Source organism: Ornithinimicrobium kibberense (genome assembly GCF_006519705.1).
In the GTDB taxonomy this organism is placed as follows: Bacteria; Actinomycetota; Actinomycetes; order Actinomycetales; family Dermatophilaceae; genus Ornithinicoccus; species Ornithinicoccus kibberensis.
Genome location: NZ_VFXM01000014.1, coordinates 54,788 through 95,955, shown reverse-complemented (window position 1 = coordinate 95,955; position 41,168 = coordinate 54,788). Strand labels below are relative to the sequence as shown.

The following is a 41,168-nucleotide window of genomic DNA, read 5'->3' as shown; positions in this document are numbered from 1 at the left end:
CACACCACCAGAAACCCACACAACCGTGCAAGCCTCATCCGGGGCAACCTCTCCAGCGTACCCGATCCGCGCTCCGCCTCCAAATCCGCTCTGCGGACGAGATGAGGTGGGGGGCGACCAGGGGGCTGGTCCGCCGCTCCGCTTGCGCGGTGCGGCGAGGGGATACATTACACAGACCGGGCGGCCAGGTCCAAATCGGACCTGCGGACCCGGAGCGGGAGCGCAGGTCGGCGGGGACGAGGATCGGTCCCGGACGGGCGTTCCCGCAGGTCAGCCGCCCTCGTGGGCCGCCCCCTCGGCCGGTGGCCGGCAGCTCAGGACCCTGCGCGCACCGTGATGCCGACCTTCCCGCGGACGTCCCCCGAGGCGAGGTGCGCGAGCGCGTCGGCGGTGCGCTCCAACGGATACGTGCTGTCCACCGCCGGGCGCAGTCCGGCCGTCTCCACGAAGCGGCACAGCCCACGGAGCTCGTCCAGGGTGCCCATGGTCGACCCCACCACACGGAGCTGCTTGAAGAAGATCTTCGTCAGCTCGGCCTTCTCAGGCGCATCGCCTGAGGTCGCACCGCAGATCACCACGGTGCCGCCCGGCCGGAGCGCGTTGATCGAGTGCGACCACGTCGCGGCGCCGACGCTCTCGAGGACGGCGTCCACCCGCTGCGGCAGCCGCTCCCCGCTCTCGAAGGCACGTGCGGCGCCGAGCTCGACGGCCGCCCTGCCCTTCTCCTCGTCCCTGCTGGTCACCCACACGGTCAGGCCGGCGGCGGACCCGAGCTGGACGAGCGCGGTCGCCACCGCGCCCCCGGCCCCCTGGACCAGCACGGTGTCCCCCGGACGGACCCCGGCGTTGCGGAAGAGCATGCGGTAGGCCGTGAGCCAGGCCGTGGACAACGCCGCCGCCTCGACGGGTGACAGGTGGGCCGGCATGGGGGCCCAGCTTCCGTCGGGGACGGCCACCTGCTCGGCCAGCGTCCCCTGGTGCAGCTCCGAGAGCAGGGTCCGGCGCGGGTCGAGGGTGATGTCCCCGGTCCAGCCGGGGGTCCCGGAGATCACCGGCAGCACCACGACCGGCCCGTCCTCGGGGTGGTCCGCCACGGCGTCGCACCCCAGGGTCATCGGCAGCCGGTCCGCCGGCAGGCCCACGCCCTTGAGCGACCACAGGTCGTGGTGGTTCAGGCCCGCGGCGACGACGCCGAGCACCGTCCACCCGGGTCGGGCCTCCGGCTCGGGCCGGTCCCCCACCACGAGCCCGCTCAGGGGGTCCTCGGCGTTGATGGCGTCGACGTAGGCAGCCAGCATGGCCCCCAACCTAGCGTGCGTCGCCTCCCGGCCGGTGGACCGGTCCCCGCAGGGCCCGGGCCTCGTCGGCACGGGACTCCAGCCCCTCCCGGGTGGACGGGTAGTCGATCTGCTCCAGGCACAGCCCGTGGGCGGGCATCACCTGCACGCCCGGGTCGCGCACCCGGCCGTCCAGCACCTCGCGCGGCCAGGCCCCTGACCGCCGCCCCTCCCCCACCGGGACCAGGCCCCCGACGAGGGCCCGGACCATGCTGTGGCAGAAGGCGTCCGCCACGAGGGTGGCCCGGACCGTCCCGTCGGCCTCGCGCGTCCAGTCGAAGGACTGCAGCTGGCGGACCGTGCTCGCCCCCTCGCGCGGCCGGCAGTAGGCGGCGAAGTCGTGCAGCCCCACGAGCGTCTCGGCCGCCGCGGCCATCGCGTCGACGTCCAACGGTCGTCGCCAGACCACGGTGTCCCGCCGCCTCAGGGGGTCCAGACGCGGCGGGTCGTCGCAGATCCGGTAGGTGTACCGGCGCCCCGTCGCGGAGAAACGCGCGTCGAACACCGCCGGCACCTCCGCCGCCCGCCGGACGACGACATCGGGGGGAAGCACCCCACGGAGCCTGCTCACCAGGGCCTCCGACGGCGTCCGTCCCGACCGCCCCGGGACCGCCGCCCACGCGTGGGGATCCACGTCCAGGTGGCAGACGGACCCGCGCGCGTGCACCCCGGCGTCCGTGCGTCCCCCTACGGTCAGCCGGACGTCGGGAGCGCGCAGCACGGTGGCCAGGGCCCGACCGAGCTCGTCCTCGACCGTCCGGCGACCGGGCTGACGGGCCCAGCCGGAGAAGTCCGTCCCGTCGTAGGCCAGATCGATCCTGATGCGCACGCGTCCCATCCTGCCCTGCCCTTCTCCTCGGGACGACGAAGGCCGCCCACCCCGGATCGGGATGGGCGGCCTCGAGGTCGCGCGTCAGCGCGGGGAGGGGACGGACCTCACTTGGAGGTGTCGTCCTCCTCGGTCGCGTCGGCGGCGGGCTCCTCGGCGTCGTCGGCGCCGCCGGAGACCATGGCGGCCTCGGTGGTGTCGTCGGCCGTCTCGTTCTCGCTCACCTCGGCGACCTCACCGGCCGCGGCGACGTCCGCGCCCTGCTCGGCGGCGCTGTCCGCGGCCTCCACCTCGGCCTGGGTCTGCTCGACCTCGGCGGCGTCGTCGGTGGTGGGCTCCTCCGCCGCCAGCTCGGCGTCGGTGATCGCCGCAGCGTCGGCCTCGGCGGCCTTGCGGTCCTTGGCGGACCGCTTGGTGGCGCCCTCGGCCTGGGTCACGACCGCCTTGCGGGCGACGGGCTCCCGGACCAGCTCGATCACGGCCATCGGAGCGTTGTCGCCCTTGCGGGGGGCGATCTTGGTGATCCGGGTGTAACCGCCCTCGCGGTCGGCCATGTCCGGGGCGATCTCGGTGAACAGGCGGTGCACGACCCCCTTGTCCCGGATGGTGCTCAGGACCTTGCGGCGGTTGTGCAGGTCACCGCGCTTGGCGAAGGTCACCAGGCGCTCGGCCAGCGGCCGGAGGCGGCGTGCCTTGGGCTCGGTGGTGGTGATCCGGTCGTGCTCGAACAGGGCGGTCGCCAGGTTCGACAGCATGAGGCGCTCGTGGGCGGCTCCGCCGCCGAGGCGCGGGCCCTTCTTGGGTGCAGGCATGAGAATGACTCCTGGGGTGAAAAATTCGGTATCAGTACTGCTCGTCCTCGACGAAGGCGGCGTCGCCGTCGTCGTCGTAGGACCCGTCCTCGTAGGAGCTCGCACCCTCGAACCCGGGCGGGCTGTCCTTGAGCGCCAGGCCCATCTCGGCCAGCTTGTCCTTGACCTCGTCGATGGACTTGGCGCCGAAGTTGCGGATGTCCAGCAGGTCCGCCTCGCTGCGGCCGACGAGCTCGCCCACCGAGTGGATGCCCTCGCGCTTGAGGCAGTTGTAGGAGCGGACGGTCAGGTCCAGCTCCTCGATCGGCAGCGCCAGGTCGGACGCCAGCGCGCCGTCCCCGGCGGAGGGACCGATCTCCACGCCCTCGGCCTCGGTGTTGAGCTCACGGGCCAGGCCGAAGAGCTCCACCAGGGTCTTGCCGGCCGAGGCCATGGCGTCGCGGGGGCTGATCGAGCTCTTGGTCTCGACGTCGACCACGAGGCGGTCGAAGTCGGTGCGCTGCTCGACACGGGTGGCCTCGACCTTGTAGGTCACGGCCAGGACCGGGGAGTAGATCGAGTCGACCGGGATCCGGCCGATCTCCTGCTCGCCGGACTTGTTCTGCTGGGCCGAGACGTAGCCACGACCGCGCTCGACGGTCATCTCGATCTCGATCGTGCCGGACTCGTTGAGCGTGGCCAGGTGCAGGTCGGGGTTGTGCACCTCGACCCCGGCGGGCGGGGCGATGTCGGCGGCGGTGACCGCGCCGGCGCCCTGCTTGCGCAGGTACATCACGACCGGCTCGTCGTGCTCGCTGGAGACGACCAGGCGCTTGAGGTTGAGGATGATCTCGGTGACGTCCTCCTTGACCCCGGGGATCGTGGAGAACTCGTGCAGCACGCCGTCGATCCGGATGCTGGTCAGCGAGGCGCCCGGGATGCTCGAGAGCAGGGTCCGGCGCAGGGAGTTGCCGAGGGTGTAGCCGAACCCGGGCTCGAGCGGCTCGATGGAGAACCGGGAGCGGGAGTCGGTGACGACCTCCTCGGAGAGGATGGGGCGCTGTGCGATGAGCACTGTTCATGTCCTTTCCACGGGCGACCGCTATATGACGCCTCGTGAGTCCGCCGGCCCGAAGGGCCGGCTGTCGGGACCGCCTCGGTCCGTGGTCCCGACGGCGAGGGGGCAGGTATGACGAGGGACGCCATACCTGCCCGCTCAGGTGTCCCGGGGGCGGGCCCCCGGGGATCAGTTCTTCGAGTAGAGCTCGACGATCAGCTGCTCGGTGAGGATCGTGTCGATCTGCTCACGGGTGGGCAGCTGGTGGATGAGGATCGTCAGCGAGCCGGGCAGCACCTTCATCCAGGCCGGGACCGGGCGGTCGCCGTAGGTCTCGCGCGCCAGCTGGAAGGGGAAGGTCTCCACCGACTGCGGGCGGACCTCGATGATGTCGTACTTCTCGACGCGGTAGGACGGGACGTCCACCCGGCGGCCGTTGACCATGAAGTGGCCGTGGGTCACCAGCTGGCGGGCCGCACGACGGGTGCGGGCCAGACCGGCGCGGTAGACCACGTTGTCGAGGCGGGACTCGAGGATGACGAGCAGGTTGGCACCGGTCTTGCCGGGGCGGCGCGCGGCCTCCTCGTAGTACCGACGGAACTGCTTCTCCATGACGCCGTAGGTGAAGCGGGCCTTCTGCTTCTCCTGCAGCTGGGTCAGGTACTCCTTCTCCTGCGACCGGCGGCGGCCGTGCTGCCCCGGGGGGAAGGGACGCAGGTCGAAGTTCTTGTCGCCGCCGACGAGGTCGACCTTGAGCCGGCGGGACTTCTTGGTGATGGGTCCGGTGTAACGGGCCATGTCTGTTTACCTAGATCCTTCCGGGGCTCAGTTGCGGCGCTTCTTGGGCGGGCGGACGCCGTTGTGCGCCTGGGGCGTCACGTCGTTGATCGTCCCGACCTCCAGGCCGGCGGCGGTCAGCGAACGGATGGCCGTCTCGCGGCCCGAGCCCGGACCCTTGACGAAGACGTCCACCTTGCGCATGCCGTGCTCCATCGCACGACGGGCGGCGGCCTCGGCAGCCATCTGCGCGGCGTAGGGGGTCGACTTGCGCGATCCCTTGAAGCCGACCTGGCCCGAGGAGGACCAGGCGATGACGGCCCCGGTGGGGTCGGTGATGGTGATGATGGTGTTGCTGAACGTGCTCTTGATGTGGGCGTGCCCGACGGCGACGTTCTTCTTCTCCTTGCGGCGCACCTTGCGCGCGCCGGCCTGACGGCTCTTGGGGGGCATTGTCTCTCCTGACGAGGAAGCTGTTCTCTAGGCGTGGGGCGAACGGGCCGGACACGGGGTCCGGGGCGCAGCCCCAGCGGGGGCAGTCGGGGACGGGGCCCCCGACCGGTTACTTGCCGGCCTTCTTCTTGCCGGCGACGGTGCGCTTGGGGCCCTTACGGGTCCGCGCGTTGGTCTTCGTGCGCTGACCGTGCACCGGGAGGCCGCGGCGGTGCCGCATCCCCTGGTAGCTGCCGATCTCCACCTTGCGGCGGATGTCGGCGGCCACCTCACGGCGCAGGTCGCCCTCGAGGCGGTAGGCGCCCTCGAGGTGGTCACGCAGAGCGACCAGCTGCTCCTCCGTCAGGTCCTTGACGCGGGTCGACGGGTCCACACCCGCGGCCGCCAGCGTCTGGTCGGCGCGGGTGCGACCCACGCCGAAGATGTACGTGAGGGCGACCTCGACGCGCTTGTCGCGCGGGAGGTCGACACCGATGAGTCGTGCCATGTGGCAGATGCTCCTAGGAATCGTGCGAGAGTCTGGCGCAGCACCGGTCCGCATCCTCTGAACTGGGCCGGAGCCCGCGGTCCCCGGCTCTCGCGGCCGGGGGTGACGTCCCGTGTCGACGGGGGTCGGGTGCTGCTTGCTGCTTCGGTATGAAGTTGTGTCGCTCTTCTCGACGTGGCGGGAAGCCCTGCGAGCCGTGCGGTCGTGCTCTGCTCAGCCCTGGCGCTGCTTGTGGCGCAGGTTGTCGCAGATCACCATGACCCGGCCGTGGCGGCGGATCACCTTGCACTTGTCGCAGATCTTCTTCACGCTCGGCTGAACCTTCATGGCCTGCCTGCTTTCGGATCTTCGGGTGGTGGATGTGGTGCGGGTGCAGCGGGGCCCGTCCCTGCCGTGACCGGCAGGGCCCGGGACGTCAGCGGTAGCGGAAGACGATGCGTCCACGGGTGAGGTCGTACGGGCTGAGCTCCACCACGACCCGGTCCTCGGGGAGGATCCGGATGTAGTGCTGACGCATCTTTCCGGAGATGTGGGCCAGCACAACGTGTCCGTTGGTCAGCTCCACCCGGAAGTTCGCGTTCGGAAGGGCTTCGACTACCGTGCCCTCGATCTCGATGACGCCGTCCTTCTTCGCCATGTCCTCCACTTTTCGCGTGACTGCACTGCGTCGACCCAGTCCGGGCCGACGCACCATCGTACGGGAACCGGGCAAGGGAAGGCCAATCCGCCTGGCGGACGGGCAGGGCGGTCAGTCCGCGAGCGGGGCGAAGGGGGCCCCGCGGGCGCGCAGCTGCTCCTCTCCGCCGTCGTGCGCGGTCAGCACCCACAGCCCGGCGTCGGTGACGGCCACCGTGTGCTCCCAGTGCGCGGCCCTGGACCCGTCGGTGGTGACGACCGTCCAGTCGTCGTCCAGCGTGCGGGTCTCGATCGTGCCGAGCGTGACCATCGGCTCGACGGCGAACGTGGCTCCGGAGGGCACGGTGGGGCCGGTCGAGGTCACGGCGTAGTTCGGGACGTGGGGGTCCATGTGCATCTGCCGGCCGATCCCGTGGCCGACGTAGTCCTCGAGGATCCCGTAGGCGGACACCCCCTGATCGGCGCGCCGCGGGAGGGCCGACTCGACGGCCGCCTCCACGGCGTCTCCGACGGCGTACAGCCGGCCGCCGGCGCGCAGGGCCGCGATCCCGTCCCACAGGGCGTCCTCGGTGTCGTCCATGAGGGCGAGGTCCTCGGGCCGCCCCCGGTCCCGTCCACCGACGACGAGGGTGATCGCGGCGTCGCCGTGCCACCCGTCGACGATCGCGCCGCAGTCGACCGAGAGCAGGTCACCCTCCTGAAGGACCCGCGTCCCCGGGATCCCATGCACGACCTCGTCGTTGACCGACGTGCACAGGCTCCCCGTGAAGCCGTGGTAGCCGAGGAAGCTGGGCTGGGCGCCGGCGGAGCGGATGAGCTCCTCCGCGGCGGCGTCGAGCTCGCCGGTGCTGACCCCGGCGGCCGCACGTCCTCGGACGAGGGCGAGGGTGTCGGCCACGACCAGCCCGGCGCGACGCATGGCGCGCAGCTGGTCGGGCGTCTTGGCCTCGATGGAGGAACGACGACGGAAGAGCGACATCGGGAGCGCCGCGGGTCAGGACCGGCCGGCCGAGGAGGGCAGGACCGCCTCGATCCGCGCGGTGACCTCCTCGACGGTCCCCATGCCGTCGACCACCTGGAGCAGCCCCCGGTCGCGGTAGACGGCCGCCAGCGGGGCGGTCTCCTCGGCGTAGATCCGCATCCGTTCCCGGATGACGTCCTCGGTGTCGTCGGCCCTGCCCTGCTCCTGAGCCCGCGCCAGCAGCCGCCCGACCACCTCGTCGGTGTCCACGGTCAGCTCGACCACGGCGTCCAGGGCGGTGCCCTGCTCGGCCAGCATCGCGTCCAGGGCCTCGACCTGGCCGGTCGTGCGCGGGTACCCGTCCAGGAGGAACCCCTGGGCGGCGTCGGGCTCGGCGAGGCGGTCCCGCACGATGGCGTTGGTGATCTCGTCCGGGACGTAGCCGCCGGAGGCCGTGATCTCCTTGACCTGCAGCCCCAGCGGCGTCTCGTTCTTGATGTTGGCGCGGAAGATGTCGCCGGTCGAGATGGCCGGGACGCCGTGGGCGGCGGACACCAGGGCGGCCTGGGTGCCCTTGCCGGCACCGGGAGGACCGAGCATGATCAGACGCATCAGCGGAGGAACCCTTCGTAGTCGTGCTGCTGGAGCTGGGACTCGATCTGCTTGACCGTCTGCAGACCGACACCCACGATGATGAGGATCGAGGCGCCGCCCAGCGGGAAGTCCGCCACCTGGAGCGCGTTGAACGCGATCAGCGGGATGAGGGACAGCCCCGCCAGGTAGAGGGCACCCGGGGTGGTGATCCGGTTGATCACGTACTCAAGGTACTCGGCCGTGGGCCGGCCCGCACGGATGCCCGGGATGAACCCGCCGTAGCGCTTCATGTTGTCCGCCACCTCGGTCGGGTTGAAGGTGACGCCGACGTAGAAGAACGTGAAGAAGATGATCATCGCCACGTAGAGCAGCATGTACACCCAGTGCGTGCCCTGACCGGTCATCCCCATGGACAGGTAGCGGTCCACGAAGGTCACCCACTCGGGCGCCTGCTGGGCCGGGTCCGTGGGACGGGCGAAGTTCCCGGCCAGCTGCGGCAGCATGAGGATCGAGCTGGCGAAGATGATCGGGATGACGTTGGCCATGTTGAGCTTGAGCGGGATGTAGGTCGAGGTGCCGCCGTACTGGCGGCGGCCGATCATCCGCTTGGCGTACTGCACCGGGATCCGGCGCTGGCACTGCTCGACGTAGACGACGGCGGTGATGATGGCCAGCCCCATGAGCATGACGAGCACGAAGGTCGTCACCGACTTCTGGTAGATGACCGACAGCGAGGAGGGGAAGGTCGCCGCGATCGAGACGAAGATCAGCAGGGACATCCCGTTGCCGACCCCCTTCTCGGTGATCAGCTCGGCCAGCCACATGATCAGGCCGGTGCCGGCGGTCATCGTCAGCACCATGAGGACCAGCACCGGGATGCTGTCGTCGGGCATCACCGTGGTGCAGGTGCCGCCGAACAGCCGGGCCGGGTCGCGGGCGATCACCACCAGCGTGGAGGCCTGCAGCACCGCCAGCCCGATCGTCAGGTAGCGGGTGTACTGCGTCATCTTCGTCTGCCCGGCCTGCCCCTCCTTCTTCAGCTCCTCGAAGCGGGGGATGACCACGGTCAGCAGCTGGGTGATGATGGCGGCCGTGATGTAGGGCATGATGCCCAGCGCGAAGATGGACAGCTGCATCATCGCGCCGCCGGAGAAGAGGTTGGCCATGCCGAGCACGCTGCCCGCGGCCGTCGCGTTCTGCTGGCACTGCTGGACCAGGCCGTAGTCGATGCCCGGGCTGGGGATGTGCGTTCCCAGGCGGTAGATCGCCATGATCGCGAGCGTGAAGAGCAGCTTGGTGCGCAGGTCCGGGGTCCGGAACGCACGCACGAAGGCGGAGAGCATAGGGAGGGTCCTCCTGTGGTCCCCGGGGCACGTCGTGCCCGGGGGCGGACTGGCGCCGGGTGCGGGCGTGATCGCCGACGACGATAACACCCGGCGCTGGGGGTGGGAACGGCCGGACCGGGGCGCCCGGCCCGCCGAACGCGTCGGGCCCCGGGCCGCTGACAGCGACCCGGGGCCCGACGTGTGGGGGGCGGGGCGAGCGAGGTCGCCCCGCGGTTCCCCGCGGGGAAAGGCTCAGGCCTCGGTGGCGCTGCCGCCGGCGGCCTCGATCTTCGCCCTGGCCGAGGAGCTGAACCGGGTGGCGGTGACGTCGACCTTCACGTCGATCTCGCCCTCCCCCAGCACCTTGACCGGCTGGTTCTTGCGGACCGCACCGCGGGCCACGAGGTCCTCGACGGTCACGGTCCCGCCCTGGGGGAACAGCGCCGCGATGTCGGCGACGTTGACGACCTGGAAGGTCGTCTTGAACGGGTTCTTGAACCCGCGCAGCTTCGGCAGCCGCATGTGCATGGGGGTCTGGCCACCCTCGAAGGTCTCGGGCACCTGGTAGCGGGCCTTGGTGCCCTTGGTGCCACGACCGGCGCTCTTGCCCTTGGACGCCTCGCCACGCCCCACGCGGGTGCGGGCGGTGCGGGCCCCCGGGGCGGGGCGCAGGTGGTGGACCTTCAGCGCGGCGCCACCCTCGGTGGGCTTCGTGCTGTCAGCCATGGTCAGTCAACCTCCTCGACGGTCACCAGGTGGGCGACCGTGCGGACCATCCCGCGGAACTCGGGGCGGTCCTCCTTGATGACGGTGTCACCGATGCGCTTCAGGCCGAGGCTCCGAACCGTCTCCCGGTGCATGTGCTTGGTGCCCACCGTCGACTTGGTCTGGGTCACCTTCAGACGTGCCATCACGCACCTGCCTTCTGCTCGGCACGCGCGGCGGCGCGAGCACGGAGCATGGCCGCGGGAGCCACGTCCTCGACGGACTTGCCCCGTCGGGCGGCCACGGCCTCCGGCTGCTCCAGCCCCTTGAGGGCGGCCACGGTGGCGTGCACGATGTTGATCGAGTTGTCCGAGCCGAGCGACTTGCTCAGCACGTCGTGGATGCCCGCGCACTCCAGGACCGCACGCACCGGACCACCGGCGATGACACCGGTACCGGGGCTGGCCGGCCGGAGCATGACCACGCCTGCGGCGGCCTCGCCCTGGACCGGGTGCGGGATGGTGCCGCCGATGCGGGGGACGCGGAAGAAGTTCTTCTTCGCCTCCTCCACGCCCTTGGCGATCGCCGCGGGCACCTCCTTGGCCTTGCCGTAGCCGACACCGACGGATCCGTCGCCGTCACCCACCACGACGAGCGCGGTGAAGCTGAACCGACGGCCGCCCTTGACGACCTTGGCCACGCGGTTGATGGTGACGACCCGCTCCAGGTACTGGTTGCGGTCGTCGTCACGGCCCCCGGAGCGCCGCGAGTCGCGGTCGCGTCCGGTGCTGCGGTTGTCGCGGTTGCCGCCCCGACGGTTGTCGCGGGCGTCGCCGGCGGTGTTGCTGTCGCCGGTGCCGCGGCGCTGGAAGTCACCAGCCATGGTTGTTCCTCTTTCCGTTCGTCGGGGTGGTCACAGGGACAGGCCGGACTCGCGGGCGCCGTCGGCGATCGCGGCGACGCGACCGGCATACCGGTTGCCGCCGCGGTCGAAGACCGCGGAGTCCACGCCGGCCGCCTTGGCACGCTCGGCGAGCAGCTCGCCCACGCGCCGGGCCTTGGCGGTCTTGTCACCCTCGAGCGCGCGCAGGTCGGCCTCCATCGTCGAGGCGGAGGCCAGCGTGCGGCTCGCGGTGTCGTCGACCAGCTGGACGAAGACGTGGCGCGAGGACCGGTTGACGACCAGGCGGGGGCGCTCGGCGGTGCCGGTGACCCGCTTGCGCAGGCGCACGTGGCGACGGTTGCGCGCCGCGAGCTTGGTCTTGGAACGCTTGACGATCTGTGCCATGGCTTACTTACCAGCCTTTCCGACCTTGCGGCGGATGTGCTCACCCTCGTAGCGCACGCCCTTGCCCTTGTAGGGGTCCGGCCTGCGCAGCTTGCGGATGTTCGCAGCGACCTCGCCGACCTGCTGCTTGTCGATGCCCGTGACCGAGAACCGGGTGGGGTTCTCGACCGCGAAGGTGATCCCCTCCGGGGCCTTGATCAGGATCGGGTGCGAGTAACCGAGGGCGAACTCCAGGTCGCTGCCCTTGGCGGTCACGCGGTAACCGGTGCCGTGGATCTCGAGCTTCTTGGTGTAGCCGTTGGTCACACCCTCGACCATGTTGGCGATGAGGCTGCGCGTCAGGCCGTGACGGGAGCGCGAGTCGCGCTCGTCGTCGGGACGGGAGACCTGGAGGGCCCCGTCCTCGGCCTTGGCCACGGAGATGGGCTCGACCACGTCGAGCGCCAGCTGGCCCTTGGGGCCCTTGACGATGACGGTGGACCCGTCGATGGTCACGTCCACACCCGAGGGGATGGTGACGGGGAGTCGTCCGATACGAGACATGTCTGTGGAGCTCCTTCCCTGCTCACCAGACGTAGGCGAGGACTTCCCCACCCACGCCCTTCTGGGCCGCCTGCCGGTCCGTCAGCAGACCGGAGGACGTGGAGATGATCGCCACGCCCAGGCCGCCGAGGACACGAGGCAGGTTGGTGGACTTGGCGTACACGCGCAGGCCCGGCTTGGACACCCGGCGGACGCCGGCGATGGAACGCTCACGGTTCGGCCCGTACTTCAGGTCGATGACGAGCGTGCTGCCAACCTCGGCCTCCTGCTCGGACCAGGAGGCGATGTAGCCCTCGGCCTTGAGGATGTCGGCGATGTTGGACTTGAGCTTGGAGTACGGCATGCGGACCTGGTCCTTGTGCGCCGAGTTGGCGTTCCGGATCCGGGTCAGCATGTCCGCGATCGGGTCGGTCATGGTCATGGGGCTTCAGGCCCTTTCTCATCGCGGTTTCCCCACGGCCGGCGGAGCCGGTCGGGCGACCTTCGATGTTCCAGGTGGTGCGTGATGAGGTTTCGGGTATGCCGTGCGTCAGCGCTGCCGACGGTCACCAGCTCGACTTGGTCACGCCGGGCAGCTCGCCGGCGTGCGCCATCTCGCGCAGGCAGATCCGGCACAGGCCGAACTTGCGGTAGACCGAGTGGGGCCGGCCGCACCGCTGGCAGCGGCTGTAGGCGCGGACCTTGAACTTCGGCTTGCGGTTGGCCTTGTTGACGAGTGCGGTCTTCGCCATGGTCAGTTCTCCTTGAACGGGAAGCCCAGCCGCTTCAGCAGCGCCCGGCCCTCGTCGTCGGTGGTGGCGGTGGTCACGACCGTGATGTCCATGCCGCGGACCCGGTCGATCCTGTCCTGGTCGATCTCGTGGAACATGGACTGCTCCGTCAGACCGAAGGTGTAGTTGCCGCGACCGTCGAACTGCTTGGGCGAGAGCCCGCGGAAGTCGCGGATGCGCGGCAGCGCCAGGGACAGCAGCCGGTCGAGGAACTCCCACATGCGGTCGCCGCGCAGCGTGACGTGCGCGCCGATCGGCATGCCCTCGCGCAGCTTGAACTGCGCGATGGACCGGCGGGCCTTGGTCACCGAGGGCTTCTGCCCGGTGATGGTGGCCAGGTCGCGGATGGCGCCCTCGATCAGCTTGCTGTCGCGGGCCGCCTCGCCGACGCCCATGTTCACGGTGATCTTGACCAGGCCGGGCACCTGCATGACGTTGCCGTAGCCGAACTCCTCGACCAGCGCCGGCTTGATCTCGTCGGCGTAGCGCTGCTTGAGGCGCGGCGTGGGGCGGGCCTCGGGGGCCGCGTCCTGGGTCTCGTTGATGGTGTCAGTCATGTCGCTCACAGGTCCTTACCCGAGCGCACCGCAACGCGGCTGCGCACCGTCTTGGTCCGACCGTCCTCCTGCTCGACGGTCTCGACGCGGGTGCGCACACGGGTGGGACGCTTGTCCTCGGGGTCGACCACCATGACGTTGGACACGTGCACGGCAGCCTCCTGGACCTGGATCCCTCCGGTGCTGACACCGCGGTCGCCGCCGGCGCGGGTGTGCTTGGTGATGCGGTTGACGCCTTCCACCAGCACCCGGTCGGTGTCGGTGTTGACGGCGATGACGCGGCCCTGCAGGCCCTTGTCCTTGCCCGCGATGACCTGCACGAGGTCGTTCTTCTTGATCTTCATCTTCGCCATGGCTCAGATCACCTCCGGCGCGAGCGAGACGATCTTCATGAACTTCTTGTCACGCAGCTCGCGGCCCACCGGGCCGAAGATGCGGGTGCCCCGAGGGTCACCGTCGGTCTTGAGGATCACCGCTGCGTTCTCGTCGAAACGGATGTAGCTGCCGTCGGGCCGACGGCGCTCCTTGCGGGTGCGCACGACGACCGCCTTGACGACGTCGCCCTTCTTGACGTTGCCGCCGGGGATGGCGTCCTTGACGGTGGCCACGATGGTGTCCCCGATGCCTGCGTAGCGGCGGCCGGAGCCACCGAGCACGCGGATGCACAGGAGCTCCTTGGCACCGGTGTTGTCGGCGACGCGAAGTCGCGACTCCTGCTGGATCACTGTTCGTTCTCCTAGGTGCCGGCTGGTTCTCGCCCCGGGGGGCCGAGCCTGGCCGAACGTTGTGGACGGTTGTTGCTTACTTGGCCTTCTCGAGGATCTCCACCACGCGCCAGCGCTTGGTGGCGCTGAGCGGGCGGGTCTCCATGATGAGGACGCGGTCGCCGACGCCGGCCGTGTTGGCCTCGTCGTGCGCCTTCACCTTGTGGCTGCGACGCATGACCTTGCCGTAGAGGGCGTGCTTGACGCGGTCCTCCACGACGACCACCACGGTCTTGTCCATCTTGTCGCTGACCACCAGGCCCTGACGGGTCTTGCGGTAGTTGCGGTCGCCGCCGTGGCCCAGGGCGCTCTCGTCGGGCTGGTGCGCCTCGACGGTCGGCTCCGGGGTGGCCTCGACCTCGGTCGTGGTGTTCTCGCTCATCCTCAGCCCACCTTCTCGCTGGTCTCGGTCTGGACGGCCTCGCGGCCGATGCCGAGCTCACGCTCGCGCATCTCGGTGTAGATCCGTGCGATGTCCCGACGGACGGCGCGCAGGCGGCCGTGGTTGTCCAGCTGGCCGGTGGCCGACTGGAACCGGAGGTTGAACAGCTCCTTCTTGGCCTCGGCCAGGGCGTCGGCCAACGGGCCGTCCTCCAGGCCGCGGAGCTGCTCGGGGGTCAGGTTCGAGGAACCGAGTGCCATCAGATGTCACCACCCTCACGCGTGACGAAGCGGGCCTTCATGGGAAGCTTGTGCATCGCCAGCCGGAGCGCCTCGCGGGCGATCTCCTCGGAGACGCCGGAGAGCTCGAACATGACGCGGCCCGGCTTGACGTTGGCGACCCACCACTCGGGCGAGCCCTTGCCGGAACCCATGCGGGTCTCTGCCGGCTTCTTGGTCAGCGGACGGTCGGGGTAGATGTTGATCCACACCTTCCCGCCTCGCTTGATGTAGCGGGTCATGGCGATACGGGCCGACTCGATCTGCCGGTTCGTGACGTAGGCGGGCTCCAGGGCCTGGATGCCGTAGTCGCCGAAGGCGACGGTCGTGCCGCCCTTGGCCATGCCGCTGCGCTTGGGGTGGTGCTGCTTGCGGTGCTTGACGCGACGCGGAATCAACATCAGGACTGCTCTCCCTCGGTGGTGGCAGGGGCGGCCTCCGTCGCCGCGGCGACGGGAGCCTCGGTGGGGGCGCCCTCGGCGGCTGGGGTCTCCTCGCGGCGCGGGCCACGCCCGCCACGGCGGTCGGCCCCCCGGTCGCCGCGGGGGCCACGCTCGGGACGGTCGCCCCGACGCCGGTCGCCACGGGGGCGCTCGGCCTGGGCCTCCTCGCGGGCCAGCTCCTTGGCGGTCAGGTCGCCCTTGTAGATCCAGACCTTCACGCCGATGCGGCCGAAGGTCGTCTTGGCCTCGTAGAAGCCGTAGTCGATGTTCGCCCGGAGGGTGTGCAGGGGCACGCGGCCCTCGCGGTAGAACTCCGAGCGCGACATCTCGGCACCGCCGAGGCGGCCCGAGACCTGGATCCGGATGCCCTTGGCGCCGGCGCGCAGGGACGACTGCAGGCCCTTGCGCATGGCGCGCCGGAAGGTCACGCGGGCAGCGAGCTGCTCGGCGACGCCCTGGGCGACGAGCTGGGCGTCGACCTCGGGGTTCTTGACCTCCAGGATGTTCAGCTGGACCTGCTTGCCGGTGAGCTTCTCGAGCTCGCCGCGGATGCGGTCGGCCTCGGCGCCGCGGCGGCCGATGACGATGCCGGGGCGCGCGGTGTGGATGTCGACCCGCACGCGGTCCCGGGTGCGCTCGATCTCGACCTTGGAGATGCCGGCGCGGTCCATGCCCGTGGACAGGAGGCGGCGGATGGCCACGTCCTCCTTCACGTAGTCGCGGTAGCGCTGACCCGGCTTGGTCGAGTCGGCGAACCACCGGCTGCGGTGGTCCGTCGTGATGCCCAGGCGGTAGCCGTTCGGGTTGATCTTCTGCCCCATCAGCGGGCACCTCCCTTGTGGGTACGCGGAGCGACGATCACGGTGATGTGGCTCGTCCGCTTGTTGATGCGGCTGGCGCGGCCCTGGGCGCGCGGCCGGAACCGCTTCATCGTCGGACCCTCGTCCACGTACGCGGACGAGACCACGAGCTCGCTCTCGTCGAAGGCGGTGCCCGTCTGGTCGGCGGCGAACCGCGCGTTGGCCACGGCGCTGTTGAGCACCTTGAGCACCGGGTCGCTGGCGCTTTGCGGCGCGAACCGCATGAGCGCGACGGCCTCGGGGATGCTCTTGCCGCGGATCAGGTCGACCACGCGGCGCGCCTTCATCGGCGTCACGCGGACGAACCGGGCCTGCGCCCTGGCTTCCATGGTCTGTCCTTCGCTGGTAGTGGTGCTCAACGTCGGCGGCCCTTCTTGTCGTCCTTCTCGTGACCCTTGAACGTGCGGGTCGGAGCGAACTCGCCGAGCTTGTGGCCGACCATCGACTCGGTCACGAAGACCGGGACGTGCTTGCGGCCGTCGTGCACGGCCAGCGTGTGGCCGAGCATCTCGGGGGTGATCATCGACCGGCGGGACCAGGTCTTGATGACGTTCTTGGTTCCGGCCTCGTTCTGGGCGTCCACCTTCTTGGTGAGGTGGTCGTCGACGAACGGGCCCTTCTTCAGGCTGCGAGGCATCTGTCGTTACTCCTAGCTCAGCGCTTCTTGCCGCGACGACGCACGATGAGCTTGTCGCTGGGCTTGTTGGGCTTGCGGGTGCGGCCCTCGGGCTGACCCCACGGGCTGACCGGGTGCCGGCCGCCGGAGGTCCGGCCCTCGCCACCACCGTGCGGGTGGTCGACCGGGTTCATCACGACACCGCGGACGGTGGGGCGCTTGCCCTTCCACCGCATCCGGCCCGCCTTGCCCCAGTTGATGTTGCTCTGCTCGGCGTTGCCGACCTCGCCGACGGTGGCGCGGCAGCGCGCGTCGACGTTGCGGATCTCCCCGGAGGGCATGCGCAGCTGCGCCATCTTGCCCTCCTTGGCGACCAGCTGGACGCGGGTCCCGGCGGACCGGGCGATCTTGGCGCCGCCACCGGGCCGCAGCTCGATGCAGTGCACGACGGTGCCGACCGGGATGTTGCGCAGCGGCAGGTTGTTGCCGGGCTTGATGTCGGCGGAGGGACCGTTCTCGATCACGTCGCCCTGGCGCAGCTTGTTCGGCGCGATGATGTAGCGCTTCTCGCCGTCGGTGTAGTGCAGCAGCGCGATGCGGGCGGTGCGGTTCGGGTCGTACTCGATGTGCGCGACCTTGGCGTTGACGCCGTCCTTGTCGGCCCGGCGGAAGTCGATCACGCGGTAGGCACGCTTGTGGCCACCACCGATGTGGCGGGTGGTGATCCGGCCGGAGGCGTTGCGGCCGCCGGTCTTGCTCAGCGGGCGGACCAGCGACTTCTCCGGCGTGGTGCGGGTCACCTCGACGAAGTCCGCCACGCTGGAACCGCGTCGGCCCGGCGTCGTCGGCTTGTACTTACGGATAGCCATGTGGGTTGCAGTCCTTTAGCTCTAGACCCTCGGCGCTCAGAGCGTGCCGAAGATGTCGATGGTGCCGTCCTTGAGCGTGACGATCGCGCGCTTGACGTCCTTGCGGCGGCCCGTGCCGAACCGCGTGCGGCGCGACTTGCCCGGGCGGTTCAGGGTGTGGACCGAGGAGACCTTGACGCCGAAGACGTTCTCGACGGCCTTCTTGATCTCGGACTTGTTGGCGCGCGGGTCGACCAGGAAGGTGTACTTGCCCTGGTCCAGCAACGCGTAGGACTTCTCGGAGACGACCGGCGACAGCAGGATGTCGCGGGGGTCCTTCTGCACGGGGGTGCTCACTTCTCCTCCTCGGTGGCCGGGGCGGCCGTGCCGGCGCGGGACACGTAGGCGTCCAGCGCGGCCTGGGTGAAGACCACGTCGTCGGCGCACAGCACGTCGTAGGTGTTGAGCTGGTCGACGAAGAGCACGTGCACGTCGGCGAGGTTGCGCAGGCTCTTGAGCCCGACCTCGTCCGCACGGTCGATGACCACCAGCAGGTTGGGCCGCTCGGTCAGGCCCGACAGGGCCGCCCAGGCGGCGCGGGTCGAGGGGGCCTCCCCCTCCACCAGGGCGGACAGGACGTGGATGCGTCCGTGGCGGGCCCGGTCGGACAGGGCGCCGCGCAGCGCGGCGGCCTTCATCTTCTTGGGCGTCCGCTGGGCGTAGTTGCGCGGCTGCGGGCCGTGGACGATGCCACCGCCGGCGAACTGCGGGGCGCGCACCGAGCCCTGGCGGGCGCGGCCGGTGCCCTTCTGGCGGTAGGGCTTGCGCCCGCCGCCGCGGACCTCGCCGCGCGTCTTGGTGGCGTGCGTGCCCTGGCGGGCGGCGGCGAGCTGGGCCACGACGACCTGGTGGATCAACGGCACGTTGGTCTGCACGTCGAAGAGCTCGGCGGGCAGCTCCACGGTGCCCGCCTCACCGCCGGTCGGCTTGGTGATGGAGACAGTCGTCATCGAGGTCACGCCCCCTTCGCGGCCGTGCGGACCAGGACGATGCCGCCGCGGGGGCCGGGGACGGCACCCTTGATCAGCAGCAGACCCTTGTCGGCGTCCACGGCGTGGATGGTCAGGTTCGGGGTGGTCTGGCGCACGCCGCCCATGCGGCCGGCCATGCGCAGACCCTTGAAGACCTTGCCCGGGGTGGCGCAGCCACCGATCGAGCCAGGCTTGCGGTGGTTGCGGTGGGCACCGTGGGAGGCGCTGACGCCGGAGAAGCCGTGCCGCTTCATGACGCCGGCGAAGCCCTTGCCCTTGGTGGTGCCGGTCACGTCGACCCGCTGCCCACCCTCGAAGGACTCGACGGTGATCTCCTGGCCGAGCTGGTAGTCGCCCGCGTCGGAGGTGCGCAGCTCGACGAGGTGGCGGCGGGGGGTGACCCCGGCCTTCTCGAAGTGCCCGCGCAGCGGCTGGGTGACCTTGCGGGGGTCGACGGCGCCGAAGCCGATCTGCACGGCGTCGTACCCGTCGGTCTGCTGGTCGCGGACCTGGGTGACGACGCACGGGCCGGCCTTGACGACCGTCACGGGCACGAGGCGGTTGTCGGCGTCCCAGACCTGGGTCATGCCGAGCTTCTCGCCGAGGACGCCCGTGACGGCGCGCGTGTTCGTGGTGGTAGCAGTCATCGTCATACTCACAGCTTGATCTCGATGTTGACGTCCGCCGGCAGGTCGAGGCGCATCAACGAGTCGACCGCCTTGGGCGTCGGGTCGACGATGTCGATGAGCCGCTTGTGGGTGCGCATCTCGAAGTGCTCGCGGCTGTCCTTGTACTTGTGGGGCGACCGGATGACGCAGAAGACGTTCTTCTCCGTCGGGAGCGGCACCGGGCCGACCACGGTGGCGCCGGCACGGGTCACCGTGTCAACGATCTTGCGCGCCGAGCTGTCGATGACCTCGTGGTCATAAGACTTCAGCCGGATGCGGATCTTCTGTCCCGCCATCGCTTGTCTGACTCTCTCTCGTCGTCCTACAGAACATTCCTGGACCGTCGGCCGCCCTGGACCAGGCACCGACCCCCGCGGTCGGGCGTGTCGCGCCTCCTGCGGAGGTGTCCCACGCTCGCTCGCGCTACTTCATCGGGCTGGTGTCCGTCCGGCGACCACCGGGGCTTGCGCTGCCGTCGCCCGCGCTCCTTCCGTGTCCCGGGGCAGCTGCCCCGACCACGACGATCGCGCGTGCCGGACGGCTGGCGACGCACACACGGGTGCGCGTCACGCGTCAAGCAACCTGCCTAGTGTGCCACGAAGCGGTGGCGCACCCCAAATCCGCCCGGTCGGGCCCCCGGGAGGGGTGGGTCGTCCGGGTGTCCGCCCGGTCAGCTCTCCTGCTTGATGGCGGAGATCTCGAACTCGAGGCTCACCTTCTCCGACACCAGCACCCCGCCGGTGTCCAGGGGCATGTTCCAGTGCAGCCCGAAGTCCCTGCGGTTGAGCCGGCGGGTGGCCTCGAAGCCGGCCCGCAGGTTTCCCATGGGGTCGCGCTGCACCCCGAGCAGGGCGATCGGGATGGCCACCTGCTTGGTGACCTCCTTGATGGTCAGGTCCCCCACGACCATGAAGTTGCCCTCCTCGACCTCGTCGATGGTGGAGGAGACGAACCGGATGTCGGGGTAGCGCTCGGCGTCGAAGAAGTCGATGGAGCGCAGGTGCTCGTCCCGCTGCTCGTTGTTCGTGGTGACGCTCGCCGTGCCCAGCCGCACCTCCACCCGGGAGGCGGAGACGCTCTCGGCGTCGACGTGGATGGTCCCCTCCACGTCGGTGAACGTGCCCCGCACCGTGGTGACCATGGCGTGCCGGGCGGAGAAGCCGATGCGCGTGTGGCCCGGGTCGAAACGCCACACGCCCGCCATCGCTGGGTCGAGGTCGGCCACGGGACTCCTCCTGTTGTCATGGTCGCCCGCGCCGGTGCCGGCGCGGTGGTCCTGTCCTTCCGCAGCGTACCTGCCACCGGCCCGAAAGGCCGGGAGGACACCAGGACATGCAGCAGGCCCCCGCCACCGGGTGGGTGGCAGGGGCCTGCTGGACCGGGAGGGTCAGGTCACTTGAGGATCTTGGTGACCCGGCCGGCGCCGACGGTGCGGCCACCCTCGCGGATGTTGAACATCAGGCCCTCCTCCATGGCGATCGGCTGGATCAGCTCGACGCGCATGTCGGTGTTGTCGCCGGGCATGACCATCTCGGTGCCCTCGGGCAGGTGGCACACGCCGGTGACGTCGGTGGTCCGGAAGTAGAACTGCGGACGGTAGTTGTCGTAGAACGGGGTGTGCCGGCCACCCTCGTCCTTGGACAGGATGTAGGCCTGCGCCTCGAACTCGGTGTGCGGGGTGATCGAGCCCGGCTTGACGACGACCTGGCCGCGCTCCACCTCCTCGCGCTTGGTGCCGCGCAGCAGCAGGCCGACGTTCTCGCCCGCACGGCCCTCGTCGAGCAGCTTGCGGAACATCTCGATGCCGGTGACGGTGGTCTTCATCGAGGCATCCTTGATGCCGACGATCTCGACCTCCTCGTTGACCTTGAGGATGCCGCGCTCGATACGACCGGTGACGACGGTGCCACGACCGGTGATCGTGAAGACGTCCTCGACCGGCATCATGAACGGCTTGTCCAGGTCGCGCTCCGGCTCCGGGATGTACTCGTCGACGGTGTCCATGAGCTCCAGGACGCTGTCGACCCACTTCTGCTCGCCCTCGAGGGCCTTCAGCGCAGAGACGCGCACGACCGGCAGGTCGTCGCCGGGGAACTCGTAGGAGGACAGCAGCTCGCGGACCTCCATCTCGACGAGCTCCATGATCTCCTCGTCGTCGACCATGTCGGACTTGTTGAGCGCCACGACGATGTAGGGGACGCCGACCTGGCGGGCCAGGAGGACGTGCTCCTTGGTCTGCGGCATCGGGCCGTCGGTGGCGGCGACCACGAGGATCGCACCGTCCATCTGGGCCGCGCCGGTGATCATGTTCTTGACGTAGTCGGCGTGCCCCGGGCAGTCGACGTGGGCGTAGTGCCGCTTCTCGGTCTGGTACTCGATGTGCGCGATCGAGATCGTGATCCCGCGCTGCTTCTCCTCGGGCGCCTTGTCGATGCTGTCGAAGGGCGACGCCTCGTTCAGGTCGGGGTACTTGTCGTGCAGCACCTTGGAGATGGCGGCGGTCAGCGTGGTCTTGCCGTGGTCGATGTGACCGATCGTTCCGATGTTGACGTGCGGCTTGCTCCGCTCGAACTTGGCCTTGGCCACTGGGGTCCTCCTGTTGGACGGGTTGTGCTCGTCACCGGCTGGATGCCGCGACGACGTTCACTGGTTTGCTGGAAAGGTGGTGCGTCGGTCCGTCACTCCGCGGGCGGAGTGGTGGTCAGCTCACTCGCCGCGGACCTTCTTGATGATCTCCTCCGCGACGTTCCGGGGAACCTCGGCGTAGGAGTCGAACTGCATCGTGTAGTTGGCACGACCCTGGGTCTTGGACCGGAGGTCACCAACGTACCCGAACATCTCGGACAGGGGCACGACGGCCCGGACCACCTTGGCGCCGGAGACGTCCTCCATCGCCTGGATGTGCCCGCGACGGGAGTTGAGGTCGCCGATGACGTCGCCCATGTAGTCCTCGGGCGTGCGCACCTCGACGGCCATGACCGGCTCGAGCAGGACCGGGTCGGCCTTGCGTGCGGCCTCCTTGAAGGCCATCGAACCGGCGATCTTGAACGCCATCTCCGAGGAGTCGACGTCGTGGTAGGCGCCGTCGAGCAGGGTCGCCCTGACGCCCACGACCGGGTAGCCGGCCAGGATGCCCAGCTGCATGGCGTCCTGGATGCCGTGGTCGACCGAGGGGATGTACTCCTTCGGCACGCGGCCGCCGGTAACGACGTTCTCGAAGGCGTAGAGCTCGCCCTCGCCGGTGTCCATCGGCTCCAGCGCGATCTGGATCTTGGCGAACTGGCCCGACCCACCCGTCTGCTTCTTGTGGGTGTAGTCGAACTTCTCGACCTTGCGCCGGATGGTCTCGCGGTAGGCGACCTGGGGGGCGCCCACGTTCGCCTCGACCTTGAACTCGCGCTTCATCCGGTCCACGAGGATGTCGAGGTGGAGCTCGCCCATGCCGCCGATGACGGTCTGGCCGGTCTCCTCGTCGAGGCGGACGGTGAAGGTCGGGTCCTCCTGCGCCAGCTTCTGGATCGCGGTGCCCAGCTTCTCCTGGTCGCCCTTGGTCTTGGGCTCGATCGCGACGTGGATGACCGGCTCGGGGAAGGTCATCGACTCGAGGATGATCTGCTCGCTCATGTCGCAGAGCGTGTCGCCCGTGGTCGTGTCCTTGAGCCCGATCACCGCGTAGATGTGCCCCGCGGAGACCTTCTCGACCGGGTTCTCCTTGTTGGCGTGCATCTGGAACAGCTTGCCCAGCCGCTCCTTACGCCCCTTGGTCGCGTTCATCACGGGCTGGCCCGCGCTGATCTCGCCGGAGTAGACCCGGATGTAGGTCAGGGTGCCGAAGAAGGGGTGCGTGGCGATCTTGAACGCCAGCGCCGCGAACGGCTCCTTGGTGTCGGGGGTGCGGGTGATGACGGTCTCCTCGTCGCCCGGCTTGTGCCCCTCGGTGGGGGGCAGGTCGACCGGCGAGGGCAGGTACTCCACGACGGCGTCCAGCAGGGGCTGGACGCCCTTGTTCTTGAACGCCGTGCCGCAGAAGACCGGGTTCACCTCGCCGGCCAGGGTCAGCGCACGGACGCCGGCCTTGATCTCGTCCTCGGTCAGCTCCTCGCCGCCGAGGTACTTCTCGAGCAGCTCCTCGTCGGACTCGGCGACCTTCTCGACGAGGGCGTTGTGGTACTCCTCGGCCTTGTCCTTGAGGTCCTCGGGGATCTCGCCGGTCTCGTAGGCCTCGCCCAGCGGCGTCTCCTTGGACCAGGTCAGCGCCTTCATGCTCACCAGGTCGACCATGCCGACGAAGTCGGCCTCCGACCCGATGGGAAGCTGCATGACCAGGGGGGTCGCACCGAGCCGGTCGACGATCGTCTTGACCGAGAAGTAGAAGTCCGCGCCCATCTTGTCCATCTTGTTGATGAAGCACATGCGGGGGACGCCGTACTTGTCGGCCTGGCGCCACACGGTCTCGGACTGGGGCTCGACACCCTCCTTGCCGTCGAAGACGGCGACGGCGCCGTCGAGCACGCGCAGGTTGCGCTCCACCTCGACGGTGAAGTCCACGTGGCCTGGCGTGTCGATCAGGTTGATCTGGGTGCCCTTCCAGAAGCTGGTGACGGCCGCGGAGGTGATGGTGATCCCCCGCTCTTTCTCCTGGTCCATCCAGTCGGTCGTCGACGCGCCGTCGTGCGTCTCGCCCATCTTGTGCTTGACACCCGTGTAGAACAGGATGCGCTCGGTGGTCGTCGTCTTGCCGGCATCGATGTGCGCCATGATGCCGATGTTGCGGACCTTCGTCAGGTCCGTCAGGACGTCCTGTGCCACGGTCTCTCTCTCTGCTTGGTCGTGCTCGTCGTCGTGTGCGGCGGTCCGGGGGCGAGGGGCGCGCGGCGCCCGGCGGGCGCGCGCGGCATACCCTCACCCCCGGGACGTCACCAGCGGTAGTGCGCGAAGGCCTTGTTGGCCTCGGCCATCTTGTGCGTGTCCTCGCGGCGCTTCACCGCGGCGCCGAGGCCGTTGCTGGCGTCGAGGATCTCGTTCATCAGGCGCTCGGTCATCGTCTTCTCCCGACGCTGACGGGCGTAGCCGACCAGCCAGCGCAGGGCCAGCGTGGTGCTGCGGCCCGGCTTGACCTCGATCGGCACCTGGTAGGTGGCGCCACCGACACGGCGGGACTTGACCTCCAGGGCCGGCTTGACGTTGTCCAGCGCACGCTTGAGCGTCTGCACCGGGTCCGTGCCGGTCTTGGCGCGGCAGCCCTCGAGGGCGCCGTAGACGATGCGCTCGGCGGTGGACTTCTTGCCGTCCATGAGGATCTTGTTGACGAGCTGGGTGACCAGCTGGCTGCCGTAGACCGGGTCCTGGATCAGCGGGCGCTTGGGAGCGGGGCCCTTACGAGGCATTACTTCTTCTCCTTCTTCGCGCCGTAGCGGGAGCGGGACTGGTTGCGCCCCTTGACGCCCTGGGTGTCCAGGGACCCGCGGATGATCTTGTAGCGGACGCCGGGAAGGTCCTTCACACGGCCGCCGCGGACGAGCACGATCGAGTGCTCCTGCAGGTTGTGGCCGACGCCCGGGATGTAGGCCGTCACCTCGACGCCGCTGGTCAGGCGCACACGGGCGACCTTGCGCAGGGCGGAGTTCGGCTTCTTGGGGGTGGTCGTGTAGACGCGGGTGCAGACGCCGCGGCGCTGCGGGTTGCCCTTGAGGGCCGGCGAGTCGGACTTCTTCGCCTTGTCCGAGCGGCCCTTGCGGACGAGCTGGTTGATCGTGGGCACTGAATCTCCGTCAGTCGTTGGTCTTCCGCGCTCCCCCGGGTCTGGCCGAGGGTCGCGCTCCTTGGGTTGCGCCTGTCCGGTTCCTCCGGGTCGGAGGGCCGGACACGCTGCTCTCCCCTGCACTTCCCGTCCGGACCGCCGTGGTGCATGATGAGCCCCACGGGGACCGGGCGGACTGCCCGGCGAGAGATGGTCGCTCCGGGGCCGGTCGAGGACCGGGCCACCGGCAAGCGTGCAGGGCCTGGGGCCACACACAGTTCTCCAGGGTACCGGCTGGCGGGCGCCCCGGACAAATCCCGGTGCCCGGCCCCGGTCCCCCGTCACGCCACCGCGCCCGCGCCCCCACCCGCGACGCGCGAGGGGCGGGTATGCCGTGTGCACGGCATACCCGCCCCTGGCGGTGCGTCACGCGGCCGGCCGGAGCCGACCCGTGACGTCAGTAGCGCTCGTCGCCCGCGGGCAGGTCGTCGAGGCGGACGGCCTCGCCGGTGCCCTGGCCGAACGCGCCGGCGTAGTCGAAGTCCTCGTAGACCGGCGGTGCGTAGGCCTCGGCCTTGGCCTCCTCGGTCGGCTCCACCGGCAGGTTCCGGTAGCGCGGCAGGCCGGTCCCCGCGGGGATCAGCTTGCCGAGGATGACGTTCTCCTTCAGGCCGAGCAGCGGGTCGCTCTTGGCCTCCATGGCCGCCTCGGTGAGCACCCGGGTGGTCTCCTGGAAGGAGGCCGCCGAGAGCCACGAGTCGGTCGCCAGCGAGGCCTTGGTGATGCCCATGAGCTCGGGCCGGCCGGAGGCGGGGCGGCCGCCCTCGGACACGACCCGGCGGTTCTCGGCCTCGAACCGGCCGCGCTCGACGAGGGTGCCCGGCAGCAGCTCGGCGTCGCCGGCCTCGATGACCGTGATCCGGCGCAGCATCTGCCGCACGATGACCTCGATGTGCTTGTCGTGGATCGACACACCCTGCTGGCGGTAGACGTGCTGGACCTCGTCGACCAGGTGCTGCTGGGTGGCCCGGGGGCCCAGGATGCGCAGCACCTGCTTGGGGTCGATGGCACCGGTGACCAGCTGGGCGCCGACCTCGACGTGCTCGCCGTCCTTGACCAGCAGGCGCGCCCGCTTGCTCACCGGGTAGGCGTGCTCCTCGGATCCGTCGTCCGGGGTAAGCAGGAGGCGGCGGGTCTTGTCGGTGTCCTCGATCTCGATCCGGCCGCTGGCCTCGGCGATCGGGGCGACCGCCTTCGGGGTGCGGGCCTCGAACAGCTCGACGACACGCGGCAGACCCTGGGTGATGTCGTCACCGGCCACACCACCGGTGTGGAAGGTGCGCATCGTCAGCTGGGTGCCGGGCTCGCCGATCGACTGGGCCGCGATGATGCCGACGGCCTCGCCGATGTCGACGAGCTTGCCGGTGGCCAGCGATCGGCCGTAGCACCTGGCGCAGGTGCCGACGAGCGACTCGCAGGTCAGGACCGAGCGGACCTTGACCTGCTCGACGCCGGCGGCGACCAGACGGTCGATGACGACGTCGCCGAGGTCGATCCCGGCCTCGGCCAGCACCTCGCCGTCCTCGGAGGTGACCGACTCGGCCAGGGTGCGGGCGTAGACGGCCGTCTCGACGTCGTCGTGCTCGCGCAGCCCGCCGCTGGGGGTCCGGACCGCGATCGGCATGACGAAGCCGCGCTCGGTGCCGCAGTCGTCCTCACGGATGATGACGTCCTGCGAAACGTCGACGAGACGACGGGTCAGGTAGCCGGAGTCGGCGGTCCGCAGCGCGGTGTCCGCCAGCCCCTTGCGGGCGCCGTGCGTGGAGATGAAGAACTCCAGCACGGACAGGCCCTCGCGGAAGTTGGACTTGATCGGCCGCGGGATGATCTCGCCCTTGGGGTTGGCCATGAGGCCGCGCATCCCGGCGATCTGCCGCAGCTGGAACCAGTTGCCTCGGGCCCCGGAGGTCACCATCCGGTAGATGGTGTTGTCCTTGGGCATCGTGGTCTCCAGCTCCTTGGCGACCTCGTTGGTCGCCTGGGTCCAGATCTCCACGAGCTCCTGGCGACGCTCGTCGTCGGTGATCAGGCCGCGCTCGTACTGCAGCTGCACCTTGGCGGCCTTGGACTCGTAGCCGGAGAGGATCTCCGTCTTGCGCTCCGGCGTCTGCACGTCGGAGATGGCCACCGTGGTGCCCGACCGGGTCGCGAAGTGGAAGCCGAGGTTCTTCAGCGCGTCGAGGCTCGCCGCGACCTGCACCTTGGTGTAGCGCTCGGCCAGGTCGTTGACGATCGCCGAGAGCCGCTTCTTCTCCACGACCTCGTTCACGTAGGCGTAGTTCGGCGGCAGCGCGTCGTTGAAGATGGCCCGGCCCAGGGTCGTCTCCAGCTCGAAGGCGTCCACCACCCCGTCCTCGGTGGCGACGGCGCCCTCGGGCAGCTCGTGGCCCAGCGGGGGCGCGGTGTCCGTCAGCCGCAGCCGGATCGGGGTCGCCAGGGCGATCTGCCCCGCGTCGAAGGCCATCTGGGCCTCGGCCACCGAGCTGAAGGACCGCAGGTGGCCCTGGCCGTCGGCACCCTCGACCATGCCGTCGCCGGCCTGGCCGGTCTCGTCGGCGGAAGTCAGGTGGAACAGCCCGATCACCATGTCCTGGGTGGGCATGGTCACCGGACGCCCGTCCGCCGGCTTGAGGATGTTGTTGGAGGACAGCATGAGGATGCGTGCCTCCGCCTGGGCCTCGGCCGACAGCGGCAGGTGGACGGCCATCTGGTCGCCGTCGAAGTCGGCGTTGAAGGCGGTGCACACCAGCGGGTGGATCTGGATGGCCTTGCCCTCGACCAGCTGCGGCTCGAAGGCCTGGATGCCCAGGCGGTGCAGGGTGGGTGCACGGTTGAGCAGCACGGGGTGGTCGGTGATGACCTCCTCGAGCACGTCCCACACCACGGAGCGGCCGCGCTCGACCATCCGCTTGGCGGACTTGATGTTCTGTGCGTGGTCCAGGTCGACCAGCCGCTTCATGACGAACGGCTTGAACAGCTCCAGGGCCATCTGCTTGGGCAGGCCGCACTGGTGCAGCTTCAGCTGCGGGCCGACGACGATGACCGAACGGCCGGAGTAGTCGACGCGCTTGCCCAGCAGGTTCTGGCGGAACCGGCCCTGCTTGCCCTTGAGCATGTCGGACAGCGACTTCAGCGGCCGGTTGCCCGGGCCGGTGACGGCGCGACCGCGACGGCCGTTGTCGAACAGCGAGTCGACGGCCTCCTGCAGCATCCGCTTCTCGTTGTTGACGATGATCTCCGGCGCGCCCAGGTCCAGCAGCCGCTTGAGGCGGTTGTTCCGGTTGATGACGCGGCGGTAGAGGTCGTTGAGGTCGGAGGTCGCGAACCGACCGCCGTCCAGCTGGACCATCGGGCGCAGGTCCGGCGGGATGACCGGGACGCAGTCCAGGACCATGCCGGCGGGCTCGTTCTTGGTCTGCAGGAACGAGGTGACGACCTTGAGCCGCTTGATGGCGCGGGTCTTGCGCTGCCCCTTGCCGGTGGCGATGGTCTCGCGCAGCGAGGCGGCCTCGGCGTCCAGGTCGAAGGTCTGCAGACGCTTCTGCAGCGCCGCGGCACCCATCCCGCCCTCGAAGTACATCCCGAAGCGGTCCCGCATCTCGCGGTAGAGCACCTCGTCGCCCTCCAGGTCCTGGACCTTGAGGTTCTTGAAGCGGTCCCAGACCTGCTCCAGGCGCTCGATCTGCTGGTCGGCGCGACGGCGGATCTGGTTCATCTCCCGCTCGGCGCCGTCCTTGACCTTGCGCCGCGCGTCGGCCTTGGCGCCCTCGGCCTCGAGCTCGGCGAGGTCGGACTCCAGCTTCTTGGCCCGCTCCTCCACGTCGCTGTCGCGACGGTTCTCCAGCGCCTTCTTCTCGGTCTGGATCTGCGCCTCGAGGCTGGGCAGGTCGGCGTGCCGCTGCTCCTCGTCGACGTGCGTGATCATGTAGGCCGCGAAGTAGATGACCTTCTCCAGGTCCTTCGGAGCCAGGTCCAGCAGGTAGCCCAGGCGGGAGGGGACGCCCTTGAAGTACCAGATGTGGGTGACGGGGGCGGCGAGCTCGATGTGGCCCATCCGCTCGCGGCGCACGCCGGCGCGGGTCACCTCGACGCCGCAGCGCTCGCAGATGATGCCCTTGAAGCGGACCCGCTTGTACTTGCCGCAGTAGCACTCCCAGTCCCGGGTGGGACCGAAGATCTTCTCGCAGAAGAGCCCGTCCTTCTCCGGCTTCAGGGTGCGGTAGTTGATGGTCTCGGGCTTCTTGACCTCGCCGTGGCTCCACGCGCGGATGTCGTCCGCGGTCGCCAGGCCGATGCGCAACTCGTCGAAGAAGTTGACGTCCAGCACTGTGTGCTTCCTTTTCCTCGGTATGCAGTGAAAAGTTGAGTTGGGGGGTGGGCCGCCGGGCGGGCGGTCGGGCGACGCCCGGCGGCCTGACGTTCCGGGGGGCACGCGCGCGGCGTGCCCTCCCGGTCAGACCTCTTCGACGGAGGAGGGCTCGCGACGGCTCAGGTCGATGCCGAGCTCCTCGGCCGCGCGGAACACCTCGGTGTCGGACTCTCGCAGGTCGATCTGGGTGCCGTCGGAGGAGAGCACCTCCACGTTCAGGCAGAGCGACTGCATCTCCTTGATGAGCACCTTGAACGACTCCGGGATGCCGGGCTCGGGCACGTTGTCGCCCTTGACGATCGACTCGTACACCTTGACGCGGCCGGTGACGTCGTCGGACTTGATCGTCAGCAGCTCCTGCAGGGCGTAGGCGGCGCCGTAGGCCTCCAGGGCCCAGACCTCCATCTCGCCGAAGCGCTGGCCGCCGAACTGCGCCTTGCCGCCCAGCGGCTGCTGGGTGATCATCGAGTACGGCCCCGTGCTGCGCGCGTGGATCTTGTCGTCCACGAGGTGGTGCAGCTTGAGGATGTACATGTAGCCGACCGACACCGGGTCCGGGTAGGGCTCGCCGGACCGGCCGTCGAACAGCCGGGCCTTGCCGCTGGAGCCGATGAGCCGCTGACCGTCCCGGGCCGGGGTGGTCGAGTCGAGCAGACCGGAGATCTCCTCCTCGCGGGCGCCGTCGAAGACCGGGCTGGCCACGCGCGTGCGGGGCTCCGCCTCCCGGGCATCGCCGGGGATGAGCTCGGCCCACTCCGGCTCGCCCTCGATCTTCCAGCCCTGCGCCGCGGCCCAGCCGAGGTGCAGCTCGAGGATCTGGCCGATGTTCATCCGGCCGGGCACGCCCAGCGGGTTGAGCACGACGTCGACCGGGGTCCCGTCCTCGAGGAAGGGCATGTCCTCCACCGGGAGGATCTTGGAGATGACGCCCTTGTTGCCGTGGCGGCCGGCGAGCTTGTCGCCGTCGGTGATCTTGCGCTTGTTGGCCACGTAGACGCGCACCAGCTGGTTGACGCCCGGGGGCAGCTCGTCGCCCTCCTCGCGGTCGAACACCTTGACGCCGATGACGGTGCCGGTCTCGCCGTGCGGGACCTTCATCGAGGTGTCGCGCACCTCACGGGCCTTCTCCCCGAAGATGGCGCGCAGCAGTCGCTCCTCCGGCGTCAGCTCGGTCTCCCCCTTGGGGGTCACCTTGCCGACGAGCAGGTCGCCGTCGCGGACCTCGGCCCCGATGCGGATGATGCCCCGCTCGTCGAGGTCGGCCAGGACCTCGTCGGAGACGTTGGGGATGTCCCGGGTGATCTCCTCGGGGCCCAGCTTGGTGTCCCGGGCGTCCAGCTCGTGCTCCTCGATGTGGATCGAGGAGAGCACGTCGTCCTGGACGAGACGCTGGGAGAGGATGATCGCGTCCTCGTAGTTGTAGCCCTCCCACGGCATGAACGCCACGAGGAGGTTGCGCCCCAGCGCCATCTCGCCGCCGTCCGTGGCCGGGCCGTCGGCGATAAGACCGCCGGCCTCGACCCGCTGGCCGGTGTCGACCCGCACCTGCTGGTTGTAGCAGTTGCCCTGGTTGGACCGGGTGAACTTGCCGATGCGGTAGGAGGTGTAGGTGCCGTCGTCGTTGGCCACGGTGACCAGGTCGGCCGAGACCTCCTGGACCACGCCCGGCTTGCCGGCACGCACGACGTCGCCGGAGTCCAGCGCGGCGCGGTGCTCCATCCCCGTGCCCACGAGCGGGGCCTCGGCCCGCACGAGCGGGACGGCCTGACGCTGCATGTTGGCGCCCATGAGCGCACGGTTGGCGTCGTCGTGCTCGAGGAAGGGGATCATCGCGGTCGCGGCCGACACCATCTGCCGGGCGGAGACGTCCATGTACTCGACCTCGCTGGCCGGCACGTCGACGGCCTCGCCGTCGCGGGCCCGCACGAGCACGCGCTCGTCGAGGAAGGTGCCGTCGTCGCCCAGCTGCGCGTTGGCCTGGGCGATGACGAAGCGGTCCTCCTCGTCGGCGGACAGGTAGTCGACCTCGTCGGTGACCTTGCCGTCCTTGACCCGGCGGTAGGGGGTCTCAACGAAGCCGAACGGGTTGATGCGGCCGTAGGAGGCCAGCGACCCGATCAGACCGATGTTCGGACCCTCGGGGGTCTCGATGGGGCACATCCGGCCGTAGTGGCTCGGGTGCACGTCCCGGACCTCCATGCCGGCGCGGTCACGGGACAGACCGCCCGGGCCCAGGGCCGAGAGACGACGCTTGTGCGTCAGCCCCGAGAGCGGGTTGTTCTGGTCCATGAACTGGGACAGCTGGCTGGTGCCGAAGAACTCCTTGATGGAGGCGACGACCGGCCGGATGTTGATCAGCGTCTGCGGCGTGATGGCCTCGACGTCCTGGGTGGTCATCCGCTCGCGCACGACCCGCTCCATCCGGGACAGGCCCGTGCGGACCTGGTTCTGGATGAGCTCGCCGACGCTGCGCAGGCGGCGGTTGCCGAAGTGGTCGATGTCGTCGACCTCGACCGGCAGCTCGCCGACCGGCGCCTGCATCGTGGTCTCGCCGGCGTGCAGCGCGACGATGTAGTGGATCGTGGCGACGATGTCGTCCAGCCCCAGCACGGACTCGCCGAGGGGTGCCTGCAGGCCCAGCTTCTTGTTGATCTTGTAGCGGCCGACCTTGGCCAGGTCGTAGCGCTTGGGGTTGAAGTAGAGGTTGTCCAGCAGGGTCTGGGCGGCCTCCTTGGTGGGGGGTTCGCCCGGGCGCAGCTTGCGGTAGATGTCCAGCAGCGCCTCGTCCTGGTCGGCCGTGTGGTCCTTCTCCAGGGTGGCCCGGATCGACTCGTAGTCGCCGAACTGCTCGAGGATCTCGGCCTCGGTCATGCCCAGCGCCTTGAGCAGCACGGTGACGCTCTGCTTGCGCTTGCGGTCCACGCGCACGCCGACCTGGTCACGCTTGTCGATCTCGAACTCCAGCCAGGCGCCCCGGCTGGGGATCACCTTGGCGGAGAAGACGTCCTTGTCGGAGGTCTTGTCGAGGCTGCGCTCGAAGTAGACCCCCGGGGACCGGACGAGCTGGGAGACGACGACCCGCTCGGTGCCGTTGACGATGAACGTGCCGCGCGGCGTCATGAGCGGGAAGTCGCCCATGAAGACCGTCTGGCTCTTGATCTCGCCCGTGGAGTTGTTGATGAACTCCGCGGTCACGAAGAGCGGCGCGGAGTAGGTCATGTCCTTCTCCTGGCACTCCTCGACGGAGTACTTCTGCTCCTCGAACCGGTGGTCGCGGAAGCTCAGCGACATGGAGCCGGAGAAGTCCTCGATCGGGGAGATCTCCTCGAAGATCTCCTCCAGACCGGAGGTGGTGGGGATGTCGTCGCGCCCGTCGGCCTGGGCGGCGGCGACACGCGCCTGCCACGCCTCGTTGCCGAGCAGCCAGTCGAAGCTCTCGGTCTGGAGGGCGAGCAGGTCGGGGACCTCGAGAGGCTCCCTGATCTTAGCGAAGCTCAGACGGCCGGAAGCCGTACGAGCGGTGGACACAGTCTTCTTCGCAGTGCGCGAGGCAGCCAAGGATTGGTCCTTCCACGGGCCTGGGGGCGGCTAGGTTCATCACGGCCAGGACCTGAGCCCCTCGCGGCACGTGCCGGACCGGGGTCGCATCGAGGGGCTCGACGCGGGCAGCGGTCAGCGGTGGGCGGGAGACAGGTGCAGGGCAGCGCAAAGCGACAGCATACACGTCCAGGCACACGTCGTCCAACTCCTGCGTGACCCCCCACCGCAGACGACGTCGTCGTGGCAGCAACTGTGCCCCTCCCGGGCACGTTCGTCAAGCGTGCGCGCCGCGCACGGGGCACGCGGCGCCGGGAACGCCGAACGGGCGGGGCCGGACCAGCGTGCGCTGGTGCGACCCCGCCCGTGGCGGAGCGTGTTCCCGGACGGTCGGACCGTCCGGGAGGGGCTCACTTGAGGGTGACGGTGGCGCCGGCGCCCTCGAGCTGCTCCTTGGCCTTCTCGGCGGCGTCCTTGTCGACCTTCTCCAGGACCGGCTTCGGGGCCCCGTCGACGAGGTCCTTGGCCTCCTTCAGGCCGAGGGAGGTCAGCGCGCGGACCTCCTTGATGACCTGGATCTTCTTGTCGCCCGCGGCCTCGAGGATGACGTCGAACTCGTCCTGCTCCTCGGCGGCGTCCGCGCCGTCGCCGCCGCCGGCGGCCGGCGCACCGGCGGCCGCGACGGCGACCGGGGCGGCAGCGGTGACCTCGAAGGTCTCCTCGAAGGCCTTGACGAACTCGGACAGCTCGATGAGGGTCATCTCCTTGAAGTGGTCAAGGAGCTCCTCGGTGCTCAGCTTCGCCATGATGGCGTCCTTTCTCTTGGTGCCGTGAGTGGCGTGTAGGGGTTGTGCGCTGACCGGACCGGGCGGTCGGTCAGCTCTCGTCGCCACCCTCGGCGACGTCGGTGGGCGCCTCGGCCGGAGCCTCGGCGGGAGTGTCCTCGGCCGCGGCCTCGGGTGCCTCGTCGGCGGGTGCCGACCCGGCGGTGGAACCGCCCTGCTCCTCGACCTTCGCCCGCAGCGCGTCGACGACCCGGGCGGTCTGCGACAGCGGCGCGGCGAAGAGGGAGGCGGCCTTGCTCAGGTTCGCCTTCATGGCGCCCGCGAGCTTGGCCAGCAGGACCTCGCGGGACTCCAGGTCCGCGAGCTGGGTGATCTCCTCGGGGGACAACGGCTTGCCGTCGAGCACCCCCGCCTTGATGACCAGGGCCGGGTTGGCCTTGGTGAAGTCACGCAGACCCTTGGCGACCGCGACCGGGTCGCCCTCCACGAAGGCGATCGCGGTGGGGCCGACCAGGTGCTCGTCGAGTCCCTCGATCCCGGCCTCGGCGGCTGCCCGCTTGGTCAGCGTGTTCTTCACCACGGCGTAGGTGGCGTGCTCGCGCATCGAACCGCGGAGCTCGGTGAGCTGGCTCACCGTCAGACCGCGGTAGTTCGTCAGCACGGCCGCACCGGAGCTGCGGAACTTCTCCGTCAGCTCGGCAATGGCTGCGGCCTTCTCGGGCGTCGCCATGGTGGCCTCCTTCGTCACGTGGTGCCGGCTACCCCCGGGCCGCACGACAGGAGCCCCGGCGCAGGCGCGCACGGGGCTCGGACGCTGCAGGGGCGACCTGGGGTCGCGCCGCTGAGCGAGGCTCGCTACACATCCTGCGCTGGTCGCTCCGACGTGGAGGCCTTCGGTCGGCGCACCGTGGCTGCTCTCGTCGAGCTCCGGGCACACCGACGACCGGCGGTCATGGGTATGAAGCAAGCGTACGGCACCCCGGGGCGGGGGCCCAAATCCGGCCCCGGGCCGTCCGCCACCTGTCAGGCTGGTGGCATGACCTCCGGCATCACCGACGTCCCCGGCGTGCGCGTGGCCCACGTGACGCTGAGCCAGGACGCACCGGTCGTGCGGACCGGGGTGACCTGCGTCCTTCCCCACCACCGCGACCTCCTCGCCCACCCGGTCCCCGCGGCGGTCCACGTGGTCAACGGATACGGCAAGCCCGTGGGGCTGAGCCAGGTCGTCGAGCTGGGTGAGCTCGAGGCTCCCGTGCTGCTGACCGGGACGCTGGCCGTGGGCGCGGTCCACGAGGGCGCGGTGCGCGAGCTGCTGGGACGCCACCCGGACCTCGGGCGTCCGGCGACCGTCAACCCGGTGGTCCTGGAGTGCAACGACGGGCGGCTCCACGACGCGCGCACCCTGGCGGTACGGCCGGCCCACGCGGAGGCCGCGGTCCGCGCCGCACGGACGGCCGGCGAGGGGCACCCGATCGGGCAGGGCGCCGTCGGGGCGGGCACCGGGATGGTCGCCTTCGGCTGGAAGGGCGGCATCGGCACCGCCTCGGTGCCGGTGCAGGACGACGGCCGTGTCCGCGCGACGCTCGGCGCCCTGGTGCTGACCAACATGGGTCGGCCGGAGGACCTCGTCGTGCACGGACGACGGGTCGGCGCCCGGGGCGGGGAGCCGGTCGCCGGCCCCGCCGACGGGTCCGTCGTGGTCCTGCTGGCCACGGACGCCCGGCTCGACGCCCGGCAGCTGGGCCGCCTGGCCCGCCGGGCGCAGAACGGGCTGGCCCGCACCGGGGTGCCGACGGCGCACGGGTCCGGCGAGTTCGTCCTCGCCTGGAGCACCGGCTCGACGACCGACGCGCCCCGACGGGACGGAGGCTGGCTCACGCCCTGGTTCGACGCCGTCGCCGAGGTCGTCGAGGAGGCCGTCCTGAGCTCGCTGCGGCACGCCTGCGCGACCACCGGCCTGGACGGGCTCGTCGCGGACCGCTGCCCGCACGTGTGAGCAGCCCGGTCGGAACCGGCTCGGCGAGGATCCGGCCCGCGTGGCGTCCCCCGGGGGACCTCAGGCCTGCCGGCCGGAGACCTCCGGCAGGCGCCAGGACACCACGGCGCCGACGAGCCCGAGCACGGCCAGGAAGACCAGCGCCGGCACCTCCCCCAGGGTGGCCAGCCCGGCGCTGACCGCCCCGGTCACCAGCAGGATCACCCCCATCGCGGTGTTGGCCGTGGCCACGTAGCGCGTGCGCAGGTCCCCCTCGGCCATGTCGACCACGTAGGTCTTGCGGGCCACCCGTACCCCCACGTGGACGAGGCTGATGACGAGGTAGCCGCCGACCAGCGTCGGCAGCACGAGCCCGTCGGCCCCGGCGACCACGACGGCGACCACGAGCAGCACGACCAGCGAGGCCGCCACGGCCCCGACGGTCATCACGAGCCGGCTGGACCGGTCGGCCAGGCGCCCGAAGACCCGGCCGCCGACGACGGAGGCGACGCCCTGGGCGATGACGAACGCGCCCAGGCCGGCCAGCCAGGAGGTGCCCCGGTCCGCGGCCAGGGTCACGAGGAACGGCGGGGCCAGGGCGGAGACCAGCAGGAGCGCCCGGGCGGTGACGAACCAGCGGAAGTCGCGGTCGGTGCGCAGCAGGTCCAGCGTGTCCCGTACCCACGAGGCCCGGCCGTCGCCGCCGTCCTCCTCCTCGCCGGACCGTCCACCCGCCGCCCGGTCCCGTCCGTCGGTCCGCTCCGGGATCCCGGCGTAGACCACGACCCCGACGAACCAGGTCAGGGCCGCCCCGACGAGCAGGCCCGCCAGGACGGCGACGTCCAGGTCCTGGCCCAGCCGCTGGAGCACGACGCCCAGGAGCACGGCCACAACCCCGGAGACCGCGGTGGCGATGCCCGTCACCTGGCCGCGCTGGCCCTTGGGGACGGCCCGCCCCTGGACGTCCTTGGACGCCATCGAGCACAACGCCCGGGAGAGCGCGAAGACCGCCAGGGCGGCGACGACGAGCACGCCCGCGAGCAGCCCGTCGGCGAGCGCGGCGGCGGCGGCCATCCCGAGCGTGGCCACTCCCTGACCGGTCGCGCCGACCATCCACACCCGGGTGCGTCGGGGCGCCTTCAGCACCCACGGGGTCAGGGCCGCCTGGGGCAGCATCGAGCCGGACTCGCGGACGGGGACGAGCAGGCCCACAAGGGCCGCCGGCGCCCCGAGGAGCGAGAGCAGCCAGGGCAGCACGGTCTTGGCGTTGACCACCTGGTCGCCGGCGCTCTGCAGGGCGTTGGCGGTGATGAGCCGCAGGCCCCCGGCGGCGACCCGCTGCGGACCACCCAGCGCGTCCTCGGCCTCCCGGTCCGCCGTGACCAGCCGGTGGTACCAGCGCACGGAGGCCGGCTCCTGCTCCGCGGGTCCCCGGCCGGGCGGGGTGGTCCCCCCGGCGGGCGGGTCCGTCCCGCTGCGGTGGTTCACGGCCTGCCTCCCGGCTCGACCCCCGCCGCCCGCAGGGTGGCCAGCCGCTCGCGCAGCTGCTCGACCCGGTGGGCGTTGCCGTGCAGCCCGAGGTAGTCGCCGCCGTGCAGGCTCAGCAGCGCGTCGTCCAGGCGGCGGACGGCGGCCGGCGGGTAGCGGTAGCCCATCGCCTCGTTCACCGCGGTGGTGTCCACGGTCGAGAGCTGGGTGCCCAGCTCGTCCAGGGAGGTGATCCCCAGCTCCAGGAGCAGCCCCGAGATCCAGCCGTAGTGCTCCGTGCGCGACCACCCCGCCCCGGGGAAGCGGCCGGCGAGGAAGGTGGCCAGGTCCTGGGCCCCGATCCGGGGGTCGTCCCCGTCCGGCTCGGCCGGGACCGCAGGCATCGCCTGGAGCCGGTCGCGGATGGCCGAGAACTCCCGGTCCGCCAGCTCCAGCAGCCCGGCGGCCAGCGTGAACCGGCGGTTCAGGTCCGAGGCGTGCTCCACCGGCACCGTCCCCTTGTAGCGGATGTCGTGCTCGAACTCGGCCCAGGCGTGCTGCAGCACCGTCCGCACCTGGACCGAGGCGGCGTAGGGCCGGAGCAGCTCACGCTCGGGCGTCAGGGAACGTGAGGCGTCGACGGCGACGAGCAGGTGCCGGCTGGCGTAGCCGAAGGCGCCCTGGTCGGCGGTCTCCCGACCCATGTCGCGGTCCTCGAGCACGGCCAGCGAGGAGGCCAGCAGCTCGGCGACGATCTCGACGTCGTCCCGCACGTAGGTGATGACCCGCAGCCCGATCTGGTCGGTGATCTCGGCGAGCGGCCGCAGGAAGACGGGGCGACCGTCCCGGGTGCGGCCGGCCTTGGCGGCGAAGGACTGCACGCTCTTGGTCCGGCCGGAGACCGACAGGTAGTTGACCCCCGCGTCGTCGAGCAGGTCGGTCACCAGCCGGACGAACCCCTGCGTGGCCACCTCCAGCTCCGGCAGTCGGGCGACGTAGGCGTCCACGGCGGCCCGCAGGTCCTGGGGGTCGCGTCCGCTCATGGGCCCCATCCTGCCGCACCGGTCCGTGCACCCGTCGCGGCGACCCGCGTCCGGGATCGAGCCCGCGTCCGGCGGCGTGGGCGGGACTCCCCCGGCACCCGCCGCGGACGCGCCGGGGCCCGGGGAGCAGCGCGCTCCCCGGGCCCCGGGACGTCGTGGCCGGTCGTCACCGGCCGGTGCTCACTCGCCGTCGGTGGCCGTGCTGCCCACGCGCGAGGGGTCGACCGGGATGCCCGGGCCCATCGTGGTGGCCACGGTCGCCTTGGTGACGTAGCGGCCCTTGGAGCTGGACGGCTTGAGTCGCAGCACCTCGTCGATGGCGGCGCCGTAGTTCTGCACGAGCGCGGCCTCGTCGAAGGAGACCTTGCCGATGATGAAGTGCAGGTTGGCGTGCTTGTCCACGCGGAACTCGATCTTGCCGCCCTTGATCTCGGTCACGGCCTTGGCGGTGTCCATCGTCACGGTGCCGGTCTTGGGGTTCGGCATCAGGCCGCGGGGACCCAGCACCTTGCCCAGCCGACCGACCTTGCCCATGAGGTCGGGGGTGGCAACGACCGCGTCGAAGTCGGTCCAGCCGCCGGCGATCTTCTCGATCATGTCGTCGGACCCGACGAAGTCCGCCCCGGCCTCGCGGGCGGCCTCGGCCTTGTCCCCGTTGGCGATGACCAGGACCCGGGCGGTCTTGCCGGTGCCGTTGGGCAGGTTCACCGTGCCACGGACCAGCTGGTCGGCCTTGCGCGGGTCGACGCCCAGGCGCAGGGCGACCTCGATGGTCGCGTCGTACTTCGTGGTCGCGGTCTCCTTGGCGAGACGGACGGCCTCGACCGGGGTGTAGAGCCGGCCGTCCTCGATCTTCTCGGCGGCGGCCAGGTAGGCCTTGCTGCGCTTCATGCGAACTCCTTGGTGGTGGTGGGAGCTGTGGTCGGACGGGCCGCGCGAGACCCTGCCACAGGAAGGTCGGTCACTGGACGGTGACGCCCATCGACCGGGCGGTGCCGGCGATGATCCTCTTGGCCATCTCGATGTCGGTGGCGTTGAGGTCCTGCATCTTCATCTCGGCGATCTCGGTCAGCTGGGCGTCCGAGATGCTGGCGACCTTGGTCTTGTGCGGCTCGCCGGAGCCCTTGGGCACACCGGCGGCCTTCTTGATCAGCTCGGCGGCCGGCGGGGTCTTGGTCACGAAGGTGAACGAGCGGTCCTCGTACACCGTGATCTCGACCGGGATGACGTTGCCGCGCTGGGACTCCGTCGCGGCGTTGTACGCCTTGACGAACTCCATGATGTTGACACCGTGCTGGCCCAGCGCGGGGCCGACGGGGGGCGCGGGGGTGGCCGCACCGGCCTGGATCTGCAGCTTGATGAAGCCGGAGACCTTCTTCTTGGGGGGCATGTGCCTCTCCTTGGGGGTCGTGGGCCGACGCCGTGGGCGATGACCCGGTTGCATGCCCGGCGCCGGTCGGCGTCGGGCGGAGGTCGCAGCGGCTAGAGCTTGGCGACCTGGTTGAAGGACAGCTCGACCGGGGTCTCGCGGCCGAAGATGGACACGAGCACCTTGAGCTTGTTGCTCTCGGGGATGATCTCGGAGATCGTCGCCGGCAGGGTCTCGAAGGGCCCTTCCATGACGGTGACGGACTCGCCGACCTCGAAGTCCACCGGGGTGCCGGTCGCGGCACCGCCCGCAGCGGCGCCGGAGGCGGCTGCGCCGGAGGCGCCGGCGGTCCCGGCGGCTGCGGGGGCCTCGAAGGTGGGCGCCAGCATGGAGACGACCTCGTCGATGCTCAGCGGCACCGGCTGGTGGGCGTTGCCGACGAAGCCGGTGACGCCCGGCGTGTGCCGCACGGCGCCCCAGGACTCGTCGGTGAGGTCCATCCGGACCAGCACGTAGCCGGGCATCCGCACGCGGCGCACCTGCTTGCGCTGGCCGTTCTTGATCTCGGTGACCTCCTCCATGGGGACCTCCACCTCGAAGATGTAGTCCTCCATGTTGAGGCTGGTGATCCGGGTCTCGAGGTTGTGCTTGACCCGGTTCTCGTAACCGGCGTAGGAGTGCACGACGTACCAGTCGCCGAACTTGCCCCGCAGGACGGACTTGAACTCCTCCAGCGGGTCGGCCGGTTCGTCGTCGGCGACCTCCGCGTCGTCGGCGGCGTCCTCGTCCTCGACGGTCTGCGGGTCCTCCTCGGCGGTCTGGGGGTCGTCCTCGGCGTCGTCGAAGCGCTCGGCCGCCGCCAGGTCGGCCTCCTGCACGGACTGCTCGGCGCTGCCCTCGTCGACGGAGGGGTCGCCGGCGCCCAGGCGGACGTCGGTCTCGGGGGTCTGCTCGGCCATGCCCTACTTCCTCATACGGTGTCGTCGTCGCGACCACGGTCGCGGCGCGGGTGCTCGGGTGCTGCTGGTCAGGAGGCGAACACGACGCCCATCAGCCAGCGGAAGATCTGGTCCAGGCCGAACACGTAGCCCATGACCGCCGCGACGAAGACGAGCACCACGATGGTGTAGGTGATCAGCTCCTGCCGCGTCGGCTGGACGACCTTGCGCAGCTCGGCCAGAACCTGCTCGACGAAGGACGACGGGCGGGCAGGCTGACCGGTGCCGGTCGGGCCGCCACGCGCGACACCCTCGGTGTCGTGGGCCGGGTTCGCCACGGATCGCCTCTCCTCGTGCTGTAGATGATGCGCGGCCGGCGTCCGGACCTCGGACCCGACCGCTCGCGCAGGGCATGAGGGACTCGAACCCCCAACCGCCGGTTTTGGAGACCGGTGCTCTACCAATTGAGCTAATGCCCTTCACCGGGTGCGCTGCGCCGACCGCCGCGGGGTGGCAGGCTGGCGCACGGTGCGAACACCCGAACAGGCAGTCTACGTGAGCCCCTCCCCAGGTGCAAAGATGGGCGGGTGAGCGAGCAGACCCAGACCCCCAGGACCCGCATCTCCGCCCGGATCGGCTCCATCGCCGAGTCCGCCACCCTGGCGGTGGACGCCCGGGCCAAGGCGCTCAAGGCCGAGGGCCGACCGGTCATCGGTTTCGGCGCGGGCGAGCCCGACTTCCCCACCCCCGACTACGTCGTGGAGGCGGCGGTCCAGGCGGCCCGCAACCCGGTCAACCACCGCTACTCCCCCGCCGGCGGCCTGCCCGACCTGAAGAAGGCTGTCGTGGCCAAGACGCAGCGCGACTCGGGGTATGCCGTGGAGC

Annotated in this window: 50 protein-coding genes and 1 tRNA gene (1 of these 51 cut by a window edge); 2 read left to right on the top strand and 49 right to left on the bottom strand. The window is 70.3% G+C overall.

What is annotated here, in order from left to right:
* Nucleotides 1-314: 314 nt before the first annotated feature.
* From FJR00_RS12855 to rplJ, 42 genes are all read right to left on the bottom strand, one after another.
* Nucleotides 315-1,298, bottom strand: a complete 984-nt coding sequence (locus FJR00_RS12855; RefSeq protein ID WP_141339060.1) for a zinc-binding dehydrogenase — start codon at nucleotides 1,296-1,298, stop codon at nucleotides 315-317.
* A 10-nt stretch (nucleotides 1,299-1,308) separates the two neighbouring features.
* Entirely contained in the window at nucleotides 1,309-2,175 is an 867-nt protein-coding gene (truA, locus tag FJR00_RS12850; RefSeq protein WP_141339059.1) for a tRNA pseudouridine(38-40) synthase TruA, read from the bottom strand.
* Between the two features lie 98 nt (nucleotides 2,176-2,273).
* Nucleotides 2,274-2,978, bottom strand: a complete 705-nt coding sequence (gene rplQ, locus FJR00_RS12845) for a 50S ribosomal protein L17 (RefSeq protein ID WP_083663916.1) — start codon at nucleotides 2,976-2,978, stop codon at nucleotides 2,274-2,276.
* Between the two features lie 31 nt (nucleotides 2,979-3,009).
* A complete protein-coding gene (locus tag FJR00_RS12840) occupies nucleotides 3,010-4,032 on the bottom strand; it encodes a DNA-directed RNA polymerase subunit alpha (protein ID WP_075956883.1) in 1,023 nt (340 codons plus the stop codon).
* Nucleotides 4,033-4,203: 171 nt separating this feature from the next.
* Entirely contained in the window at nucleotides 4,204-4,812 is a 609-nt protein-coding gene (rpsD, locus tag FJR00_RS12835; RefSeq protein ID WP_075956884.1) for a 30S ribosomal protein S4, read from the bottom strand.
* A 27-nt stretch (nucleotides 4,813-4,839) separates the two neighbouring features.
* Nucleotides 4,840-5,244, bottom strand: a complete 405-nt coding sequence (gene rpsK / locus FJR00_RS12830; RefSeq protein WP_075956885.1) for a 30S ribosomal protein S11 — start codon at nucleotides 5,242-5,244, stop codon at nucleotides 4,840-4,842.
* A 109-nt stretch (nucleotides 5,245-5,353) separates the two neighbouring features.
* Entirely contained in the window at nucleotides 5,354-5,731 is a 378-nt protein-coding gene (gene rpsM / locus FJR00_RS12825) for a 30S ribosomal protein S13 (RefSeq protein ID WP_075956886.1), read from the bottom strand.
* 213 nt (nucleotides 5,732-5,944) lie between these two features.
* Nucleotides 5,945-6,058, bottom strand: coding sequence for a 50S ribosomal protein L36 (gene rpmJ, locus FJR00_RS12820; protein WP_022925314.1), 114 nt, complete (start codon nucleotides 6,056-6,058; stop codon nucleotides 5,945-5,947).
* Nucleotides 6,059-6,146: 88 nt separating this feature from the next.
* Nucleotides 6,147-6,368 (bottom strand): translation initiation factor IF-1, encoded by a 222-nt coding sequence (gene infA / locus FJR00_RS12815; protein WP_022925313.1) that lies wholly within the window; start codon nucleotides 6,366-6,368, stop codon nucleotides 6,147-6,149.
* Nucleotides 6,369-6,479: 111 nt separating this feature from the next.
* On the bottom strand, nucleotides 6,480-7,346 hold the full coding sequence (gene map / locus FJR00_RS12810) for a type I methionyl aminopeptidase (RefSeq protein WP_141339058.1): 867 nt from the start codon (nucleotides 7,344-7,346) through the stop codon (nucleotides 6,480-6,482).
* Between the two features lie 15 nt (nucleotides 7,347-7,361).
* Entirely contained in the window at nucleotides 7,362-7,940 is a 579-nt protein-coding gene (locus tag FJR00_RS12805; RefSeq protein ID WP_141339057.1) for an adenylate kinase, read from the bottom strand.
* Nucleotides 7,940-9,265, bottom strand: coding sequence for a preprotein translocase subunit SecY (secY, locus tag FJR00_RS12800; RefSeq protein WP_075956889.1), 1,326 nt, complete (start codon nucleotides 9,263-9,265; stop codon nucleotides 7,940-7,942). The genes FJR00_RS12805 and secY overlap by 1 nt, the downstream gene beginning before the upstream one ends.
* 234 nt (nucleotides 9,266-9,499) lie before the next feature.
* Nucleotides 9,500-9,973 (bottom strand): 50S ribosomal protein L15, encoded by a 474-nt coding sequence (rplO, locus tag FJR00_RS12795; RefSeq protein WP_141339056.1) that lies wholly within the window; start codon nucleotides 9,971-9,973, stop codon nucleotides 9,500-9,502.
* Nucleotides 9,974-9,975: 2 nt separating this feature from the next.
* Nucleotides 9,976-10,158, bottom strand: coding sequence for a 50S ribosomal protein L30 (rpmD, locus tag FJR00_RS12790; protein WP_141339071.1), 183 nt, complete (start codon nucleotides 10,156-10,158; stop codon nucleotides 9,976-9,978).
* Nucleotides 10,158-10,835, bottom strand: a complete 678-nt coding sequence (rpsE, locus tag FJR00_RS12785) for a 30S ribosomal protein S5 (protein WP_075956891.1) — start codon at nucleotides 10,833-10,835, stop codon at nucleotides 10,158-10,160. Before rpsE ends, rpmD begins: the two co-directional genes overlap by 1 nt.
* 30 nt (nucleotides 10,836-10,865) lie before the next feature.
* Nucleotides 10,866-11,240 carry a 50S ribosomal protein L18 gene (gene rplR / locus FJR00_RS12780; protein WP_141339055.1) on the bottom strand — a complete coding sequence of 125 codons (375 nt, stop codon included), beginning with the start codon at nucleotides 11,238-11,240 and terminating at the stop codon, nucleotides 10,866-10,868.
* Between the two features lie 3 nt (nucleotides 11,241-11,243).
* Complete coding sequence (gene rplF / locus FJR00_RS12775) at nucleotides 11,244-11,783, bottom strand: 50S ribosomal protein L6 (RefSeq protein ID WP_141339054.1); 540 nt, start codon at nucleotides 11,781-11,783, stop codon at nucleotides 11,244-11,246.
* A gap of 22 nt (nucleotides 11,784-11,805) precedes the next feature.
* Entirely contained in the window at nucleotides 11,806-12,204 is a 399-nt protein-coding gene (gene rpsH / locus FJR00_RS12770; protein WP_075956894.1) for a 30S ribosomal protein S8, read from the bottom strand.
* Between the two features lie 124 nt (nucleotides 12,205-12,328).
* Entirely contained in the window at nucleotides 12,329-12,514 is a 186-nt protein-coding gene (locus FJR00_RS12765; RefSeq protein ID WP_075956895.1) for a type Z 30S ribosomal protein S14, read from the bottom strand.
* A 2-nt stretch (nucleotides 12,515-12,516) separates the two neighbouring features.
* Complete coding sequence (gene rplE, locus FJR00_RS12760) at nucleotides 12,517-13,110, bottom strand: 50S ribosomal protein L5 (RefSeq protein WP_075956954.1); 594 nt, start codon at nucleotides 13,108-13,110, stop codon at nucleotides 12,517-12,519.
* Nucleotides 13,111-13,115: 5 nt separating this feature from the next.
* Nucleotides 13,116-13,463 (bottom strand): 50S ribosomal protein L24, encoded by a 348-nt coding sequence (gene rplX / locus FJR00_RS12755; protein WP_075956896.1) that lies wholly within the window; start codon nucleotides 13,461-13,463, stop codon nucleotides 13,116-13,118.
* A 3-nt stretch (nucleotides 13,464-13,466) separates the two neighbouring features.
* Entirely contained in the window at nucleotides 13,467-13,835 is a 369-nt protein-coding gene (rplN, locus tag FJR00_RS12750; protein ID WP_075956897.1) for a 50S ribosomal protein L14, read from the bottom strand.
* 76 nt (nucleotides 13,836-13,911) lie between these two features.
* The gene (gene rpsQ / locus FJR00_RS16555; RefSeq protein ID WP_269087294.1) at nucleotides 13,912-14,256 is read right to left on the bottom strand and encodes a 30S ribosomal protein S17; all 345 of its coding nucleotides are present in this window, start codon (nucleotides 14,254-14,256) and stop codon (nucleotides 13,912-13,914) included.
* A gap of 2 nt (nucleotides 14,257-14,258) precedes the next feature.
* Nucleotides 14,259-14,516: a 50S ribosomal protein L29 gene (gene rpmC / locus FJR00_RS12740; protein WP_075956898.1), complete on the bottom strand. Its 258-nt coding sequence runs from the start codon at nucleotides 14,514-14,516 to the stop codon at nucleotides 14,259-14,261.
* On the bottom strand, nucleotides 14,516-14,935 hold the full coding sequence (rplP, locus tag FJR00_RS12735) for a 50S ribosomal protein L16 (protein ID WP_141339053.1): 420 nt from the start codon (nucleotides 14,933-14,935) through the stop codon (nucleotides 14,516-14,518). Before rplP ends, rpmC begins: the two co-directional genes overlap by 1 nt.
* Nucleotides 14,935-15,798, bottom strand: a complete 864-nt coding sequence (gene rpsC / locus FJR00_RS12730) for a 30S ribosomal protein S3 (protein WP_141339052.1) — start codon at nucleotides 15,796-15,798, stop codon at nucleotides 14,935-14,937. The genes rplP and rpsC overlap by 1 nt, the downstream gene beginning before the upstream one ends.
* The gene (rplV, locus tag FJR00_RS12725) at nucleotides 15,798-16,166 is read right to left on the bottom strand and encodes a 50S ribosomal protein L22 (RefSeq protein WP_075956899.1); all 369 of its coding nucleotides are present in this window, start codon (nucleotides 16,164-16,166) and stop codon (nucleotides 15,798-15,800) included. Before rplV ends, rpsC begins: the two co-directional genes overlap by 1 nt.
* A gap of 26 nt (nucleotides 16,167-16,192) precedes the next feature.
* The gene (rpsS, locus tag FJR00_RS12720) at nucleotides 16,193-16,474 is read right to left on the bottom strand and encodes a 30S ribosomal protein S19 (protein ID WP_075956900.1); all 282 of its coding nucleotides are present in this window, start codon (nucleotides 16,472-16,474) and stop codon (nucleotides 16,193-16,195) included.
* 17 nt (nucleotides 16,475-16,491) lie between these two features.
* Entirely contained in the window at nucleotides 16,492-17,322 is an 831-nt protein-coding gene (rplB, locus tag FJR00_RS12715; RefSeq protein ID WP_075956901.1) for a 50S ribosomal protein L2, read from the bottom strand.
* A gap of 36 nt (nucleotides 17,323-17,358) precedes the next feature.
* Nucleotides 17,359-17,658 carry a 50S ribosomal protein L23 gene (gene rplW / locus FJR00_RS12710; RefSeq protein ID WP_075956902.1) on the bottom strand — a complete coding sequence of 100 codons (300 nt, stop codon included), beginning with the start codon at nucleotides 17,656-17,658 and terminating at the stop codon, nucleotides 17,359-17,361.
* Nucleotides 17,655-18,311: a 50S ribosomal protein L4 gene (gene rplD / locus FJR00_RS12705; protein ID WP_075956956.1), complete on the bottom strand. Its 657-nt coding sequence runs from the start codon at nucleotides 18,309-18,311 to the stop codon at nucleotides 17,655-17,657. Before rplD ends, rplW begins: the two co-directional genes overlap by 4 nt.
* A gap of 5 nt (nucleotides 18,312-18,316) precedes the next feature.
* Complete coding sequence (gene rplC / locus FJR00_RS12700) at nucleotides 18,317-18,985, bottom strand: 50S ribosomal protein L3 (RefSeq protein ID WP_141339051.1); 669 nt, start codon at nucleotides 18,983-18,985, stop codon at nucleotides 18,317-18,319.
* A gap of 2 nt (nucleotides 18,986-18,987) precedes the next feature.
* Entirely contained in the window at nucleotides 18,988-19,296 is a 309-nt protein-coding gene (gene rpsJ, locus FJR00_RS12695; protein ID WP_006946210.1) for a 30S ribosomal protein S10, read from the bottom strand.
* Nucleotides 19,297-19,670: 374 nt separating this feature from the next.
* The gene (locus FJR00_RS12690) at nucleotides 19,671-20,225 is read right to left on the bottom strand and encodes a YceI family protein (protein WP_237769954.1); all 555 of its coding nucleotides are present in this window, start codon (nucleotides 20,223-20,225) and stop codon (nucleotides 19,671-19,673) included.
* A gap of 167 nt (nucleotides 20,226-20,392) precedes the next feature.
* Nucleotides 20,393-21,586, bottom strand: coding sequence for an elongation factor Tu (gene tuf / locus FJR00_RS12685; protein WP_075956904.1), 1,194 nt, complete (start codon nucleotides 21,584-21,586; stop codon nucleotides 20,393-20,395).
* A 120-nt stretch (nucleotides 21,587-21,706) separates the two neighbouring features.
* Nucleotides 21,707-23,809: an elongation factor G gene (gene fusA / locus FJR00_RS12680; RefSeq protein ID WP_141339050.1), complete on the bottom strand. Its 2,103-nt coding sequence runs from the start codon at nucleotides 23,807-23,809 to the stop codon at nucleotides 21,707-21,709.
* A gap of 107 nt (nucleotides 23,810-23,916) precedes the next feature.
* Complete coding sequence (rpsG, locus tag FJR00_RS12675; protein WP_075956905.1) at nucleotides 23,917-24,387, bottom strand: 30S ribosomal protein S7; 471 nt, start codon at nucleotides 24,385-24,387, stop codon at nucleotides 23,917-23,919.
* Nucleotides 24,387-24,761, bottom strand: a complete 375-nt coding sequence (gene rpsL, locus FJR00_RS12670) for a 30S ribosomal protein S12 (RefSeq protein ID WP_075956906.1) — start codon at nucleotides 24,759-24,761, stop codon at nucleotides 24,387-24,389. The genes rpsG and rpsL overlap by 1 nt, the downstream gene beginning before the upstream one ends.
* Nucleotides 24,762-25,197: 436 nt before the next feature.
* The gene (locus FJR00_RS12665; protein WP_141339049.1) at nucleotides 25,198-29,127 is read right to left on the bottom strand and encodes a DNA-directed RNA polymerase subunit beta'; all 3,930 of its coding nucleotides are present in this window, start codon (nucleotides 29,125-29,127) and stop codon (nucleotides 25,198-25,200) included.
* Nucleotides 29,128-29,253: 126 nt separating this feature from the next.
* Nucleotides 29,254-32,727 (bottom strand): DNA-directed RNA polymerase subunit beta, encoded by a 3,474-nt coding sequence (gene rpoB / locus FJR00_RS12660; protein WP_075956907.1) that lies wholly within the window; start codon nucleotides 32,725-32,727, stop codon nucleotides 29,254-29,256.
* A gap of 389 nt (nucleotides 32,728-33,116) precedes the next feature.
* Nucleotides 33,117-33,512 carry a 50S ribosomal protein L7/L12 gene (gene rplL, locus FJR00_RS12655; RefSeq protein ID WP_141339048.1) on the bottom strand — a complete coding sequence of 132 codons (396 nt, stop codon included), beginning with the start codon at nucleotides 33,510-33,512 and terminating at the stop codon, nucleotides 33,117-33,119.
* A 70-nt stretch (nucleotides 33,513-33,582) separates the two neighbouring features.
* Nucleotides 33,583-34,221 (bottom strand): 50S ribosomal protein L10, encoded by a 639-nt coding sequence (gene rplJ, locus FJR00_RS12650; protein WP_141339047.1) that lies wholly within the window; start codon nucleotides 34,219-34,221, stop codon nucleotides 33,583-33,585.
* Between the two features lie 306 nt (nucleotides 34,222-34,527).
* Between rplJ and FJR00_RS12645 the strand changes: the two genes are divergently transcribed.
* Nucleotides 34,528-35,487 carry a P1 family peptidase gene (locus FJR00_RS12645; RefSeq protein WP_202876668.1) on the top strand — a complete coding sequence of 320 codons (960 nt, stop codon included), beginning with the start codon at nucleotides 34,528-34,530 and terminating at the stop codon, nucleotides 35,485-35,487.
* Between the two features lie 60 nt (nucleotides 35,488-35,547).
* Here FJR00_RS12645 and FJR00_RS12640 read toward each other — a convergent pair whose 3' ends face one another.
* From FJR00_RS12640 to FJR00_RS12610, 7 genes are all read right to left on the bottom strand, one after another.
* Nucleotides 35,548-36,954: an MFS transporter gene (locus FJR00_RS12640; RefSeq protein WP_238330480.1), complete on the bottom strand. Its 1,407-nt coding sequence runs from the start codon at nucleotides 36,952-36,954 to the stop codon at nucleotides 35,548-35,550.
* Nucleotides 36,951-37,976 (bottom strand): GTP pyrophosphokinase, encoded by a 1,026-nt coding sequence (locus FJR00_RS12635; protein WP_075956910.1) that lies wholly within the window; start codon nucleotides 37,974-37,976, stop codon nucleotides 36,951-36,953. Before FJR00_RS12635 ends, FJR00_RS12640 begins: the two co-directional genes overlap by 4 nt.
* Before the next feature lie 180 nt (nucleotides 37,977-38,156).
* A complete protein-coding gene (gene rplA, locus FJR00_RS12630) occupies nucleotides 38,157-38,867 on the bottom strand; it encodes a 50S ribosomal protein L1 (protein WP_075956911.1) in 711 nt (236 codons plus the stop codon).
* Nucleotides 38,868-38,937: 70 nt separating this feature from the next.
* Nucleotides 38,938-39,366 (bottom strand): 50S ribosomal protein L11, encoded by a 429-nt coding sequence (rplK, locus tag FJR00_RS12625; protein WP_075956912.1) that lies wholly within the window; start codon nucleotides 39,364-39,366, stop codon nucleotides 38,938-38,940.
* 92 nt (nucleotides 39,367-39,458) lie between these two features.
* Nucleotides 39,459-40,304 (bottom strand): transcription termination/antitermination protein NusG, encoded by an 846-nt coding sequence (gene nusG / locus FJR00_RS12620; RefSeq protein WP_141339046.1) that lies wholly within the window; start codon nucleotides 40,302-40,304, stop codon nucleotides 39,459-39,461.
* 68 nt (nucleotides 40,305-40,372) lie between these two features.
* The gene (secE, locus tag FJR00_RS12615) at nucleotides 40,373-40,621 is read right to left on the bottom strand and encodes a preprotein translocase subunit SecE (RefSeq protein ID WP_075956914.1); all 249 of its coding nucleotides are present in this window, start codon (nucleotides 40,619-40,621) and stop codon (nucleotides 40,373-40,375) included.
* A 68-nt stretch (nucleotides 40,622-40,689) separates the two neighbouring features.
* Nucleotides 40,690-40,762, bottom strand: a tRNA-Trp gene (locus FJR00_RS12610).
* 108 nt (nucleotides 40,763-40,870) lie between these two features.
* Between FJR00_RS12610 and FJR00_RS12605 the strand changes: the two genes are divergently transcribed.
* A protein-coding gene (locus FJR00_RS12605) for a pyridoxal phosphate-dependent aminotransferase (RefSeq protein ID WP_075956915.1) crosses the window boundary here: on the top strand, nucleotides 40,871-41,168 show its beginning. The gene runs 926 nt beyond the window's last position; only the first 298 of its 1,224 coding nucleotides appear in the window; the start codon lies at nucleotides 40,871-40,873; its stop codon lies beyond the right edge, outside the window.

Coding starts and splice junctions, on each gene's coding strand:
- rplL (WP_141339048.1), bottom strand. CDS start 33,512: ATGGCGAAGCTGAGCACCGAGGAGCTCCTTGACCACTTCAAGGAGATG.
- map (WP_141339058.1), bottom strand. CDS start 7,346: ATGTCGCTCTTCCGTCGTCGTTCCTCCATCGAGGCCAAGACGCCCGAC.
- rpsS (WP_075956900.1), bottom strand. CDS start 16,474: ATGCCTCGCAGCCTGAAGAAGGGCCCGTTCGTCGACGACCACCTCACC.
- rplA (WP_075956911.1), bottom strand. CDS start 38,867: ATGAAGCGCAGCAAGGCCTACCTGGCCGCCGCCGAGAAGATCGAGGAC.
- rplQ (WP_083663916.1), bottom strand. CDS start 2,978: ATGCCTGCACCCAAGAAGGGCCCGCGCCTCGGCGGCGGAGCCGCCCAC.
- rpsC (WP_141339052.1), bottom strand. CDS start 15,798: ATGGGGCAGAAGATCAACCCGAACGGCTACCGCCTGGGCATCACGACG.
- rplJ (WP_141339047.1), bottom strand. CDS start 34,221: ATGGCGACGCCCGAGAAGGCCGCAGCCATTGCCGAGCTGACGGAGAAG.
- secY (WP_075956889.1), bottom strand. CDS start 9,265: ATGCTCTCCGCCTTCGTGCGTGCGTTCCGGACCCCGGACCTGCGCACC.
- rplX (WP_075956896.1), bottom strand. CDS start 13,463: ATGGCGAAGATGAAGATCAAGAAGAACGACCTCGTGCAGGTCATCGCG.
- rpsQ (WP_269087294.1), bottom strand. CDS start 14,256: ATGAGCGAGAACACCACGACCGAGGTCGAGGCCACCCCGGAGCCGACC.
- FJR00_RS12855 (WP_141339060.1), bottom strand. CDS start 1,298: ATGCTGGCTGCCTACGTCGACGCCATCAACGCCGAGGACCCCCTGAGC.
- rplP (WP_141339053.1), bottom strand. CDS start 14,935: ATGTTGATTCCGCGTCGCGTCAAGCACCGCAAGCAGCACCACCCCAAG.
- rplV (WP_075956899.1), bottom strand. CDS start 16,166: ATGGAAGCCAGGGCGCAGGCCCGGTTCGTCCGCGTGACGCCGATGAAG.
- rpsE (WP_075956891.1), bottom strand. CDS start 10,835: ATGGCTGGTGACTTCCAGCGCCGCGGCACCGGCGACAGCAACACCGCC.
- rplF (WP_141339054.1), bottom strand. CDS start 11,783: ATGTCTCGTATCGGACGACTCCCCGTCACCATCCCCTCGGGTGTGGAC.
- truA (WP_141339059.1), bottom strand. CDS start 2,175: ATGGGACGCGTGCGCATCAGGATCGATCTGGCCTACGACGGGACGGAC.
- rpmC (WP_075956898.1), bottom strand. CDS start 14,516: ATGGCACTCGGTTCCTCGAACCTGACCCCCGAGCAGCTCCGCGGCCTG.
- rpsH (WP_075956894.1), bottom strand. CDS start 12,204: ATGACCATGACCGACCCGATCGCGGACATGCTGACCCGGATCCGGAAC.
- rplO (WP_141339056.1), bottom strand. CDS start 9,973: ATGGCTGACAGCACGAAGCCCACCGAGGGTGGCGCCGCGCTGAAGGTC.
- rplK (WP_075956912.1), bottom strand. CDS start 39,366: ATGCCCCCCAAGAAGAAGGTCTCCGGCTTCATCAAGCTGCAGATCCAG.
- FJR00_RS12645 (WP_202876668.1), top strand. CDS start 34,528: ATGACCTCCGGCATCACCGACGTCCCCGGCGTGCGCGTGGCCCACGTG.
- rpsG (WP_075956905.1), bottom strand. CDS start 24,387: ATGCCTCGTAAGGGCCCCGCTCCCAAGCGCCCGCTGATCCAGGACCCG.
- rpmD (WP_141339071.1), bottom strand. CDS start 10,158: ATGGCACGTCTGAAGGTGACCCAGACCAAGTCGACGGTGGGCACCAAG.
- nusG (WP_141339046.1), bottom strand. CDS start 40,304: ATGGCCGAGCAGACCCCCGAGACCGACGTCCGCCTGGGCGCCGGCGAC.
- rplE (WP_075956954.1), bottom strand. CDS start 13,110: ATGACTGACACCATCAACGAGACCCAGGACGCGGCCCCCGAGGCCCGC.
- FJR00_RS12765 (WP_075956895.1), bottom strand. CDS start 12,514: ATGGCGAAGACCGCACTCGTCAACAAGGCCAACCGCAAGCCGAAGTTC.
- rpsK (WP_075956885.1), bottom strand. CDS start 5,244: ATGCCCCCCAAGAGCCGTCAGGCCGGCGCGCGCAAGGTGCGCCGCAAG.
- FJR00_RS12635 (WP_075956910.1), bottom strand. CDS start 37,976: ATGAGCGGACGCGACCCCCAGGACCTGCGGGCCGCCGTGGACGCCTAC.
- infA (WP_022925313.1), bottom strand. CDS start 6,368: ATGGCGAAGAAGGACGGCGTCATCGAGATCGAGGGCACGGTAGTCGAA.
- rplD (WP_075956956.1), bottom strand. CDS start 18,311: ATGACGACTGTCTCCATCACCAAGCCGACCGGCGGTGAGGCGGGCACC.
- rpsM (WP_075956886.1), bottom strand. CDS start 5,731: ATGGCACGACTCATCGGTGTCGACCTCCCGCGCGACAAGCGCGTCGAG.
- rpsD (WP_075956884.1), bottom strand. CDS start 4,812: ATGGCCCGTTACACCGGACCCATCACCAAGAAGTCCCGCCGGCTCAAG.
- rplC (WP_141339051.1), bottom strand. CDS start 18,985: ATGACGATGACTGCTACCACCACGAACACGCGCGCCGTCACGGGCGTC.
- rpsJ (WP_006946210.1), bottom strand. CDS start 19,296: ATGGCGGGACAGAAGATCCGCATCCGGCTGAAGTCTTATGACCACGAG.
- rplB (WP_075956901.1), bottom strand. CDS start 17,322: ATGGCTATCCGTAAGTACAAGCCGACGACGCCGGGCCGACGCGGTTCC.
- rplR (WP_141339055.1), bottom strand. CDS start 11,240: ATGGCACAGATCGTCAAGCGTTCCAAGACCAAGCTCGCGGCGCGCAAC.
- FJR00_RS12805 (WP_141339057.1), bottom strand. CDS start 7,940: ATGCGTCTGATCATGCTCGGTCCTCCCGGTGCCGGCAAGGGCACCCAG.
- rpmJ (WP_022925314.1), bottom strand. CDS start 6,058: ATGAAGGTTCAGCCGAGCGTGAAGAAGATCTGCGACAAGTGCAAGGTG.